The sequence below is a fragment of the Vibrio sp. YT-19(2023) genome (genome assembly GCF_033337395.1).
The window spans coordinates 117,327-174,997 of record NZ_JAWOQN010000007.1; the positions used below are offsets into that span (position 1 = coordinate 117,327).

The 57,671-nt window shown below is 45.0% G+C and carries 52 protein-coding genes and 1 pseudogene (2 of these 53 cut by a window edge); 9 read left to right on the forward strand and 44 right to left on the reverse strand.

The window, feature by feature from the left end; genetic code table 11:
* Positions 1-86, forward strand: the 3' portion of a protein-coding gene (locus R7E78_RS07280; protein ID WP_005381681.1) for an alanine/glycine:cation symporter family protein. It extends 1,462 nt beyond the left edge of the window; 86 of the gene's 1,548 nt are visible here — the last part of the coding sequence; the start codon falls outside the window, past its left edge; its stop codon occupies positions 84-86.
* Positions 87-186: 100 nt separating this feature from the next.
* Here the strand turns inward: R7E78_RS07280 and R7E78_RS07285 are convergent, their stop codons facing one another.
* The 5 genes from R7E78_RS07285 to guaB form a co-directional block, all read right to left on the reverse strand.
* Complete coding sequence (locus R7E78_RS07285; protein WP_005381682.1) at positions 187-777, reverse strand: acetate uptake transporter; 591 nt, start codon at positions 775-777, stop codon at positions 187-189.
* A 182-nt stretch (positions 778-959) separates the two neighbouring features.
* Positions 960-2,642 (reverse strand): chitinase, encoded by a 1,683-nt coding sequence (locus tag R7E78_RS07290; protein WP_318057780.1) that lies wholly within the window; start codon positions 2,640-2,642, stop codon positions 960-962.
* A 212-nt stretch (positions 2,643-2,854) separates the two neighbouring features.
* Positions 2,855-4,378, reverse strand: coding sequence for a Na+/H+ antiporter NhaC family protein (locus tag R7E78_RS07295; RefSeq protein ID WP_318057781.1), 1,524 nt, complete (start codon positions 4,376-4,378; stop codon positions 2,855-2,857).
* A gap of 165 nt (positions 4,379-4,543) precedes the next feature.
* The gene (guaA, locus tag R7E78_RS07300) at positions 4,544-6,097 is read right to left on the reverse strand and encodes a glutamine-hydrolyzing GMP synthase (RefSeq protein ID WP_005391523.1); all 1,554 of its coding nucleotides are present in this window, start codon (positions 6,095-6,097) and stop codon (positions 4,544-4,546) included.
* 99 nt (positions 6,098-6,196) lie between these two features.
* Positions 6,197-7,663 carry an IMP dehydrogenase gene (gene guaB / locus R7E78_RS07305; RefSeq protein ID WP_005391524.1) on the reverse strand — a complete coding sequence of 489 codons (1,467 nt, stop codon included), beginning with the start codon at positions 7,661-7,663 and terminating at the stop codon, positions 6,197-6,199.
* Between the two features lie 231 nt (positions 7,664-7,894).
* Here guaB and xseA point away from each other — a divergent pair, with 231 nt between their 5' ends.
* Positions 7,895-9,226: an exodeoxyribonuclease VII large subunit gene (gene xseA, locus R7E78_RS07310; protein WP_318057782.1), complete on the forward strand. Its 1,332-nt coding sequence runs from the start codon at positions 7,895-7,897 to the stop codon at positions 9,224-9,226.
* Positions 9,227-9,239: 13 nt separating this feature from the next.
* On the opposite strand, the gene R7E78_RS07315 is transcribed toward xseA, so the two are convergent.
* The 20 genes from R7E78_RS07315 to trmJ all read right to left on the reverse strand — a co-directional run bounded on the left by R7E78_RS07315 (position 9,240) and on the right by trmJ (position 28,022).
* On the reverse strand, positions 9,240-9,464 hold the full coding sequence (locus tag R7E78_RS07315; protein ID WP_318057783.1) for a zinc ribbon domain-containing protein: 225 nt from the start codon (positions 9,462-9,464) through the stop codon (positions 9,240-9,242).
* Between the two features lie 309 nt (positions 9,465-9,773).
* A complete protein-coding gene (locus tag R7E78_RS07320; protein ID WP_046874358.1) occupies positions 9,774-10,649 on the reverse strand; it encodes a metal-dependent hydrolase in 876 nt (291 codons plus the stop codon).
* A gap of 59 nt (positions 10,650-10,708) precedes the next feature.
* Entirely contained in the window at positions 10,709-12,205 is a 1,497-nt protein-coding gene (gene der / locus R7E78_RS07325; RefSeq protein ID WP_046874335.1) for a ribosome biogenesis GTPase Der, read from the reverse strand.
* 167 nt (positions 12,206-12,372) lie between these two features.
* Positions 12,373-13,533, reverse strand: a complete 1,161-nt coding sequence (bamB, locus tag R7E78_RS07330; protein WP_005381696.1) for an outer membrane protein assembly factor BamB — start codon at positions 13,531-13,533, stop codon at positions 12,373-12,375.
* Between the two features lie 12 nt (positions 13,534-13,545).
* The gene (locus tag R7E78_RS07335; protein WP_005381697.1) at positions 13,546-14,160 is read right to left on the reverse strand and encodes a YfgM family protein; all 615 of its coding nucleotides are present in this window, start codon (positions 14,158-14,160) and stop codon (positions 13,546-13,548) included.
* 126 nt (positions 14,161-14,286) lie between these two features.
* Positions 14,287-15,555, reverse strand: coding sequence for a histidine--tRNA ligase (hisS, locus tag R7E78_RS07340; protein ID WP_005381698.1), 1,269 nt, complete (start codon positions 15,553-15,555; stop codon positions 14,287-14,289).
* Positions 15,556-15,581: 26 nt separating this feature from the next.
* The gene (ispG, locus tag R7E78_RS07345; RefSeq protein ID WP_005381699.1) at positions 15,582-16,700 is read right to left on the reverse strand and encodes a flavodoxin-dependent (E)-4-hydroxy-3-methylbut-2-enyl-diphosphate synthase; all 1,119 of its coding nucleotides are present in this window, start codon (positions 16,698-16,700) and stop codon (positions 15,582-15,584) included.
* A 6-nt stretch (positions 16,701-16,706) separates the two neighbouring features.
* A complete protein-coding gene (rodZ, locus tag R7E78_RS07350) occupies positions 16,707-17,657 on the reverse strand; it encodes a cytoskeleton protein RodZ (protein ID WP_005383707.1) in 951 nt (316 codons plus the stop codon).
* A gap of 435 nt (positions 17,658-18,092) precedes the next feature.
* Complete coding sequence (locus R7E78_RS07355) at positions 18,093-19,220, reverse strand: bifunctional tRNA (adenosine(37)-C2)-methyltransferase TrmG/ribosomal RNA large subunit methyltransferase RlmN (protein WP_017633913.1); 1,128 nt, start codon at positions 19,218-19,220, stop codon at positions 18,093-18,095.
* A 373-nt stretch (positions 19,221-19,593) separates the two neighbouring features.
* Positions 19,594-20,019, reverse strand: coding sequence for a nucleoside-diphosphate kinase (ndk, locus tag R7E78_RS07360; RefSeq protein WP_005381702.1), 426 nt, complete (start codon positions 20,017-20,019; stop codon positions 19,594-19,596).
* Between the two features lie 95 nt (positions 20,020-20,114).
* Positions 20,115-21,413, reverse strand: a complete 1,299-nt coding sequence (gene pepB / locus R7E78_RS07365) for an aminopeptidase PepB (protein WP_151514537.1) — start codon at positions 21,411-21,413, stop codon at positions 20,115-20,117.
* Positions 21,414-21,574: 161 nt separating this feature from the next.
* A complete protein-coding gene (gene iscX, locus R7E78_RS07370) occupies positions 21,575-21,769 on the reverse strand; it encodes a Fe-S cluster assembly protein IscX (protein WP_005381711.1) in 195 nt (64 codons plus the stop codon).
* 44 nt (positions 21,770-21,813) lie between these two features.
* On the reverse strand, positions 21,814-22,152 hold the full coding sequence (fdx, locus tag R7E78_RS07375; RefSeq protein ID WP_005381713.1) for an ISC system 2Fe-2S type ferredoxin: 339 nt from the start codon (positions 22,150-22,152) through the stop codon (positions 21,814-21,816).
* A 13-nt stretch (positions 22,153-22,165) separates the two neighbouring features.
* Positions 22,166-24,019 carry a Fe-S protein assembly chaperone HscA gene (gene hscA, locus R7E78_RS07380; protein WP_053302969.1) on the reverse strand — a complete coding sequence of 618 codons (1,854 nt, stop codon included), beginning with the start codon at positions 24,017-24,019 and terminating at the stop codon, positions 22,166-22,168.
* Positions 24,020-24,040: 21 nt separating this feature from the next.
* On the reverse strand, positions 24,041-24,556 hold the full coding sequence (gene hscB, locus R7E78_RS07385) for a co-chaperone HscB (protein ID WP_186584452.1): 516 nt from the start codon (positions 24,554-24,556) through the stop codon (positions 24,041-24,043).
* 55 nt (positions 24,557-24,611) lie between these two features.
* Positions 24,612-24,935, reverse strand: a complete 324-nt coding sequence (gene iscA / locus R7E78_RS07390) for an iron-sulfur cluster assembly protein IscA (RefSeq protein ID WP_005381717.1) — start codon at positions 24,933-24,935, stop codon at positions 24,612-24,614.
* A 70-nt stretch (positions 24,936-25,005) separates the two neighbouring features.
* On the reverse strand, positions 25,006-25,389 hold the full coding sequence (gene iscU / locus R7E78_RS07395) for a Fe-S cluster assembly scaffold IscU (protein ID WP_005381718.1): 384 nt from the start codon (positions 25,387-25,389) through the stop codon (positions 25,006-25,008).
* A 38-nt stretch (positions 25,390-25,427) separates the two neighbouring features.
* Positions 25,428-26,642, reverse strand: a complete 1,215-nt coding sequence (locus R7E78_RS07400; RefSeq protein ID WP_005381719.1) for an IscS subfamily cysteine desulfurase — start codon at positions 26,640-26,642, stop codon at positions 25,428-25,430.
* Positions 26,643-26,670: 28 nt separating this feature from the next.
* A complete protein-coding gene (iscR, locus tag R7E78_RS07405; RefSeq protein WP_005381720.1) occupies positions 26,671-27,177 on the reverse strand; it encodes a Fe-S cluster assembly transcriptional regulator IscR in 507 nt (168 codons plus the stop codon).
* 125 nt (positions 27,178-27,302) lie between these two features.
* Positions 27,303-28,022, reverse strand: a complete 720-nt coding sequence (gene trmJ / locus R7E78_RS07410) for a tRNA (cytosine(32)/uridine(32)-2'-O)-methyltransferase TrmJ (RefSeq protein WP_005383693.1) — start codon at positions 28,020-28,022, stop codon at positions 27,303-27,305.
* Between the two features lie 231 nt (positions 28,023-28,253).
* Here trmJ and suhB point away from each other — a divergent pair, with 231 nt between their 5' ends.
* Positions 28,254-29,057 (forward strand): inositol-1-monophosphatase, encoded by an 804-nt coding sequence (gene suhB / locus R7E78_RS07415; RefSeq protein ID WP_318057784.1) that lies wholly within the window; start codon positions 28,254-28,256, stop codon positions 29,055-29,057.
* Between the two features lie 70 nt (positions 29,058-29,127).
* Here suhB and R7E78_RS07420 read toward each other — a convergent pair whose 3' ends face one another.
* From R7E78_RS07420 to R7E78_RS07455, 8 genes are all read right to left on the reverse strand, one after another.
* Complete coding sequence (locus R7E78_RS07420) at positions 29,128-29,439, reverse strand: hypothetical protein (RefSeq protein WP_017633920.1); 312 nt, start codon at positions 29,437-29,439, stop codon at positions 29,128-29,130.
* 141 nt (positions 29,440-29,580) lie between these two features.
* Positions 29,581-29,997 carry a hypothetical protein gene (locus R7E78_RS07425; RefSeq protein WP_017633921.1) on the reverse strand — a complete coding sequence of 139 codons (417 nt, stop codon included), beginning with the start codon at positions 29,995-29,997 and terminating at the stop codon, positions 29,581-29,583.
* A 164-nt stretch (positions 29,998-30,161) separates the two neighbouring features.
* Positions 30,162-31,109, reverse strand: coding sequence for a protein translocase subunit SecF (gene secF / locus R7E78_RS07430; protein WP_005383689.1), 948 nt, complete (start codon positions 31,107-31,109; stop codon positions 30,162-30,164).
* A 14-nt stretch (positions 31,110-31,123) separates the two neighbouring features.
* Positions 31,124-32,980, reverse strand: a complete 1,857-nt coding sequence (secD, locus tag R7E78_RS07435; RefSeq protein WP_005381724.1) for a protein translocase subunit SecD — start codon at positions 32,978-32,980, stop codon at positions 31,124-31,126.
* A gap of 21 nt (positions 32,981-33,001) precedes the next feature.
* On the reverse strand, positions 33,002-33,331 hold the full coding sequence (gene yajC / locus R7E78_RS07440; RefSeq protein ID WP_005381725.1) for a preprotein translocase subunit YajC: 330 nt from the start codon (positions 33,329-33,331) through the stop codon (positions 33,002-33,004).
* Positions 33,332-33,508: 177 nt separating this feature from the next.
* Positions 33,509-34,645, reverse strand: coding sequence for a tRNA guanosine(34) transglycosylase Tgt (tgt, locus tag R7E78_RS07445; RefSeq protein WP_186584453.1), 1,137 nt, complete (start codon positions 34,643-34,645; stop codon positions 33,509-33,511).
* A gap of 147 nt (positions 34,646-34,792) precedes the next feature.
* Entirely contained in the window at positions 34,793-35,845 is a 1,053-nt protein-coding gene (gene queA, locus R7E78_RS07450; RefSeq protein WP_005381728.1) for a tRNA preQ1(34) S-adenosylmethionine ribosyltransferase-isomerase QueA, read from the reverse strand.
* 268 nt (positions 35,846-36,113) lie between these two features.
* Positions 36,114-37,280 carry a trypsin-like serine protease gene (locus R7E78_RS07455; RefSeq protein WP_042521159.1) on the reverse strand — a complete coding sequence of 389 codons (1,167 nt, stop codon included), beginning with the start codon at positions 37,278-37,280 and terminating at the stop codon, positions 36,114-36,116.
* A gap of 334 nt (positions 37,281-37,614) precedes the next feature.
* Between R7E78_RS07455 and R7E78_RS07460 the strand changes: the two genes are divergently transcribed.
* The gene (locus tag R7E78_RS07460; protein WP_318057785.1) at positions 37,615-38,064 is read left to right on the forward strand and encodes a CBS domain-containing protein; all 450 of its coding nucleotides are present in this window, start codon (positions 37,615-37,617) and stop codon (positions 38,062-38,064) included.
* A 123-nt stretch (positions 38,065-38,187) separates the two neighbouring features.
* Here R7E78_RS07460 and aceA read toward each other — a convergent pair whose 3' ends face one another.
* The 3 genes from aceA to R7E78_RS07475 all read right to left on the reverse strand — a co-directional run bounded on the left by aceA (position 38,188) and on the right by R7E78_RS07475 (position 42,762).
* Positions 38,188-39,501, reverse strand: coding sequence for an isocitrate lyase (gene aceA, locus R7E78_RS07465; RefSeq protein ID WP_005381733.1), 1,314 nt, complete (start codon positions 39,499-39,501; stop codon positions 38,188-38,190).
* A gap of 120 nt (positions 39,502-39,621) precedes the next feature.
* On the reverse strand, positions 39,622-41,250 hold the full coding sequence (gene aceB, locus R7E78_RS07470) for a malate synthase A (RefSeq protein ID WP_017820561.1): 1,629 nt from the start codon (positions 41,248-41,250) through the stop codon (positions 39,622-39,624).
* Between the two features lie 606 nt (positions 41,251-41,856).
* Positions 41,857-42,762 (reverse strand): hydrogen peroxide-inducible genes activator, encoded by a 906-nt coding sequence (locus R7E78_RS07475; protein WP_005383681.1) that lies wholly within the window; start codon positions 42,760-42,762, stop codon positions 41,857-41,859.
* A 199-nt stretch (positions 42,763-42,961) separates the two neighbouring features.
* Here R7E78_RS07475 and R7E78_RS07480 point away from each other — a divergent pair, with 199 nt between their 5' ends.
* From R7E78_RS07480 to ppk2, 3 genes are all read left to right on the forward strand, one after another.
* Entirely contained in the window at positions 42,962-43,573 is a 612-nt protein-coding gene (locus tag R7E78_RS07480; RefSeq protein ID WP_005381738.1) for a peroxiredoxin C, read from the forward strand.
* 283 nt (positions 43,574-43,856) lie between these two features.
* The gene (locus R7E78_RS07485) at positions 43,857-44,600 is read left to right on the forward strand and encodes a copper homeostasis protein CutC (RefSeq protein ID WP_411913752.1); all 744 of its coding nucleotides are present in this window, start codon (positions 43,857-43,859) and stop codon (positions 44,598-44,600) included.
* Positions 44,601-44,670: 70 nt separating this feature from the next.
* Positions 44,671-45,447 carry a polyphosphate kinase 2 gene (ppk2, locus tag R7E78_RS07490; RefSeq protein ID WP_170890783.1) on the forward strand — a complete coding sequence of 259 codons (777 nt, stop codon included), beginning with the start codon at positions 44,671-44,673 and terminating at the stop codon, positions 45,445-45,447.
* A 62-nt stretch (positions 45,448-45,509) separates the two neighbouring features.
* Here ppk2 and phoU read toward each other — a convergent pair whose 3' ends face one another.
* The 5 genes and pseudogenes from phoU to R7E78_RS07510 all read right to left on the reverse strand — a co-directional run bounded on the left by phoU (position 45,510) and on the right by R7E78_RS07510 (position 50,968).
* The gene (gene phoU, locus R7E78_RS07495) at positions 45,510-46,208 is read right to left on the reverse strand and encodes a phosphate signaling complex protein PhoU (protein WP_005381744.1); all 699 of its coding nucleotides are present in this window, start codon (positions 46,206-46,208) and stop codon (positions 45,510-45,512) included.
* Positions 46,209-46,238: 30 nt separating this feature from the next.
* Positions 46,239-47,057 (reverse strand): phosphate ABC transporter ATP-binding protein PstB, encoded by an 819-nt coding sequence (gene pstB, locus R7E78_RS07500; protein ID WP_005381745.1) that lies wholly within the window; start codon positions 47,055-47,057, stop codon positions 46,239-46,241.
* Positions 47,058-47,059: 2 nt separating this feature from the next.
* Positions 47,060-48,373: a phosphate ABC transporter permease PstA gene (gene pstA, locus R7E78_RS07505; protein ID WP_411913753.1), complete on the reverse strand. Its 1,314-nt coding sequence runs from the start codon at positions 48,371-48,373 to the stop codon at positions 47,060-47,062.
* A 128-nt stretch (positions 48,374-48,501) separates the two neighbouring features.
* A pseudogene (locus R7E78_RS31180) lies at positions 48,502-48,733 on the reverse strand (phosphate ABC transporter, permease protein PstA); the annotation flags it as partial.
* A gap of 30 nt (positions 48,734-48,763) precedes the next feature.
* Positions 48,764-50,968 carry an ABC transporter permease subunit gene (locus R7E78_RS07510; RefSeq protein ID WP_213898579.1) on the reverse strand — a complete coding sequence of 735 codons (2,205 nt, stop codon included), beginning with the start codon at positions 50,966-50,968 and terminating at the stop codon, positions 48,764-48,766.
* A 207-nt stretch (positions 50,969-51,175) separates the two neighbouring features.
* Here R7E78_RS07510 and ppk1 point away from each other — a divergent pair, with 207 nt between their 5' ends.
* Positions 51,176-53,266 carry a polyphosphate kinase 1 gene (gene ppk1, locus R7E78_RS07515; protein ID WP_005381748.1) on the forward strand — a complete coding sequence of 697 codons (2,091 nt, stop codon included), beginning with the start codon at positions 51,176-51,178 and terminating at the stop codon, positions 53,264-53,266.
* Positions 53,250-54,755 (forward strand): exopolyphosphatase, encoded by a 1,506-nt coding sequence (ppx, locus tag R7E78_RS07520; protein ID WP_318057788.1) that lies wholly within the window; start codon positions 53,250-53,252, stop codon positions 54,753-54,755. The genes ppk1 and ppx overlap by 17 nt, the downstream gene beginning before the upstream one ends.
* Positions 54,756-54,789: 34 nt before the next feature.
* On the opposite strand, the gene R7E78_RS07525 is transcribed toward ppx, so the two are convergent.
* The 3 genes in view from R7E78_RS07525 to phoB are tightly spaced (at most 40 nt apart) and all read right to left on the reverse strand, a layout consistent with a single transcriptional unit that may run on beyond the window.
* Positions 54,790-55,749 (reverse strand): PstS family phosphate ABC transporter substrate-binding protein, encoded by a 960-nt coding sequence (locus R7E78_RS07525; protein ID WP_053306547.1) that lies wholly within the window; start codon positions 55,747-55,749, stop codon positions 54,790-54,792.
* The gene (phoR, locus tag R7E78_RS07530; RefSeq protein WP_005383667.1) at positions 55,749-57,047 is read right to left on the reverse strand and encodes a phosphate regulon sensor histidine kinase PhoR; all 1,299 of its coding nucleotides are present in this window, start codon (positions 57,045-57,047) and stop codon (positions 55,749-55,751) included. The genes R7E78_RS07525 and phoR overlap by 1 nt, the downstream gene beginning before the upstream one ends.
* 40 nt (positions 57,048-57,087) lie before the next feature.
* Positions 57,088-57,671, reverse strand: partial view of a phosphate regulon transcriptional regulator PhoB gene (gene phoB / locus R7E78_RS07535; RefSeq protein ID WP_005381752.1) — the 3' portion only. 106 nt of this gene lie beyond the right edge of the window; only the last 584 of its 690 coding nucleotides appear in the window; its start codon lies off the right edge, out of view; its stop codon occupies positions 57,088-57,090.

Genomic DNA, 57,671 nt, shown 5'->3' on the forward strand with positions numbered 1-57,671 from the left:
GGGAAGATAAGTACCGACGTAAAACGGGTAAAGCACCAACGGCAGACAGCAATAGCGCAGAAACTGTTGAGCAACCATCAACATAGCGTTATCACATAAATAAGAAAAAGCAGTGGTCCGATTGAGGACATAAAAAAGGGGGATTAACCAATGGTTAATCCCCCTTTCTTCATTATGAGTAACAGCTTAGGCGATAACCGCTTCAACTTTACGAGCGATTTTTGCTTTACCTACAGGTAACACTTCACGACCAAATTCGTTGTTCAGTACTTGTGCCATTGCGAAGTAAATTGCACTTGCGCCACAGAAGATACCCTCGAAGCCAGCGATAGCACCGATCACTTCGCTACCAGTGAAATCACGAGCAGCAAGCAAGAAGAATAGGATAGTTAGAGAGCCAAATACCACTTGCTTCGCTGTTGGGTAACATAGAGAACCAATGAACATGAAACCAGTGAAGATGCCCCAAAGCGCTAGGTACCAACCCATAAAGCTTGCAGGGCTTGCAGGAAGACCCATGTGAGGCATTACGATTAGACCAACCAATGTTAGCCAAAATAGACCGTAAGAAGTAAACGCAGTTGTGCCGAACGTATCACCGCGTTTAAAGCACATGATGCCAACGATTACTTGGCTAAGGCCACCGTAAAAGATGCCCATCGCTAGGATCATAGAGTCAATTGGGAAAAATCCTGCATTATGAATATTGAGCAGAATAGTGGTCATACCGAAACCCATTAGACCTAGCGGTGCTGGGTTAGCCAGTTTTGTCGACATGTACAAATACCTTTTTTCAAAAATGTTGATAAAAAATGCGCGCGAATTTTAATGGGCTGCAGAACAAAAGAGAAAAGCTGTTATTGAAAACTTAGATTCCATAAATAAACCACTACATATATAAAAAAAGACCCTGCAAAAAAGCAGAGTCTTTATAGATGGTTAGGTTGTTTTTTACTCGATCACTGACAAGAAATCTCGTCCCAGAACCAGTTGCTTTGCGTTGGGCTTTCCCATACTCCAGGGCCATTTTTTGCGACAAAACATTTGTTTTGGTACGTCACTTTATCGCCGTTAGCGACTTGCGTTACACCCGGCTCCCACTGAATAAAATTGCCTGTCACTGGTGGTTCTGGCTCGGTTACTGGCGGCTCTGGCTCAATCACCGGTGGTTCAGGTTCCGTTGTAGGCGGCTCCGTAGGAGTGCCTGAAACCAGCTTCCAAGGGTCTCCTTTCGTTGGCTCATTACCTTGTGACCACCATTTCGCTTCGTAAACAGCACCTTGGTAAGAAACTTGATCACCCGTGTTATATACTTTGCCAGAATCCCAAGCTGCCACACCACCTACAGGCGGATCGACCGGATCCACTGGGTCTAACTTGTCAACTACACGAACTTCTGGCCAACCCGCATGAGATTGGTAGAAGTTAGTTACACATTTCTCATAATCACCCGCAACTAGCGCAGAGTAAGCCGTTTGGAAACCAACAAGCTCACATTCAAATGAGTGACCTCCAGGACGATCTGAGTAGTATTTCCAGTTACCATCCCAGTTGGTGTAAAGCACGTCTGTCGCACCATTTAGATTTAAGCTGCCGTAAGGCGTCTGCTGCCAACAGGTATTGGTCTCATCGGCTTCAATTGGAATTTGATAATGGGCGGCAAGACCTTCCCAATAACGAATACGGTTAACAGGTTGACCTTTATCCTTGTTTTGCTCACCACACTCAATACCACCATTGATCACGTTGATGGTGGTACCAAAGCCGTAACCAATGCCAGCATCAAGCTCACGCTGTGAAGGCACCCAAGTACGGTCAATCACATGTAGCATTGCAGGTTTCGGTGCTTGTGGGGTTAGGAAGAACCAGATAGCCGATGCTAAGTTCAGCCACGAATCCGCAACCAAGCCTGGATTTTTTAGCAATACAGATGCATCACCATCAAACATCACTTCAGAGAACGCGCCATAGTTAAAATGGTAAGAAAGCTGTTTTGCACCACGTCCAAAGTAACCTTGTCCAGGTTCACATGGCCAGCGTTTGTTTTGCCAGTCATTTTGACCACAACCTGTTGTGTAACCTTCTTGCCCTTCAGACCATCCCATTTCTCGCACATGAACCAAAGCTTGCTGCCACCCTTCCAACCCTAGCGGATTATCCGATACGTTATCGATCGAAATATGGCCACCGGTTTCTTGTGCAAAGTGAGCAAACGCTGTCATGATCGATTTTTTACAAATTGCATCCGAATCACGACCGTCTGTGTACTCACCACAGAATGCAGGGAACTTACCAATTGCACGTAGGAAACGCGTGTAAGTGTATTCAGGTGCCGCCATTTGAGTCAGGAAGTCCCACTCACTTTCGGGGAATACACGCTCTACACGCTTCACGTTTTCTGGGTTGGTTGTCGCCCCTGGAACAATCGCTTCAACTACTGAGTTCGGGCGTGTCTCTAATGCTTGTGACCAAATGGCATACATAGGATCAGAAGTTTTGCTTTGCTCTACGGCTTGAACGTCACCACGAGCAATAACATAACCATTCGGATTTTGCGGATCGGGCTGAATATTCATACTCGCATTCACTTGTGCTGCTAAGACACAACTCAATGCAAGAGGAAGATGTTTGAGTGCAAACATGTCTAGTCTCCGGATTTCAACAATACAATATACGAGGAATAACTAGACATATAGTGGATCATATATACGAAACACCGAGCCAAGTACGTTGATTCTGCGAGACAAAATGAATAAATAGGTCCTCACACACATTTTGTCACAAGAAAAATGTTACCTTGACTCAAAAGAAAAGCGGAGACCCTGTGAGCCTCCGCTTTGTGATGTTTCTCTCTTTATTGATCTGCCGAAACCACCTCTAGCTTCGCGGTTGACTTTTGTTTAGACAGCACAAAATAAACCACACACTGAGAAATAATTGCGGCAAGCACAATCACTGGTGAGGCGTTGATTCCAGCTAAAAGAAAACACCCCAATGCGATCATTCCATTGAGTAATGCGTAAGGTAATTGTGTACGGAAGTGCTCATACTGTTCACACCCCGCTCCTGTCGACGACAAAATCGTAGTTTCAGAGATGGGAGAACAGTGATCGCCAAACAAGCCACCAGATAATACCGCACCAATACAAACCAACAGTGGTGCATCAATCGCGACGGCAGTTGGGATCACTAATGGCATCATGATGGCAAACGTCCCCCAAGATGATCCCGTAGCGAACGAGATAATACCGGCCAGTAAAAACGCAACCGCTGGCAATAACCAGTAAGGGAAACCGGCTTGAGCTTGTTCAGCAATGTATGCAGCTGCACCTAATTCTTTCCCAACCGAGCTAAGCGCCCAAGCCAATACCAGAATCACCGCCACTGACATCATGTTTGACATCCCTTTCAGATAAACCTGAATACCATCCGAAAGCTTTCTTACGCCATAAAACGCCATCAGCGCAATTAAAGTGAAGGCCGCGAAGAAATATGCAGAAGAAAGTGCAGCCCTAAACGTTGATCCTGCCACTTTTTGAAATGGAAAACCGTGTGGCACGAGGATGGTACATAGAACCACCAGCATAACGAGCAAAGGTGCCCATACAAAACTAGATTTTGCATTTTTATGCGTAAACACATTCATGGACTCCTGCACTTTCCCAAAGTCGGAGCCCTGCTCTGCTAGTTGCTCAGCCTTCGCCATCGGTCCGAAATCTAATTTGAAGAAAGAGACAATCGGCACAATCGCGATCGCAAGAAAGGCGTAAAACTGATACGGGATCGCACCAATGAAAGCATCCCAATCACTCATACTGACATTCAGGGCAGTAAACTCTTTTTGAATCAATCCCATGATGTAAACGCCCCATCCGATAAAAGGGATCAAGATTGCGACGGGAGAGGAAGTAGAGTCGATAATAAAAGCTAATTTTTGGCGTGATACTTTTAACTTATCAAATAAAGGGCGAAAAACAGGGCCAACAATCAGTGGTGTACCAAGGTCTGAGAAGAAAATAACCACACCACCGAACCATGCGGACAGTTGAGCTTGGCATTTACTCGCAACCCATTGAGTAACCTTTTTAGCAAACGCCACACCACCGCCAGATTTCTCCATCAAGGCAACAAAGCCACCAATAAAGACCAAGAGCAAAATGACGCCCGCATTGTAGCTGTCAGTTAATTGCGGCAGTAGATAGCTTTTCATCAATGCACTAAACGAGTCTAGTGGCCCTTTTTCGACAAATGTCCCTTCGAGCATAGCGACACCACTCACCACACCGGCGAATAAACCAACAACGACATTTCTTGTGGTCAGCGCGAGGAAAAGAGTAATAAGGATGGGAATGAGAGAGGTAACTTCAGCCTGTTCCATAGCAATACCATTTATAATATTTAAACAATTAAAATGAATATATATTTAATTTTATCGCATGTATATATCTCCTATAAAAAAGTTGAGTCCCCTCTTCACAAATTTGAAGCACAAAAAAACCAGCCCGGAGGCTGGTTCTTATAAACTCAACAGTCTAGAGGAAAATTATTCCCACTCGATTGTCGCTGGTGGCTTACCAGAAATGTCGTAAACAACACGAGAAATGCCATCAACTTCGTTGATAATACGGTTAGATACCTTACCTAGGAAGTCGTATGGTAGGTGCGCCCAGTGTGCCGTCATAAAGTCGATGGTTTCTACTGCACGTAGTGATACAACCCAGTCGTATTTACGGCCATCGCCCATTACACCTACAGAGCGAACTGGTAGGAATACCGTGAACGCTTGAGATACTTTGTCATATAGGTCTGCAGCGTGAAGCTCTTCAATGAAGATAGCATCAGCACGACGTAGCAAGTCACAGTATTCTTTCTTGATTTCACCAAGAACACGAACACCTAGACCTGGACCTGGGAATGGGTGGCGGTAAAGCATGTTATAAGGCAGGCCTAATTCTAGACCAATCTTACGAACTTCATCTTTGAACAGCTCACGTAGTGGCTCAACAAGACCCATTTCCATTTCATCTGGTAGACCACCCACATTGTGGTGTGATTTTATCACGTGCGCTTTACCAGTCTTAGATGCCGCAGACTCGATTACGTCTGGGTAGATGGTACCTTGCGCTAGCCATTTTGCATTTTTCAGCTTTTTCGACTCTTCATCGAATACATCTACGAATACGTGGCCGATTGTCTTACGCTTCTCTTCAGGGTCAGACTTGCCTTTCAGTGCTTCAAGGAAACGATCTTCTGCATCAACTTTGATGATGTTTAGGCCGAACTTATCGCCAAACATATCCATCACTTGTTGGCCTTCGTTTAAACGAAGTAGACCGTTATCGACAAATACACACGTTAGCTTGTCGCCAATTGCGCGGTGCACCAGCATCGCAACAACAGATGAATCCACACCACCAGATAAGCCTAGGATAACTTCGTCGTCACCCACTTGCTCTTTAATGCGAGCAACCGCGTCTTCGATGATAGATTCCGATGTCCATAGACGCTCACAGCCACATACGCCAAGAACAAAGTTCTCAAGCATTTGTAGGCCACCTTTTGTGTGTGTCACTTCTGGGTGGAACTGAACGCCGTAGTATTTCTTCTCTTCATTCGCCATCGCAGCGTAAGGACAAGTGTCTGTCTCACCAACTTTTACGAAATCGGCTGGGATCTCTACTACTTTGTCGCCGTGGCTCATCCAAACGTCTTGAGTTGCTTCAAGATCTTTAAATAAGGCACATTCACCAGAAACTTTAACCTGAGCGTAGCCAAACTCACGTTCGTTAGAACCTGCTACTTTGCCACCTAGTTGTTCCGCCATAGTTTGCATGCCGTAACATACGCCAAGTAAAGGAACACCAGAGTCAAATACATATTGAGGCGCGCGTGGAGAGTTCTCTTCCGTTACGCTTTCTGGACCGCCAGATAGGATAATGCCATCTGGGTTGAATTCGCGAATATCCGCTTCTTCTACATCCCAGCTCCATAGTTCACAGTAAACGCCGATTTCACGTACGCGGCGTGCTACTAATTGAGTGTACTGAGAACCGAAGTCCAAGATCAGAATACGTTGGTCATGGATATTTTTAGTCATTTTGAGCAGTCTTTTTAAGGCTAAGTGATTAAAACCGAGGCGAGTGTACTCGCCTCTTCTTAATGCTTCAAGGAAAAAGCAAACGTTTCCGTTAGGTAATTAATTCCCTAGACGGTAGTTCGGTGCTTCCTTAGTAATTTGAACATCGTGTACATGAGACTCTTGCATACCAGCACCAGAGATACGTACAAATTCAGCTTTCGTACGCATATCTTCGATAGTTGCAGAGCCAGTTAGACCCATGCTTGAACGTAGACCACCCATTTGTTGGTGTACGATCTCTTTTAGACGGCCTTTGTATGCGATACGACCTTCGATACCTTCTGGTACTAGCTTGTCCGCTGCGTTGTCAGACTGGAAGTAACGGTCAGAAGAACCTTGAGACATTGCACCAAGAGAACCCATGCCACGGTAAGACTTGTAAGAACGGCCGTTGTATAGAATCACTTCACCCGGCGCTTCTTCAGTACCTGCAAACATAGAACCAACCATCACACATGATGCGCCTGCTACGATTGCTTTACAGATATCACCTGAGAAACGGATACCACCGTCAGCGATAACTGGAATACCATAATCATTAGCAACTTCTGCCGCATCTGCGATTGCAGTGATTTGTGGAACTCCCACACCCGTTACAATACGAGTTGTACAGATAGAACCAGGGCCGATACCAACTTTCACTGCGCTTACGCCAGCTTCGATTAGTGCTTTAGCACCAGCACCTGTTGCTACGTTACCACCGATGATGTCTAGATCTGGGTAAGCTGCACGTGTTTCACGAATGCGGCTTAGAACACCTTCAGAATGACCGTGTGAAGAGTCGATAAGTAGAACGTCAACGCCAGCTTCAACTAGTGCAGCAACTCGCTCTTCGTTACCAGCACCAGCACCAACTGCTGCGCCAACACGCAGGCGACCACGCTCATCTTTACATGCGTTTGGTTTACGTTCTGCTTTGTGGAAGTCTTTCGCAGTAATCATACCGGTTAGTTGGAACTCATCATTCACAACCAATACTTTCTCTACGCGAGCTTCGTGCATTTTCTCTTGCACTTCTTCTCGTGTTGCACCTTCTTTAACTGCTGCCAACTTCTCTTTTGGCGTCATTACTGAAGATACTTTCTTAGAAAGGTCCGTCACAAAACGAACGTCACGACCAGTGATAATACCAACAAGCTCATTGCTCTCAGTGACAACAGGGAAACCTGCAAAACCATGTTTTTCAGTGAGTGCAACAACATCAGCGATGGTCGCGTCAGGGTTTACTGTAACCGCGTCAGTCACCATACCAGCTTCGAACTTCTTAACTTTACGAACTTCGGCTGCCTGCTGCTCAATAGACATGTTCTTGTGGATAAAGCCAATGCCACCCTCTTGCGCTAGCGCGATCGCTAGACGAGCTTCAGTAACAGTGTCCATAGACGCTGAAATCATTGGGATGTTTAGGGTGATGTTCTTAGTTAGCTGAGTGCGAAGATCAGCTGTGTTTGGGAGAACGGTGGAGTGTGCTGGCACAAGTAGTACGTCATCGAATGTCAGCGCTTCTTTGGCAATTCTTAGCATTTGCAATATCTCACAATTAGAGGAGTAAAAAGAACAATCCAATCTCATCGTTTCGCATAATGAGGGTAACCTGCGTTAGCAACTAGCTACATTTGGATTAGATATTGCGGAGGGATTATACGGTTAACGCAATCGCTTGACCACAAATTTTTTAATTTTTTTCTTGCAATTACCCCCTTGCTATGTATTATATTGCCGCTAATTTCCATACTCACGTCTAAGAGATTAGCTGTGCTCTCCAAGACCAATCAAAACATCTTTACTGTTTCTCGTCTCAACGCAGAAGTTCGTTTACTCCTTGAAAACGAAATGGGGATCGTTTGGCTCGTCGGAGAGATATCCAACTTTTCAGCTCCAGTCTCTGGTCACTGGTACCTCACTCTTAAAGACTCTCGCGCTCAAGTTAAATGTGCCATGTTTCGTGGTAACAATCGCCGCGTTACTTTCAAGCCCGCTAACGGTAATCAAGTCCTAGTAAAAGCTCGTCTTTCTCTTTATGAGCCTCGCGGTGACTACCAATTGATCATCGAAAGCATGCAACCGGAAGGTGATGGCCGTCTTCAACAAGAGTTTGAAGAGCTGAAAATGAAGCTTGCAGCAGAAGGGTTGTTCGCGCAAACCAATAAGCAATCTTTGCCTGAGCACCCTAAACGTGTTGGCGTCATCACATCGAAAACTGGTGCCGCGCTTTACGATATCTTAGACGTATTGAAACGTCGTGATCCTTCCCTACCCGTTGTGGTTTATCCGACAGTGGTACAAGGCGAGGACGCAGCCATTCAAATTGCACAAGCCATTGGTCGCGCTAACAGCCGTGATGAATGTGATGTGCTAATTGTGGGCCGAGGTGGTGGTTCATTAGAAGACTTATGGTGCTTTAACAACGAGATATTAGCTCGCACGATTGCAGCAAGCCAAATTCCTATTATTAGCGCCGTTGGACATGAAGTTGACGTGACAATAGCTGATTTTGTCGCCGACGTACGCGCGCCTACTCCATCAGCAGCCGCTGAGCTAGTAAGCCGTGATAACAGCCACAAAGATCAAGCTTTAGTTACCCGCCAGCATAAGTTAGCGAGCGCGATGCGTTACTACCTAGCACAACAAAAGCAGCAATCTGCTCAATTAGTGCACCGTCTAGAGAGACAGCACCCAAGCTATCGCTTGCAACGTCAGACGCAACAGTTAGATGAGTTGGACATGCGCTTACAGCGAGCGATGAGTCGTTTTATTGCCTTGCGTCAACAGCGAATCGAGCGTCAACATTATCGGCTGCAATTAAATTCTCCTGTAACACGCCTTAGCGAGCAGAAGTCGAAGCTAGAACGTGTTGAGCAAAAGCTCATGGATGCAATGGATCGCAAATTACTGACTATGCGCCATCAACTCGCGATTGCCACAGAAAAGTTGGACACCGTCAGCCCACTAGCGACATTGAAACGAGGTTACTCAATTACTCAAACTGAGCAAGGTAAAGTAATTACGCAATCTTCAGATGTAAAGTCGGGAGATGTATTGATTACCCGGTTAGCCGAAGGCGACGTTCGTTCTACAGTTAACTGAATACAAACTCTGATTAACTGATTTTCAGGAACTCAAATCGGACACGTGATTTTGATTTGAGTTCATTACACACATTACAAAAGTAGCTCGCAGCACCGCATGCTTGCAGCTTCTCCAGCTCCGCCTCACAATCAGGGCAAAAACCTACTTTTTTAAAATCCGATTCACACTGTGCGCAATGATATTGTCCTGTCCATTCCAGTTCGACATTGCAAGTCGGGCAAATGTTCTGCTGCATATCCCGTTCCTCTCTCTAAACTAAGCAATTTCGAGTAACGCATGCTACTCAAAATAACGAACAAGTATGTTGATCTTCATCACCACCCCAACAAGTTTCACGAGGCGCTAACCATACTTGATACGTAGGATCTTATACTGATCGTCTGATATTTACTCCTTGATCAGCGATCACCCCTTAAAAGAATATTTATATAACCACACACCGAAAGCATAAGTTACATATTCTGCATTCCAATTTAATGCAGAATAAAAATCCTTAAGTTAATTTAATTAAACACAAAATCAGAATTTAATAAAAAGATCTTATTCAGAAAGCAGCATTTACATTGGTGTGCATTTCGATAGTTTGAGCGTCGAGCTCAACGAGTTTAACTTGGATAAAAGCAAACTCATTTAAATGGCTCGCATGCGTTCCACCACAAGGGATTACCGCTAATTGACCTTCCCCTAAATCGCACTTCCAATAGCGAGAATCCGTTAATCTGTCGCCGTGGCATTCCATGGTGATCATCGTATCTCTTTGAAGCCATTCAACCAGTTGGCCATTCACTTTTTCTGCAATCGCCTGGAGGTCATTCAGCATATCTGCACTGTTTAATCCTCTTTTACGGAGTGTTTTGCCTAAACGGTACGTATCGAGGCACTTGTCTGGAGTGACATAACTCGTAACTTGCGCATAGCTATTAAAGTCATAATAACCATGTGGGTCTTTGCGGTCTGCGTCTTTTCGCCAATAGTCTTCCGCTAGTACTTTATTCAACGCCAAATACGCTAAGTGTCCTGCAGTGTGGCCTCGGCTCAAAGCATTTTGATAGTCTTTATCTACCGCTAATGTCACCAAGTCATTAATTGCAAGTGATTCCGTACGTGATAAAACATGCACGACGACAAACACCCAACCTTCAGCATCACGCTTTACAGGAATGTCACTACCCACATACAGAGCACCACTTTCCTGCTCCACTGCTCCAACTTGGCAATCTACCACGTCATGCTCAGCCCCATTCACCTTCAACGTTCCTTTGTCTGCAGGGTGATCCGGCCATATGTGACTAACGGGATGGAACGGCGTGACATCTGTAATAACGTAAGTCACTTCTTCCGTAGATTGAACGAGCTGTATTTGTGCTTCTAATTGCCATATTTGATGACAAAAACGAGTCTTTGTTGCTGTGATAGTCATTTTTACGATTACTTTTGATAAAAAAATACCCAAGTAGAAACTTGGGTATTCGAATTTCATTATTTATTGCGGTTTTTCACCATCGACATCATACGCTTACGTTTACGCTCTTGTGATAGCGTAAGCTTATTCGTACGATTCTCGTATGGGTTATCACTGTTGTGGAAGTTAATGCGAATCGGTGTTCCCATAATTTCCAGAGACTTACGGAAGTAGTTCATCAGATAACGTTTATACGAATCTGGCAATTCACGAACCATGTTACCGTGGATAACAACGATCGGTGGGTTGTAACCACCTGCGTGTGCGTATTTGAGTTTGATACGACGACCACGAACCATTGGCGGCTGGTGATCATCCACTGCCATCTTCATGATACGCGTCAGTACTGACGTACCCACACGCGTTGTCGCCGAGTTATATGCTTCTTGGATAGATTCAAACAAGTGACCAACGCCAGTACCGTGCAGCGCAGAGATAAAGTGGATACGCGCGAAGTCGACGAATCCTAAACGGCGGTCCAGTTCTTTCTTCACGCTTTCTTTCACGTCACTGTCTAGGCCATCCCACTTGTTAACGGCGATAACAATTGAACGTCCAGCATTCAGTGCAAAGCCAAGCAAGCTTAGGTCTTGATCTGAAATATTTTCACGAGCATCAATCACCAGTAGAACGACGTTTGCATCTTCTACCGCTTTCAGCGTCTTAACAACAGAGAACTTTTCAACCGTTTCATTGATACGACCACGGCGACGAACACCTGCGGTATCAATTAGTACGTATTCGCGTCCATCACGCTCCATCGGGATGTAGATAGAATCACGCGTCGTACCAGGCATATCGTATACAACCACACGTTCTTCACCCAGAATACGGTTAGTCAGTGTCGATTTACCTACGTTAGGACGACCGATGATCGCCAACTTAATCGGCTGCTCTTGAAGGCGCTTGAATTCAGCTTCTGCGTCTTCTTCAGTGTAATCTTCAACAAGAGGCTCTTCGTCTTCGAATCCAGTCAGGTCTTCAATCTCACCGTCTTCAGATTCACTTGTTAATAGATCATCAAAGAATGGAGATAAAGCACGCTCAAGCAAAGCGGTCACACCACGGCCATGAGCGGCCGCAATCTGGTACATATCATCCACGCCGAGCTGCCAAAAATCAGCACACGCCGCATCGGCATCAATACCATCTATTTTGTTTACCACCAGCATCGCTGGCTTTTCAATTTTACGCAGATGCGCAGCAATTGCTGCATCTGAAGGTGTCAGACCAGCACGACCGTCAACAAGGAACAATACAACATCAGCCTCATCAATCGCGGCTAATGACTGTTCTGCCATCTTTGTTTCCACGCCTTCTTCTGTGCCATCAATACCGCCGGTATCAATCACAATGAATTCGTGCTCTTCACCAAGTCTCGCCTGGCCATACTTACGGTCTCGCGTTAGGCCTGGAAAGTCCGCAACCAACGCGTCACGAGTGCGAGTCAATCGGTTAAATAGTGTAGATTTACCTACGTTCGGACGCCCTACAAGAGCTACAACAGGTACCATAACAACCTCTACAATAATCTTTCTTCTGTAGTTATAGGTAACGACTTGCTCGATGCCAAATCAAACCAGCTTTTTACCTATAACCACGTCAGGGTTAATAAATTCAAACAACAAAACGGCTCCTAGCTGTCACCAGCCAGGAGCCGAATGTGAATTATATCACGATATTATTCGTTAATGGTTAGTTTCTTTACATCGCCGTTGCGAGTTGTAATCACATAACCATCCGACAATAACGTCGGGCCAACTGCCAAGCCACTATCATCGACAAACTGCTGCGCAACAAATTCGCCCGTTGAACGATCCATCCAGTGAAGGTAACCAAGCGTGTCACCGACAACGAGATAATTGCCAACAATAACTGGCGCTGTAAGTTGTCGGTGCTCAAGCAAGCTGTTTTCCCACAACTCAGTTCCGCTTCGTGAATCAACGGCAACAACATGATCTTTTTCCGTTATCACAAAGATGCGGCTACCATCTGTAGAAATGTCTGTTGCAGATGAGTAATTACGCTTCCAAATCGGGTTCGCTGAACGCAAATCAATGGCGATAAGTTGACCATTGTATCCAATGGTGAAAAGAGTACCGCCTAGCACAATTGGCGATGAATCAACGTCAACCAAACGATCAATTTCTGTCGCGCCTTTTGGCGTACCAACAGGCTGTTGCCAAATCAACTGACCACGCTCAACGATAGCAGCTGCGAGTCGGCCATTTGCCGTTCCCCAAAATACACCGCCGCCAATTGCAGTCGGAGTACTGTCGCCACGTAAAGTTAAGTTCGGCACTTCTGTGCTCAATGCCCAGCGTTGCTCACCTGTACTCTCATTAAGGGCAATCAGCATGCCTCGGCTAGTATTGATGATAATAAGGCCTGAATCTGCAACTGGCTTCGCCAGTACCTCACCACCAACTTTTACACGCCAAACAATTTCACCTGTTTCTTGGTCAAGAGAGATGACTTCACCATTCTCAGAGCCAATGTAAAGGTTTCCGTATGCCGCTGTGATACCACCAGAGAGACGAGCAATGACATCTTCTTCTAGGTCCGTTTGCCAACGTTGTTTACCATTCTCAGGATCCAGCGCTTTTACTAAGCCATCACGACTTGCCACGAACAATGTATCATTCGCAAACACAGGGGATAGTTTTGAAAAGTAATGACCAACACCATCGCCAACCGATGTGCTCCACTCACTACTGGTTGTAAACTGACTGTCTACCTGAGGTAGTGGCGCCATTACAATGGTGTCTTTCTCACCTGCACAACCGGCAAGTACTCCCATTGTTAACGCCCCTAGCAAGGCTTTCTTAAAGACTCTTTTCATCCAATGCGGTCCTTATTTCGCCAGATCGTCCAATTTCATTTGTAGTGTCGGGCTTGCATCTGCCGCTTGCTGAGCTTCAGTATACGCAGCGTACGCAGCATCTTTGTCACCTTGGCGAATCGCAATATCGCCACGAAGTTCAGCAATACGACCTGTCCATGCTGTATCAGTGACGTTACTTAGCTCTGCCGTTGCAGCGTCGAAGTTACCCATTTCCGTCTCAATACGCGCAATGCGGTAACTAATCAATGGTAACAACGCAGCATCTTGAGTGTTGCTTTGCGCCCACTTCAGTTGCTCCAATGCAGCAGAAAGGTCTTGAGCTTCAACTTGTGCTTTAGCAAGTTGTAGTGCAGCCAATACTGAATATTCTTTTACTTCATTTGACTCAATGAAAGCTTTCACGTCAGCTTGAGCATCAGTGCCTTTGTCTTGCAAAGCATTCATTGCTGTCGTGTAGCTTTGAGAAGCTGCTTCACTCGCCTGAATCACAGAATCCTGGTAGTAACGCCAGCCAAATAGACCACCTAAACCAACAACCGCACCGATGATGACGGCTTTGCCGTTTTCCTTCCACCAGTCTTTAATGGCTTCAACTTGTTGTTCTTCAGTATCGTAAAGTTCCACTTCCTGTCCTCTTAAAACATGTAAATGGCAGCTTAGCTGCCATTGTTCCTATTTCGTTTAAAGGCTCCACATTTGGGAGCCTTAGCTTACGAACTAGGATGTAATTTTGTTAGATTACTAAAAGACTTAAATCAGTGCTGCGATCTTTTCTGCAACTTCTGCTTGGTTGTAAGTCTCTTGCTCACCACCAGCTAAGTCTTTCAGTACTACGGTGTTATCCGCAACTTCGTTTTCGCCCAGAACCAATGCTACAACAGCACCAACTTTGTCTGCGCGTTTAAACTGTTTCTTGAAGTTACCGCCACCGAAGTGATTCATCACACGAACGCCTGGAACAGACTCGCGAAGCTGTTCTGCTAGCTTCATTCCTGCCATCATGGTGCCTTCACCCGCAGTGACTACGTACACGTCAACACTGCGACGAACGTCTGTCAGTTCCAACGTTTCTAGCATCAGTACTAGACGCTCTAGGCCCATTGCAAAGCCGACCGCTGGTGTTGGTTTACCACCTAATTGCTCTACAAGGCCATCGTAACGACCACCGCCACATACAGTGCCTTGAGCACCTAGGCTCTCAGTGATCCACTCAAATACCGTGCGATTGTAGTAATCCAGACCACGAACTAGACGTTCGTTAACTGTGTATTTGATACCTGCAGCGTCTAAAAGTTCACATAGACCTGCGAAGTGTGCTTTAGATTCTTCACCCAAGTAATCTGAAAGGCGAGGCGCATCACCTAAAATAGCTTGAACGTCTGGGTTCTTCGTATCCAGAACACGCAGTGGGTTCGTGTGCATGCGACGCTTACAATCTTCATCTAGCACATCAATATGTTGCTCAAGGAATGCAACCAGTGCAGTACGGTAGTCTGCGCGGTCTTCTTGAGAACCGATAGAGTTCAGCTCAAGACGAACATGTTCATTGATACCTAGCTCACGCCATAAACGCGCCGTCATCATGATAAGCTCTGCATCAACATCTGGACCATTTAGACCAAACACCTCAACACCACACTGGTGGAATTGACGGTAACGACCTTTCTGCGGACGTTCATGGCGGAACATAGGCCCCATGTACCACAGACGCTGTTCATCACGGTTGATCAGGCTGTTTTGGATACATGAACGTACACAACCCGCCGTACCTTCTGGGCGAAGTGTTAGGCTGTCGCCGTTACGGTCATCAAAAGTGTACATTTCTTTTGAAACGACGTCTGTTTCTTCACCAACAGCGCGGCTGAATAGGTTTGTTTCTTCAACGATTGGCATGCGCACTTCGTTATAACCGTATGCGCTAATTACATTTTTCACTGTGTTTTCTAGTTTTTGCCACAGTGGCGACTGAGTTGGGAGGCAATCGTTCATGCCTCGAATTGCTTGAATTGTTTTTGCCACAATACTTACCGTAATTCTCGTTGAGATTAATCTTGTACTTTAACTTCGATGCGGTTTTCGCCATTCATCATAGCTGCTTTCGCACGGATCTTAGCTTCTAGCTTATTCACAAGGTCATCGTTATCAAAGCGCTCTTTCTGGCGTTTACCATCTTCGTAGAATGCGCTCTTCTTGTTACTACCTGCTAGACCTAAGTGAGAAACTTCTGCTTCACCAGGGCCGTTTACCACACAACCGATGATAGACACATCCATTGGCGTGATGATGTCTTCTAAACGTTGCTCCAGTGCATTCACCGTACCAATCACATCGAATTCTTGGCGTGAGCAGCTTGGGCACGCAATAAAGTTGATGCCTCGAGAGCGAATGCGCAGAGATTTAAGGATGTCGAAACCGACTTTGATTTCTTCAACTGGATCGGCAGCCAAAGAGATACGCAGCGTATCGCCTATCCCTTCAGATAACAGCATACCTAAGCCAACAGATGACTTAACAGCGCCAGCTCGAGCACCACCCGCCTCTGTGATACCTAAATGAAGAGGCTGATCGATTTTCTTCGCCAGCAGACGATATGAATCCACCGCAAGAAAAACGTCTGAAGCTTTCACGCTAACTTTAAATTGGTCAAAGTTAAGACGATCGAGATGATCTACGTGACGCATCGCCGATTCAACCAAGGCTTCTGGCGTAGGCTCACCGTATTTCATCTGTAGATCTTTTTCCAAAGATCCACCATTGACACCAATACGGATCGGGATGTTTTTATCGCGAGCGCAATCAACAACAGCGCGAATGCGCTCTTCATTGCCGATGTTACCAGGGTTGATACGTAAACAGTCAACTCCGTACTCCGCAACTTTCAGCGCGATACGATAGTCGAAATGAATATCAGCCACTAATGGTACAGAAACTTGCTGTTTAATCAGTTTGAAAGCTTCTGCTGCGTCCATCGTAGGTACAGAAACTCGAACGATATCTGCGCCGACTTTTTCTAGTGCTCGGATTTGAGCGACTGTCGCTTCTACGTCAGTCGTGCGAGTGTTAGTCATTGACTGTACTGCAATTGGCGCACCATCACCAATTGGCACATCACCCACATAAATACGCGTCGATTTACGACGAATAATTGGAGATTCGTGTTGCATAATTTTTTATAACGGTAGAGTGAATCTAGCTACTTTGCCTGAAGTATACCCAGAAAGGTCGACAGGTTCACTTGCAAATGTCATTGTAACCCCTTCCGGTGCGCCTAATATCACTTTAAATGGCGCTTTTCCGGTAAGTTCTACATCTTGTCCTGGCTTATGAGTACCACTTACCAGCGTTTTACCATTGGTGTCTTTTACTTGAATCCAACAGTCCGCTTTAAACTTCATAGTAAGAAGTGTCATGCCTTCAGGTACTACTGGCGCAGGCTGTTCCTCTTCCGCCGCTTCAATCACGGCAACAGGTTCTTCAGAATCTACGCTTGTTGTATTTTCAGTTTCAGTCAGCAAAGGATCCGCCCCTTGCTCAACGGGTGCTTCAGTCAATTCAGCAACACCTTCATTAGTTGAAGCAACTTCTTCAGGAGTGCTTGCGATTAACTCTTCAGCCGTCATCAAATCGATATCAGCTAATTCTTGAGCAGTGGGCTGCGGCGCTTCAACACTCGAATCCGTTACTTCCTTAGTTAGGCTATTTTCTTGTTGGTTTTGCCACCACCATGCCGCTGAAATGCCAATAATGACCAGCCCGATAACCCAAGTAAGGAGCATAATACGGCTATTGTGCTTCTCGTCTTTTGTTTTACGAGAGAAGCTTTGCATTTCAATTTCTTGCTCTTGAGGCTGAGCATCGGCAGTCTGCTCTAACGCCGTCAAAACCACCTTCTCATCAAGACCTACGAATTTAGCGTAAGAGCGTAAGTAACCACGCGTAAATGTCGCGACTTGTTGAGATTCAAATCGGTTATTTTCAATATCTTCAATCACAGAAATGCGAAGCCTCAGGCGATCGGCAACTTGCTTTTGGCTCATTCCCAAGGATTCACGTTTGTTTTTCAGTAATGTGCCAGCTTCAATAGAGAGTGGCACTTCATTCGTATTTTCGTGTTCTGTCATAATGGCGGTATTTAATCTGTTTTAGTGGCTAACGTGGTCATGTATTTTCGTTATTGTTCTTAAGCCTCTTTAAAGATAGCTAGCCTAAACGCGTTAACCAAAAATAATAATTTTAAGAAACTCTCAGCGATCTGAGTGCGAATACCCGTTTTGCAAAAATCAGCAAAACGTATGTGAGAAAGTGCTGAGAATTATCGGTGTCATCGTTAGTGTTACATATCATGATAAGCGAATGCGCAACGAAGACAAAAACTCTTTACACTCAAACTAACAGATAGCTCAAGCTTTTGTCCAAACTTTGACAAAGGAATTCGAAATTATACCCAAATAACCTTAAGTTGAAGAGTGATAGTCACAAATCTTTGCGAAAATGTCCTAAACAATAAACAAAATAGCCAGAGCGAATGGCTCTGGCTATTTTTGAATTCCGGTCGTTTATACAGCTTTCACTTCAATGGTATCGGCACCGCGTGACGCTTTCAGCATTGCCGTACGTTTAGTTCGGTCAATTACATCACCGACCAACTGACCACATGCGGCATCAATGTCATCACCACGTGTTTTACGAACCGTAACTGTGTGCTCGTATTGCATCAATGTTTTTTGGAAGCGATCAATACGTGAGTTACTTGGTTTCTTGTAAGGTGAACCTGGGTACGGGTTAAACGGAATCAAGTTAATCTTACATGGTGTGTCTTTCATCAATTCAGCCAGCTCGCGTGCATGGTCCATGTCATCGTTCACATGATCAAGCAACACGTACTCGACTGTTACTTTGCCACGGTTTGCATTCGATGAAGCAATGTAACGACGAACGGATGCTAGGAAATCTTGAATATCCCAACGATCGTTAATTGGCATGATTTCACTACGCAGCTTATCGTTTGGCGCATGAAGAGAGATCGCCAACGCAACGTCGATTTTGCCCGTCATCTGATCAAGACCAGAAACCACACCTGATGTTGATACGGTTACGCGACGCTTCGACAAACCAAAGCCAAGGTCATCTAGCATTAACTCCAATGCAGGAATCAAGTTCTTCATATTAAGAAGCGGCTCACCCATGCCCATCATCACGACGTTCGTAATTGGGCGACGGCCTGTTTCTTTCTCAAGACCAATTTCACGTGCAGCACGCCACACCTGACCGATGATCTCTGAAACTTTCAAGTTACGGTTAAAACCCTGCTGTGCTGTTGAGCAGAACTTACATTCCAATGCACAACCTACTTGAGAAGATACACAAAGCGTTGCGCGATCATCTTCTGGAATGTAAACCGTTTCTACATCCTGATCACCAACCTTCATTGCCCACTTGATCGTGCCGTCTGAAGAATGCTGAGCTTCTGCTACAGTTGGTGCTTTAATTTCACACTTGTGTAAAAGCTTTTCGCGCAGCTTCTTGTTGATGTTTGTCATTTTTTCGAAGTCATCTACACCGAAATGGTAGATCCACTTCATAACCTGATCGGCACGAAACGCTTTCTCGCCAAGTTCTTCCGCGAAAAACTGACGCATGCCTTTGCGATCAAAGTCGAGTAGATTGATTTTTTCAGTGGTCATGTTGCCTCTCAATGACTGAAACAAGAATAAGGGCGCGAATTGTACAGCCTTTATGCAGCTACAACAAGGGGTGTAAGACCCTGAGTTTGCTAAGGCATTAAAATAAAAGCGATTAAATTTTAAACAGACTTTGCGGTGAGAATAATGATTAGACAACCGACAGCAAAAGCGTAGAAGTGATACAGAGAAAACAGTGAGAACAAACACACTTAACTAAGCTTTCCCACCTGTAAGATGCTCAGATTAGCCAACGTCTTCGCGAATAATTACGAATGAACTCGCCGGTGAAATGGAGAACGCGGAATAAAAAACCTCGGACAATTCCGAGGTTATTACGAACTAGATCATCACGCAAAAGTGATGCATGAACGAGTTAGCGAGAGAAAACTTCTGATTCAGGGAAGAAAAACTCAATTTCACGAGCGGCAGACTCAGGGCTATCTGAACCATGAACTGAATTGTGACGCATGCTGAGTGCGTAATCAGCACGCAAAGTGCCACATGCCGCGTCCTCTGGGTTGGTTTTACCCATTAGCTCGCGGTAACGTGCAATCGCATTTTCGCCTTCCAATACCTGAACCATAATAGGGCCAGATGTCATGAACTCTTTTAGAGGAGGGAAAAACTCTTTACCTTCATGCTCTGCATAAAAGCCGCTTGCCTGATCTTCTGTCAGGTGAACCATTTTGGCAGCGATGATACGGAGGCCAGCCTTTTCAATACGATTGTAGATTTCACCAATTAGGTTTCGCTCTACAGCATCAGGCTTAATGATTGAAAATGTTCTTTCTAGAGCCATAAAATTTCCTTTCTGTACTTGTAATAATAGTTGTGCTTTTAAAGTGACTTACTGGGTAAGAGCAGCACTCAAACAAGAGAGTGCTGCAATCAATCTTATTTTCCAGCTTGCTCATTGAGGAAACGAGCAAGTGTACGAACACCCATACCCGTTGCTCCCGCAGCCCATTTATCAGAAGCGGCTTTACGATACGTACCCGCACAGTCGAAATGTAACCAGCCTTTTTTGTAGTCCTCAACGAAGTAAGACAAGAATGCAGCTGCAGTACTTGCACCTGGAGAATAATCACCAGAGCTGATATTCGATAAATCGGCAAAATTAGATGGCAGCATTTCTCGATGGAAATCAGCAAGTGGTAGCGGCCACAAGCCTTCTTTTTCCTGGCTTGCCGCCGTAAGCGCTTGATGCGATAGCTCATCATCAAAGCTCATTAGCGCATGGTAATCGTTACCTAACGCATTCTTCGCTGCGCCTGTTAGCGTCGCGCAGTCAATGATTAACTCAGGCTTTTGCTCACTGGCGTAGATAAGACCGTCTGCAAGCACCAAGCGACCTTCCGCGTCGGTATTCATAATCTCAACGGTTTTGCCGTTTTTGTAAGTGATGATGTCGCCAAGCTTAAGGGCACGGCCAGAAACCATGTTCTCAGCACAACACAAGATCAGTTTTACGCGCTTGTTTAAACCGCGCAAGATAGCTAATCCTAGGCCACCAGTGATAGTACCCGAGCCACCCATATCTGCTTTCATTGCACTCATGAAGGTAGAAGGCTTCAAGCTGTAACCACCGGAATCAAAGGTGATGCCTTTACCCACAAGACATGCGAATACAGGTGCGTTTTCGTCACCAGTTGGGTTGTAGTCTAACTGAAGCATCGCAGAAGTACGCTCAGAACCACGGCCTACTGCGTAAATACCTTCCCAACCTTCTGCCAACAAGTCTTTGTCTTTGACGATACGAGCTGTCACCGTGCCTTTCGGCGCAACAGATTTGATGAATTCAGCAGCCATTGTCGCTAGCTGACGAGGAGCAACTTCTTCTGCCGTTTTGTTGATAATATCGCGGGTAAAATCAGTCGAAGTAATACGAGCTTGAAGCTCTGCTTGATCTTCATCAGACAATGCAGCCCACTCAACTGAGCCATGTTTTTTAGGGTTACGGAACCCTTGGTGGAAAGCCCATACGCTCTCTAGATCCCAGTTATCACCAGAAAGAAAAATAGAACGAATTCCTTGGCCATCTAGCTGACGAGCTGCACGTTGAATTGCGCCGAGATCATGACCTTCACCTAAGTGAATAGTTGCGCCGTTTTCAGCGAATGAAAGCAGTGCTTTTTCACCCCAATGTGGTGCTGCCGACTCTTGACTTAAAAATACAGACATCTGTGTAGACATGGTTTCTCCTTGTCTTATAGCAGCGTTGCCTACGCTGCTTCTTTTTAATAACTCACGGATGTTAGCATTATGTAGGGCAAAAATGTCAATTGGATAAAAAAACGGACCTAAAGGTCCGCTTTTTTTAGTAAGAATTGTTAACTAGGCTGTGTTTTACAGACTTAGTCCGCTTCGTCCATCCAGCACATGATAACGGCTTCTAGAATCTTTTCATTAGAACGGTTTGGCTCATCGTCAAACTCATCTAACTCCATGATCCATTGATGAAGATCGGTAAAACGCACTGTTTTTGGATCGACATCTGGAAACTTGTCACAAAGTTCAATCGCGATATCGCGAGAATCTGTCCATTTCATTGCTCATCTTCCTTTTGCTTCTTCCCTATATTGGGAAGATAGTTTTAGTGATCTTCTGAAGCGTGGTTTAGTGTGTATTTAGGAATTTCTACCACCAAGTCTTCATCAGCAATTCTCGCCTGACACCCTAGGCGTGACTCAGGCTCTAGACCCCACGCTTTATCTAGCATGTCGTCTTCTAGTTCTTCACTTTCTTCAAGTGAATCAAAACCTTCACGGATGATTACGTGGCAGGTAGTACACGCACATGACTTCTCACACGCATGTTCAATACCGATACCGTTTTTTAGCGCTACGTCTAGAACGGTGTCACCAGAGTTTGCTTCCAACACTGCACCTTCTGGGCACAAATCGTCGTGTGGTAATACAATAATCTTAGGCATAACTACTTATCTCTTATATATCGTCTACTGATTGACCTGACAACGCAGCTCGAATCGATTTATCCATACGGCGTGATGCGAAATCTTGGCTCGCTTTATCGGTATCTTTAATGCCTTGCTCTATCGCATCTGCATCATCACCATTACGCAGCTCAATCAAGGCTTCGATGGCTTTAATCAAGTTTTGTTTCTCTTGTTCTGATAGTAAGTCATCACCATCAGCTTGCATCGCTGCAATCAAACCTTCTATCACTCGGTCGGCTTCAACACGCTGCTCAGCTAAGGCACGAGCTTGCATGTCTTCTTTTGCGTGCGTCATTGAATCACGCAACATATCCGCCACTTCATTGTCACTTAAGCCGTAAGAAGGTTTTACTTGAATCTCTGATTGAACACCAGTGCTCTTCTCCATTGCCGTAACAGAAAGAAGGCCATCAGCGTCAACTTGGTAAGTCACGCGAATATGTGCCGCACCCGCTGCCATCGGAGGAATACCTTTTAACGAGAAGCGAGCAAGTGAACGACAGTCATCAACCATTTCACGTTCACCTTGTACCACATGAACACTCATCGCCGTTTGGCCATCTTTGAATGTGGTAAATTCTTGCGCACGCGCAACGGGAATCGTAGTGTTGCGGGGGATGATCTTCTCGACCAAACCACCCATGGTTTCAATACCGAGCGACAGTGGAATCACATCAAGAAGCAACATTTCAGAGTCAGGTTTGTTACCCGCTAGGATATCAGCTTGAATACCCGCACCGATTGCAACAACTTCATCTGGGTTAATGCTTGTCAGTGGTGTACGGCCAAAGAATTCGCCAACCATTTCTCGTACAAGCAATGTGCGTGTTGAGCCACCGACCATGACTACTTCAAGTACATCTTCCGCATCTACATCCGCATCTTTCAGCGCACGTCGGCAAGACATCAGGGTTTTCTTCACTAGCGGACGAATCAGATCTTCGAACTGCTCGCGAGTCACGGTGCCTTTCCAACCAAAAACGTCAACGTCAACACTGTCTTGCTCAGAGAAAGCAATCTTAGCTTCAGTAGCAATGTTCAACAGTGTACGGTTCTTTTCTGCAGAAAGCGGCGCTTCTAGACCCGCTTGCTCCATTAAATAATCGGCAAATAGATGGTCGAAGTCGTCACCGCCTAATGCAGAATCGCCACCTGTTGCTAATACTTCAAATACGCCTTTCGATAAACGTAGGATAGAGATATCAAAAGTACCGCCACCTAGATCGTAAACCGCAATCACACCTTCTTGACCAGAGTCTAGGCCATAAGCAATTGCCGCAGCGGTTGGTTCATTAAGTAGACGGAGAACATGAAGACCAGCTAATTTCGCCGCATCTTTTGTACCTGCACGTTGCGCGTCATCAAAGTAAGCAGGAACGGTAATAACGACACCTGCTAACTCACCACCTAACGTATCTTCAGCTCGCTTACCCAATACTTTTAGGATGTCCGCAGATACTTCAATCGGGTTTTTGTCACCTTGAGGTGTTTGCAGAATTGGCAGGCCGTTTTCACTCTCTTTAAAACGATAAGGAAGTGAAGAGTAACGGGACTGAATGTCCTTTAATGAACGACCGATCAAACGTTTTACAGAGATAATCGTGTTCTCTGGTTCAAACTCTGCTTTGGCTTTGGCTTCGTGGCCGACCGTTAACGTTTCCTCAGCGTAATTAACGACTGAAGGTAAAATAGTACGGCCCTGCTCGTCCGCAAGTGGAGTTGCATCGCCGCTACGTACAGAAGCAACCAAAGAGTTGGTAGTACCTAAGTCGATACCCGCTGCTAACTTATGCTCATGAGGTGCCGAGCTTTGGCCCGGTTCTGCGATTTGAAGTAGTGCCATGATAGGTCCTTGTCACGCTTACTAGCCGAGGAGTTTGTCTTCGACTAGCTCAATTTCGTTCTTTAGTTTGGCAATGAATTTTAGCTTACGAACTCGGTCTGCGGCTTCAGCCCATAGACCATCATCAAGCTCTTGCTCGACGCTTGCCAGATGCTGTTTGTACATTTTGCTGACCTTAGAGTCGAAGTCAAAAAGCGCCGATTCAGGATCGGAGCTGTCAGCAATCTCTTCCAGTTCTTCGCGCAGTTCCATTTGCTCCATTAAGAACATCGGATCTTGCATTGTTTGCTGTTCACCTCGGATCTCAACACCTTGCTCTGCGAGGATATACTCGGCGCGAGAAATAGGATTTTTCAGAACTTGATAGGCATCGTTGATTTGCGCCGCCTTTTGCACCGCCATCAAACGGTCACGTTCTGAGCCCGCTGCAAAGTTATCCGGGTGGAAGCGTTTTTGTAGTTCTCGGAACTGAGAAGAAAGAAGGCTACCATCCAGCTTAAACTGACTTGGTAGCCCAAATAATTCAAAGTGATTCATTAAGTTCGGGTCCTAGTAAAGCCTTCCGGACTCGTTTGCCCAGAAGGACAATCAATTAGACGTTGAAGCTTTCACCACAACCACATTCACTTTTCGCGTTAGGGTTGTTGAATTCAAAACCTTCATTCAACCCTTCTTTCACGTAATCCAATTCAGTACCATCTAGGTACACTAAGCTCTTTTGATCGATGATAATTTTCACTCCAGAGAGTTCAAATACTTCGTCTTCTTCATTGAGTTCATCAACAAACTCAAGTACGTATGCCATGCCGGAACAACCAGTCGTCTTCACTCCAAGACGTAAACCGATACCTTTGCCTCGGTTATCTAGGAATGCTCTTACGCGACTTGCCGCTGATTCTGTCATTGTGATGGCCATACTGCACCTTAGTCTGTCTAAATTTCGATTGGAATGGGAGCGTCAAAGCTCCCATTATATTACGGAATAATTATTCTTGGTGTTTTTTCTTGTAGTCAGCAACCGCTGCTTTGATTGCATCTTCAGCAAGAATAGAACAGTGAACTTTCACTGGTGGAAGCTCTAGCTCTTCAGCAATCTCAGAGTTTTTAATTGCTGCCGCTTCATCAACTGACTTACCTTTTACCCACTCAGTTACTAGTGAGCTTGATGCGATTGCACTACCACAACCGTATGTTTTGAACTTCGCATCTTCGATGATACCTTCAGGTGTCACTTTGATTTGAAGCTTCATTACGTCACCACACGCAGGAGCGCCAACCATGCCGCTACCTACTGATGGATCTTCTTTATCGAATGAACCAACGTTACGTGGGTTCTCGTAGTGATCAATTACTTTTTCGCTGTATGCCATGATAAATTACCTCGAATCCTCTATTTCAATCCCTGAGATTAATGGTGAGCCCATTCAACAGTGCTCAAATCAATCCCTTCTTTGTACATATCCCATAGAGGAGACATGTCGCGTAGCTTAGTCACTGCAACGCGGATTTGTTCAATTGCGTAATCAATTTCTTCTTCAGTCGTGAAACGACCAAACGAGAAACGAACCGAGCTGTGAGCCAATTCGTCATCCATGCCTAGGGCACGAAGAACGTAAGAAGGCTCAAGGCTTGCAGACGTACAAGCACTACCAGAAGATACCGCTAGATCTTTAAGCGACATTAATAGTGATTCACCTTCTACGAATGCGAAACTGATGTTTAGGTTGTGTGGTACACGCTGCTCAAAGTCACCGTTTACCGTCACTGCTTCTAAGTCTTTCACGCCATCAAAAAGACGGTTACGAAGCGCTAAAGCATGATCGTAATCTTTTTGCATGTCTTCTTTTGCAATGCGGAATGCTTCACCCATACCTACGATTTGGTGAGTAGGTAGTGTACCAGAGCGGAAACCACGCTCATGACCGCCACCGTGCATTTGCGCTTCAAGACGAATACGAGGCTTACGACGTACGTAAAGTGCACCGATACCTTTAGGGCCGTATACTTTGTGAGCAGAAAGTGAAATTAGATCAACTTTCATCTCTTGAACGTCGATTGGTAATTTACCTGCAGATTGCGCAGCGTCCACGTGGAAAACAATTTTACGCTCACGGCACAGTTCGCCGATCGCTGTAATGTCTTGAACCACACCAATCTCGTTGTTTACATGCATAATAGACACAAGCACGGTGTCATCACGCATGGCTGCTCTAAGCTTCTCTAGATCGATCAAGCCATTTGATTCTGGCTCAAGGTAAGTCACTTCAAAGCCTTCACGCTCAAGTTGACGACATGGGTCAAGAACGGCTTTGTGCTCTGTTTTACAAGTGATTACGTGCTTGCCTTTCTTCGAGTAAAAGTGCGCTGCACCTTTAATCGCAAGGTTGTCTGATTCTGTCGCACCAGATGTAAATACGATTTCGCGAGGATCTGCATTTAGAAGGTCAGCAATTTGCTCACGAGCAGTATCGACCGCTTCTTCTGCCTGCCAGCCGTAACGGTGCGAACGTGACGCTGGGTTGCCAAATGTGCCATCCATTGTCATGTACTGAACCATTTTTTCAGCAACACGTGGATCAACTGGACATGTAGCGGAATAATCAAGATAAATCGGCAGTTTCATTCTCTACTCCAATGTAAAAAGCTGACCGCTAAGAGCGGACGTTTACACCGATGGGCGCGGCGGTTGTATTTTTGTTTGATAGCCCATGGGTTACCGCCAGATCAATGTCCTGACGATCAGAAATTTCGAGTACTTCATTGTCTGTCATCAACTCACCAAGAGTGATGTTATTCAAAAAGTCACTAATGCGAGAGCTTAGGTCACGCCACAGCGTGTGAGTAAGGCAACGTGTTCCACCTTGGCAATCTCCTTTACCTTGGCATTTGGTTGCATCTACTGACTCATCAACGGCAGCAATCACGGTACCAATAGCGATACTGTGAGCGTCGGCACCAAGTCGGTAACCACCACCAGGACCACGAACGCTGGCAACGAGACCTGCTTTACGCAATTTTGAAAATAGCTGCTCTAAGTAAGAGAGCGAGATCCCTTGACGCTCTGAAATATCAGCCAGAGGTACAGGGTTTTGTTGCGAATGCAGTGCCACATCCAGCATGGCTGTCACCGCATATCTTCCTTTAGATGTAAGTTTCATACCACACCGTATCCACATGGTTTGTAATGGTTAAGATTTTTCCATACCTGAGTAATTTGGTCAAGTATTTATTTGACCATTTTACTCAGGTATTCATCCTCACACCTAAAGTGGTTATTATTCACTCAGAACTTCTTTTCTATCGAAGTCAAAACGCCTCGTAGAATATTAAGTTCTTGGGTTTCTGGTCGAGCACGAGAGAACAAACGGCGCAACTTATTCATCACCTGTCCAGGTTGCTCTTTGTTAATAAACTGGGTCTCAACCATCACCTTTTCAAGATGCTCGAAGAACATTTCGAGTTCTCGATGACGCGGGTATTCTTCCGATTCATTTGGGGAAAACTGGCTTTGCTCTAAGTTCAAGTGTGCAACTCGCACTTCGTAACTGAGAGTTTGTACAGCCATCGCTAGGTTAAGCGAGCTGTACTCAGGATTAGCGGGAATACAAACATGGTAGTGGCACTTTTGTAGCTCTTCGTTTGTCAAACCAGTTCTTTCTCGGCCAAACACGAGCGCAACCGGATGCTTTCGGCCTTCAACTGCAAATTTCTCACCGCATTCACGTGGCTCGAGCATTGGCCATTCTAATGTACGAGAGCGGGCGCTAGAACCCACAACAAGGCCACAATCTTCAACCGCTTCTTCTAATGTGCCGACAATCTTTGCATTTTGAGCAATATCACCAGCACCCGCAGCTAAAGCAAGAGTTTGTTCATCCACTTCACATTGTGGATCGACTAATACTAGTTGGTTTAAACCCATCACTTTCATTGCTCGAGCTGCTGAGCCAATATTGCCTGAATGAGAGGTACCTACGAGTACAATTTTTACTTGATCCAACATCTGTGTTTGCTACCTAAATTAAAACCGCAGAATGTTATCATAGTTTTTTAAGACACCCTAGAGGCAAGCAGACCTCTCTTCTCATTCTTGGTTATTGTTCTCGTCCGCAGTATGCTCTGTACACTCAACCAGCCGCATTTAGAACAAAAAATAACCACTTCCCTTTTTAATTATCTCTGGTATACTCGCCGCCGCTTTCATTTGTTCTTTAACATCCGTTGGGAAATTCGTATGCATCCAATGCTAAACATTGCTATTCGCGCTGCGCGAAAGGCAGGCAATCATATTGCTAAATCATTAGAAAACACTGATAAAGTAGAATCTACTCTTAAAGGCACTAATGACTTTGTCACTAACGTAGACAAAGAAGCAGAATACATCATCATCGATACTATCAAGCAGTCTTACCCTGAGCACTGTATCGTTGCTGAAGAACAAGGTCTTATCGAAGGTAAAGATAAAGACGTACAATGGATCATCGACCCACTGGATGGCACCACTAACTTTGTAAAAGGTTACCCAACTTTCGCGGTTTCTATCGCTGTTCGTATTAAGGGCAAAACTGAAGTTGCTTGTGTTTACGATCCAATGCAAAACGAGCTATTCACTGCACAACGCGGTGCCGGCGCTCAACTAAACAGTGCACGTATTCGTGTTGCTCAACTAAATGACCTTCAAGGTACTGTTCTAGCAACAGGCTTCCCATTCAAGCAGAAACAACACGCTGAGTCTTACATCAAGATCGTTGGTGCGCTATTCACTGAGTGTGCTGATTTCCGTCGTAGCGGCTCTGCTGCTCTAGACCTTTGTTACGTGGCAGCTGGCCGTGTTGATGGTTACTTCGAACTAGGCCTAAAACCTTGGGATATGGCAGCAGGTGAGCTTATTGCTCGTGAAGCTGGCGCAATCCTAACAGACTTTGCTGGCGGCACTGACTACATGAAGTCTGGTAACATCGTTGCTTCAAGCGCTCGTGGCGTAAAATCTATCCTTAAGCACATCCGCGAAAACGGTAACAGCGCGATCCTTAAGTAAGATTTGAAAGTCATATATAGCCCGTCACGCTGATGACTTTAGAAAGCCCCGCTCATTGAGCGGGGCTTTTTTATTTCGAACAATCAGCCTGTTTGTAGAAACGGTCGTAGTCAGATAAGTGGTCTATTTTTACGTGCTTAACCTTCCATATTTGTTCCTTCATTAAAAACTGCAGCGAAACCGTGACTGGCTGGTATACATCACCAAAGCCGTTTACAGAAAGACATCCAACTCCTCCATCCTCACTGTACTCTTCAAAGTAAGACAGCTCTGTAACCAAACTTGATGGGATAGATGATAAAAATGGAAATTGATGACCAAATTTTATTGGGTGAGACTTAATACTGTTCAGCTCTTCAATCGATAGATTTGGTCCTGCCATAGCTTCTACCACCTCTATATACTGCATCTTGTATAAATTATTACGTATATCAAGGTAAGTATCGTGGAGTGGACTTGCGATGCAGGGCGTTGAAACACTTAGTAAAACCGGAATAGGTAGAATTCTATTTAGCATAACCAACTAAACCCCAGCTTCACGGAGCGCTTGATCAATTTTACTCGGCTTAAATCTGTACTTACAAAGCCCCCACTCGCACTGCTCTAAAAGCTCACGGACATTTACCTGCCCAGTAACTCCAAAGGAAACAACACCAAAAAGAGAAACACTCCCACTGTATGTCAAAACACCATCACGAGTAGTTTTAAAAGTAACAGAAACGGCTTTTAATTTTATGCCCAGCTCTTCAACCATTTCTTTTGAAACTTCAAACTTAGTAAATCCAAGCTCACCAGATAAAGTTACTTTACCTGACTCATCAACTGCTAACTTGAACCTTTTCCCTCCAGTAACTAGCTTGGTGGTAACACCTTTATTGTGCTTGTAAGAAATCTCTACAAACTTCAGTAACTGTACTTTTATTTCAGCTTGCCTTGACATTATTTCCTCCCGAAATTGTTGAACATACTTCCGATATTCAACTCAATCAAAAAACTACAATTCAAGCTGGAAGTACCTCAAAAAAAAATGAAACTTTCAAATCTATCAGGCATAAAAAAACCGCTGATTGCTCAGCGGTTTTTGTTTTCGGTTCTCAATCTGCCTTATGGCATTTCGTCGAACTCTGCACCTTCTTTTTCTACTTGAGGTGGCATCAAGTGCTCTTTCTGGATACCCAGTTTTAGAGCCAGTGCTGATGCTACGTAGATAGAAGAGTAAGTACCTACAGTGATACCGAGTAAAAGTGCGGTTGCAAAGCCGTGAATCATAGCACCACCCTGCATGAACAGTGCAATTACCACGAACAACGTCGTACCAGATGTAATCAATGTACGGCTCAATGTTTGAGTGATTGAAGCGTCCATGATGTCCGAAGGTTCACCCTTACGCATCTTACGGAAGTTTTCACGAATCCGGTCAAATACAACGATGGTATCGTTGAGTGAGTAGCCCACAACCGTCAGTAGCGCAGCTACGATAGTCAGGTCAACTTCAATTTGTAGAAACGAAAAGACACCTAGCGTGATAATTATATCGTGAGCCAATGCCATTACCGCACCAGCCGCTAGACGCCATTCAAATCGCATCGATACATAAAGCAGGATACAGATCAGCGATACCAAGATCGCTAGACCACCAGCTTCTGTTAGCTCATCACCAACGTTGGGACCTACGAACTCAATACGACGCATTTCTACGCTTTCGCCAGTACCATCTTTGATAGCACCAATGATTTGGTTACCTAGCGTTTCACCAGAAACGTCATCACGTGGACGAAGACGGACCATGACTTCACGAGCACTACCGAAGTTTTGTACTGTCGCATCGCCAAAGCCTTTTGAATCTAGTGCTGCACGAATCTCTTCAAGGTTTGCTGGCTGTTCAAAACCGACCTCGATAAGCGTACCGCCAGTGAAATCTAGACCCCAATTAAGCCACTTGGTTGACAAAGTGAAGATAGAAGCAGCAATCATTATAATTGAAAAAACGAATGCTACTTTCGACCAACGCATAAAGCCGATCGTCTTCTCTGCTTTTAGAATTTGAAACATATTAATTCCCAGCCTTAGATCGACAATTTATCAACGCGTTTGCCACCGTAGATCAGGTTCACGATACAACGTGTACCAATAATGGCGGTGAACATTGAAGTTAAGATACCGATAGATAGAGTAACTGCGAAACCTTTCACCGCACCTGTACCGACCGCAAATAGAATGATTGCAGTAATTAGTGTTGTGATGTTCGCATCAGCAATCGTGCTGAATGCATTCGCGTAACCTTGGTGAATCGCTTGTTGTGGACTGCGTCCATCACGAATTTCTTCACGGATACGCTCGAAGATCAGTACGTTCGCATCAACCGCCATACCGACTGTTAACACGATACCGGCTATCCCTGGAAGCGTCATGGTAGCGCCTGGAATCATCGACATAACACCAATGATAAGCACCAAGTTTGCCATTAGAGCGATGTTTGCAATCAAACCAAAGCCGCGGTAGTAAAGCAGCGTAAATAGCATTACGGCAACCATACCCCAGATACATGCTTGGATACCCATATCGATGTTTTGCTGGCCCATTGATGGACCAATGGTACGTTCTTCAACGATAGAGATAGGTGCAATCAGTGCACCAGCACGTAGTAAAAGTGCTAGGTTGTGTGCTTCTGCAGCAGAGTCGATACCTGTGATACGGAAGTTACGACCAAGAGCCGATTGAATCGTTGCTTGGTTGATGACTTCTTCATGCTTATCCAGAATAACTTTGCCTTCAGGCGTACGACGGCCACTGTCTTTGTATTCTGCAAACACGGTAGCCATTAGCTTACCAATGTTCTTCTTAGAGAACGCAGACATCTTATTACCACCTTCGCTGTCTAGCGAGATGTTAACTTGTGGACGACCATATTCATCAACACTTGAGCTTGCATCTGTGATGCTTTGACCGCCAAGAATAACGCGCTTCTTAAGCACAACTGGGCGACCATCACGGTCCATCTTGATTTCACTACCTGCTGGCGCACGACCATTTGCCGCTGCCGATAGGTCAGCTTTATCATCAACTTCACGGAATTCAAGCGTTGCCGTAGCTCCGAGAATTTCTTTTGCACGAGCAGTGTCTTGAACACCAGGCAGTTCAACTACAATGCGACTAGCACCTTGACGTTGAACCAATGGTTCCGCAACACCTAGTTCGTTGACACGATTACGTAAAATCGTAATGTTTTGCTCAACAGCATAGTTACGGATCTCTTGTAAACGTTGCTCAGTAAAGGTTGCAGTAAGAGCGTAACGGCCATTTGAATCAGAATCGACAAAAATCATGTCCGGGTGATTCTTTTCTAGCGTTGCTTTCGCTTCTGCTAATTGCTCTTCGTTACGCAACAACACTTCTACCGCTTCTTTTCCAGAAGGGCGGATTGCACGGTAACGAATCTTGGCGTCACGAAGTTCGCTACGGAAAGCTTCTTCTTGTTGACCAACAAGCTTTTCCATCGCTGCATCCATATCCACTTCCATTAAGAAGTGAACACCACCGCGAAGGTCAAGACCTAGCTTCAATGGTGACGCGCCAATCGCTTCTAGCCAATCGGGTGTAGAAGGTGCAAGGTTAAGTGCAACAATTGTGTCTTTGCCTAGCGCTTCGCTGATGACATCACGAGCACTGATTTGTGTGTCAGTGTCGTTAAAACGAACAAGAATTGATCCATCTTCGAGAGCAATGGATTTATGAGAAAGTTGCTCTTTGTTAAGAGCAGTAGTGACAGCATCCAGCGTTGACATATCTACAGAGGCGCCACGCGCCCCTGTAACTTGAATAGCCGGATCTTCACCGTAGATATTTGGAAGTGCGTATAACGCAGCGGTGATGATGGCAAAAAGCACCATCAAGTACTTCCATAATGGATAACGGTTTAGCACAGCGAGGATCCTTTAGCTGTTTTATAGAGACTTAAGCGTACCTTTTGGTAGCACTGCAGTGATGAAGTCTTTCTTGATTACTACTTCATTGTTCGCGTTAAGCTCAATTGAAATGTAGTCATTGTCTTCAGCAATCTTAGTGATTTTACCCACTAGGCCACCGCTAGTTAAAACTTCGTCGCCTTTGCCCATAGAAGCCATTAGGTTTTTGTGTTCTTTTACGCGTTTCGCTTGTGGGCGGTAAATCATGAAGTAAAAGATCACTGCGAACATGCCAAGCATGATTAGCATTTCAAAACCACCGCCTGCTGGCGCACCTTCTGCTGCTGCGTGAGCCTGAGAAATAAACATTAAAACATCCTCATTATATTTTATTGATAATCAAACAAATTGGGCTTTCGCATTTTAGATTCAAGTCTGAGAGTAACTAATAGAGATCGCTCTCTCAAAAATAACGTGCGTTAGCCTACTTTATTAGCAAAAGCCTCTGGCGACATACCAAAGGCTTTAATTCTTTTAGTTTTTCAATTACTGCTCTTTTGCTAGTGGTGGCACTTCACGGCCACGACGCTCATAGAACTCAGTAACAAATTCATCGAAGCGATCTTCATCAATTGCTTTACGAATGCTTTCCATCAGACGCTGGTAGTAACGCAGGTTATGGATTGTATTCAAGCGAGCGCCTAAGATTTCATTACAACGCTCTAAATGGTGAAGGTACGACTTGCTGTAGTTTTGACAAGTGTAACAGTCACAATGCGGATCCAATGGTGTTGTATCCGTTTTATGTTTCGCATTACGGATCTTGATCACACCACCAGTCACAAATAAGTGACCATTACGTGCGTTACGCGTTGGCATTACACAGTCAAACATGTCGATACCACGACGAACACCTTCAACCAAATCTTCTGGCTTACCTACGCCCATCAAGTAGCGAGGTTTGTCTTCAGGAAGTTGAGGACAAGTATGCTCAAGAATACGGTGCATGTCTTCTTTAGGCTCACCTACTGCCAAACCACCAACCGCGTAACCGTCAAAACCGATTTCCGTTAGACCTTTTACCGACACATCACGTAAATCTTCGTAAACACCACCTTGAACAATACCAAATAGGTTGTTCGGGTTTTCTAGCTTCTCGAAATGGTCACGTGAACGCTGTGCCCAGCGTAATGACATTTCCATCGATTTCTTCGCTTCATCGTGTGTCGCTGGGTAAGGCGTACACTCGTCAAAAATCATAACGATGTCAGAGCCCAGGTCTTTTTGAATTTCCATCGACTTTTCTGCGTCCATGAAAATCTTGTCACCGTTTACTGGGTTACGAAAATGGACACCTTCTTCAGTGATCGTACGCATCTTACCAAGGCTGAATACTTGGAAGCCGCCTGAATCAGTAAGAATAGGACCGTGCCAGTTCATAAAATCGTGCAGGTCACCGTGCATTTTCATCACTTCTTGACCAGGACGTAGCCACAGGTGGAACGTATTACCTAGCAGAATTTCTGCACCAGTACCTTTTACTTCTTCTGGTGTCATACCTTTAACGGTACCGTAAGTACCTACTGGCATGAACACAGGAGTTTGAACAGTGCCGCGTTCGAAAGTCAGTTGACCACGACGTGCATTGCCGTTTTTCTTCTTAAGATCGAATTTTAATTTCACGATGCCTCCGGGTGTCAGAGAAACAGTCTGACTGAGTGTTTAGGGCTCTACCCTACTTTAAGGAGCGGTCGCTTTTCCTTGCGAGAGACAAAGCAATGGATGCTTTATTTCCTAGCTTACTGCTAGCACTCGTAAATCTATTTTTAACTACGCCGTTTTCTTCTTGATGAACATTGAATCGCCATACGAGAAGAAACGGTATTTGTTTTCCACCGCATGTTTGTAAGCATTCATGGTGTTCTCGTATCCAGCAAATGCACTCACCAACATGATCAGTGTTGATTCAGGCAAGTGGAAGTTTGTGATCAAGCAATCCACCAACTGATATTCGTAACCAGGGAAAATAAAGATTTCTGTATCGCCAAAGAATGGGGCCAGCTCAGTCCCTTTTTGCAATGCATCTTGCGCTGCACTTTCAAGTGAACGCACAGATGTGGTACCAACAGCAATAATTCGTCCGCCACGCGCTTTCGTCGCTTTAATTGCTTCGACGACTTCTTGCGGTACTTCTACGTACTCGGCATGCATGTGGTGATCGTTGATATTTTCCACTTTTACTGGCTGGAATGTACCCGCCCCAACGTGCAAAGTAACGTAAGCAAACTCTGCACCTTTCGCTTTGATTTTCTCCAAGAGAACATCATCAAAGTGAAGGCCCGCTGTTGGTGCCGCAACCGCACCTGGCTTTTGATTATATACCGTTTGGTAACGCTCTTTATCTGCATCTTCGTCTGGACGGTCGATGTAAGGAGGAAGCGGCATATGGCCGATTTCTTCCAGAATTTCTAGTACCGTCTTATCAGAACTAAATTTCAGTTCAAATAAAGCATCATGGCGTGCAACCATTTCTGCTGAATATTCATCATTCTCGCCAACAATAATGGTTGTACCTGGTTTTGGTGATTTAGAGCAACGAACGTGCGCGAGGATGCTTTTCTCATCCAACATGCGCTCCACTAGCACTTCTAATTTACCGCCCGATTCCTTGCGGCCAAAAAGACGAGCAGGAATAACACGAGTATTATTAAACACCACTAAGTCACCGGGTTGAACTTGGCCCAATACATCAGTAAATGTGCCATCAATGAGCTCTCCGGTATTGCCGTCCATTTGCAGCAGTCGGCTAGCGGTACGCTCTGGTTGAGGGTAGCGAGCGATGAGTTCATCTGGAAGGTCGAAATGGAAATCTGATACTTGCATGTTACTTGTCTTATCTATTGGTCAAATCACGTCTAGGCGACGATAAAATTGCGACGAGTTTTTCGCAGCAGACTAGTATATGTTTACATGCTGCAATAGCAAGCAAATCACCAGAATATAGCAGTAAAAGCCATGGTGAAGAGTGTAATAAAACGTGAAAAGCCTCGATTACTTGGCACTATTTTTAATTTGAGCCCCAAAGAGAGAACATGAAAAAAGCAAAGCAACGTATACCGCTGCTTATTAGTTTGGCATTCCAATCGCGCTATCAAACCTCACGCTTTCGCCACAAGAATAACGGCACGAATAAACCCAATAACCAAAACCCTAGACTGCCACCTTCATCATCTGAGCCTTTGAAATCACAGTTATTGGTCGCAATGCCATCGTGACACTCTTTATTGTCACCACTTTCATTGTTAGCACTTTTGATAAAATTCGGCGCAATGATGTAACGACTTGGTGGCGCATCGGCAGTGATGTAAGACTGTACCCAGTCGTAATAGTGGCTCACCTTGGTATAGAAACTTGGGATCGTCAAAGAGCCACACGTTGGTAGAATAAGAGGGCCGCCACTAACAATACCAATTTGTTTGCCGGTCGCCACATCGACCAACGGGCCACCACTGTCACCTTTACATGCAGAGTTGCCATATTGGGTATGGCTATCCGGCTCCAATACATGGTTTTGTGTTGGTAGCGTACAAATTTTGGTTTGGTTGTCTCTTGAATCAATGATCCCCGGAAAACTGCTGCCAATTTCTAAACGCTCATAACATTTGTCGATGGGCAAAAATGTGCTAATGGTGGTTTTGAGCGTATTAGAAGGTTCAGAAGCATCCGGCTGAGTAGCCCCCCATCCAAACACTTGCACATTTTCGACACGTTGATTGGTCAGGTAATTATCGTTCCAGTCCGCCGCCAAACGTGCTTCGATACTCTCCATGTCAACTTTACTCGCTAGGTCAGCAAAGCTCGCGTTTGCCACTGGGCGCGTGAGATACAGCAACGCGATGTCTGAATCTAAACCGGTTTGGATAGGTTTCACGTTGCCATTACTGTCGGTCTCAGCTTTTGAAATCCGGGTGTAATCCGGATGAACCACAACGTGAGACACCGGATAGAAGTTATCAAGCCCTGCAGAATTAAGTTCATACACATTCGCATTCACCGACAGCTCACCCGGCGGGGTCACATAGTAGGTTGCTTCATTGGTTCCTTGTCCCATCACCACACAGTGCGCCGCAGTCAGTACCCATTGCTCTGTCAGCATCGTTCCACCACACAGCGGAAACTCTGCCATATTACTTGCTCGCAAAGTAACGCGGTCAACAGGATCGGTTTGTTCATCTCCTAACACAATCGCCTGTGTTGATGGCACACTGAATGCCGCCACTGCCAGCGCAATAAGTTTGTTACACGTTGTTCGTTTCATCTAGGTTGCTGTCTTCAATTTGGTAAGCCTGGACGTATCTTCTTCGAGAGAAGAATCTTGGAAAATCCAGCGAATAAAAATGTGCGATTCAATTCATTGGATTACCTTGGGAACACATTCAATATCAACTAAAAATGCCAACTGACTCGCACACAAACCGACTTATTCAAATTAATAAAAACACCAATAAAACACCAATAAAACACCAATAAAACACAGATTACGCAGCCCATCAGCATTGTGCTATTTAATTGATGAAAAACGAGTTAGCTCCCAGATATACAGAAAAATATTCTCTATATTTAAGAGAAGGACAATGCCGCTGGAGGTCTCTATGATCAAGGTTGAAGACATGATGACTCGTAATCCTCATACCTTACTGCGCACGCACACCTTGCGTGATGCAAAAAGCATGATGGATGCGCTTGATATTCGACACATTCCGGTTGTTGATGCCAATAACCACTTACAAGGCTTGGTGACTCAACGCGACATTCTTGCTGCTCAAGAATCGAGCTTGCACCCAGATGAGGCTGAACAATCTTTTACTTTAGACACACCGCTCTACGAAATGATGCACACCAACATCATGACGGCAGAGCCTATCGCGGGGCTCAAAGAGAGCGCTATCTATATGCAAAAGCATAAAGTTGGCTGTCTACCTGTTGTCACCAAAGGTCGATTGGTCGGCATTATTACTGATAGTGACTTCGTGACGATTGCGATTAACTTATTGGAACTACAAGAAGAAGTGGAACCTGAAGAAATCGAGCAGAAAGAGTAGTACGCAAGCGTATTCTCTTTGTTGTAAGTTTCTTTTTTACACCGGTTAAACGAAAAAAGAGCGGCAGGGTTGCCGCTCAAAATGCCATTACTGACGCTGATTAAGGAAGTGTTTCTCTGCCAATTAGAATTGGTCTTCTTCGGTCGAACCTGTCAATGCTGTCACTGAAGAGTTACCACCTTGGATAGTATTGGTCATTCTATCGAAGTAACCTGTACCTACTTCTTGTTGGTGCGCAACAAACGTATAACCTTTTTCAGCCGCTTGGAATTCAGGACGCTGAACTTTCTCAACATAATGACGCATACCTTCACCTTGAGCGTAAGCGTGTGCCAGTTCAAACATGTTGAACCACATGTTGTGAATGCCTGCTAGCGTGATGAATTGGTACTTGTAGCCCATGTCTGCAAGCTCTTGTTGGAACTTAGCAATGGTTTCTGCATCTAGGTTTTTCTCCCAGTTGAATGAAGGCGAGCAGTTGTACGCCAACAATTGATCTGGGTATTCAGCGTGAATTGCTTCTGCAAACTTACGTGCTTCTTCCAAACATGGCGTAGCCGTTTCACACCAAATCAAGTCTGCATATGGTGCGTAAGCCAGACCGCGAGAAATCGCTTGGTCGATACCCGCGCGAACGCGGTAGAAACCTTCTTGAGTACGCTCACCTTCAATAAAGTCTTTATCATATGGGTCGCAATCTGAAGTAATGAGATCCGCCGCATTCGCATCAGTACGAGCAATAACTAATGTTGTTGTTCCCGCTACGTCAGCAGCCAAACGAGCTGCAACGAGCTTTTGTACCGCTTCTTGCGTAGGAACTAATACCTTACCACCCATATGACCACACTTTTTCACCGATGCTAACTGGTCTTCAAAGTGAACGCCCGCGGCACCGGCTTCGATCATCGATTTCATTAGTTCGTAAGCGTTAAGCACACCACCAAAGCCCGCTTCAGCATCCGCTACGATAGGAAGGAAGTAATCAATACCACCTTCATCTTCAGGCGTCTTACCAGCAGCCCACTGAATTTGGTCTGCACGACGGAATGAGTTGTTGATGCGTTTTACTACTGACGGTACAGAATCTACTGGGTAAAGAGATTGGTCTGGATACATCGTCGAAGCGGTGTTGTTATCCGCCGCTACCTGCCAGCCTGACAGATAGATCGCTTCAATACCTGCCTTAGCTTGTTGAACGGCTTGACCACCCGTTAGCGCACCAAGACAGTTTACGTAACCTTTTTTCGCACTACCGTTGACCAGTGACCAAAGTTTGTCTGCACCACGTTGTGCAATTGTGTTTGCAGGCACCATAGAGCCACGCAGTTCCACCACTTCCTCGGCAGTGTAAGTACGCTTCACATTTTTCCAGCGTGGATTAGTTGCCCAGTCTTTTTCCAGAGCTTCAATTTGTTGGCGGCGAGTTAAGTTAGTCATTGGTCTATCCCTCTTTATAATTTGCACTTTATGCGTGTGCGTTGAGTTTCCGTTCTCAGGCAGTACTTCCCTATCTGCCTTGAAAATCCTTCACGTTATTGGTGTTACAGTTATTCTTTATTAATCCAGGTAGTCATAACCAGGAACTGTCAAAAAGTTGGTCAGTTCATCGCTCGTCGTGAGCCTTGCCATTAAGTCTGCTGCTTCTTCAAATCGACCCGCATGGTAGCGCTGCTCGCCAATTTCTTGCTTCACGACTTCAATCTCCTCTTTGAGATAGAGCTCGAACAGCTCTTTAGTGACCTTTAATCCGTTGTCTAGCGACTTGCCGTGTTGAATCCATTGCCAGATAGAGGCGCGTGAGATTTCTGCCGTTGCTGCGTCTTCCATCAGTCCGTAAATCGGCACACAACCATTGCCAGAAATCCAAGCTTCGATGTATTGCAGCGCAACGCGAATATTGTGGCGCATTCCGCCTTCAGTGCGCTCGCCTTCACAAGGCTCAAGCAGTTCAGCTGCTGTAATAGGCGCATCCTCTGCACGGCTCACATCCAACTGGTTGGTGCGTTCACCCAGCACAGCACTAAAGACTTCCATAGCAGTGTCAGCCAAACCTGGATGAGCCACCCAAGTACCGTCGTGGCCGTTGTTAGCTTCTAACGATTTGTCAGTCTGGATCTTGTCTAATACTTTTTGATTCTCTTTCGGGTCTTTAGCTGGGATAAATGCGGCCATTCCTCCCATCGCGAAAGCACCTCGTTTATGGCAAGTACGTACCAATAATCGCGAGTAAGCGTTTAAGAATGGCTTGTCCATCGTTACCACTTGGCGATCTGGCAGTACTCGGTCTGAGTGTTTTTTCAATGTTTTGATATAGCTAAAGATGTAATCCCAGCGACCACAGTTCAAACCAACGATGTGTTCTTTAAGCGAGAACAGAATCTCGTCCATTTCGAATACCGCTGGTAAGGTTTCAATCAGCACAGTCGCTTTGATGGTGCCTGTATCCAAACCGAAATAGTCTTCCGTGAAATGGAACACTTCGCTCCACCACTTCGCTTCGTGATGCGATTGCAGTTTTGGAAGGTAGAAATAAGGGCCGCTGCCTTTTTGAAGTAACGCTTTGTAGTTGTTATAGAAATACAGAGCGAAATCGAATAGCGCACCTGGAATGATCTGACCGTGCCACGTAACGTGTTTTTCTTTTAAATGAAGGCCGCGAACACGGCAGATCAACACCGCTGGGTCATCTTCCAGCTGATAATGTTTGCCATTGCCAGGATTGGTGTAACTGATGGTGCCATTAACAGCATCGCGCAAGTTAATTTGACCATCCAGCACTTTACTCCATGCTGGAGACATTGAATCTTCGAAGTCTGCCATGAACACTTTTACATTCGCATTCAGTGCGTTAATCACCATCTTGCGGTCAGTTGGTCCGGTAATCTCCACACGGCGATCTTGCAGATCTTGTGGGATTCCTAGGATCTTCCAACTTCCTTCACGGATGTCTTGTGTCTCTGGTAGAAAATCTGGTAGCTCACCAGCATCAATACGTGCTTGCTTCTCTTCTCTTGCTTCCAGCAACTGTTCAACACGTCCGGCAAATTTTTCACACAGTAGAGATAAAAAGGTTTGGGCTTCAACAGGGAAAATTGCTTGATGTTCTGGAGCAACGACTCCATTCACCTCAAGCATGCCTTGGGTTTGCTTTAGTTGTTGTGTTTTTTGTTCTGTCTGAGCAAGCATAATTATTCATCCTTAACGTGCTTTATCAATCTTGGGCAGTCAGCGTAAAGCTACATTTGTAAGTTATGAACAACAAATTACATCCTTTAACTTTGTGTTCAACTCGTCTAGCCATGCCGATAGATTGCGTAATGCTACGTGTATTTTCAATCTAGACATAAGTCGTATCGGCCTTTAAATAAGCTATATCAACAAAGAGTTTAGTGAAACCCCCAATATAAACAAAACAGAAAATTCAAAGTTTTATTCCGCAAGGTAAAAACCATCTATCAAGCGCCTTATTTTGTAAGTTATTACGTAATAAAATTACATTAAATTTAAAGTCGTTTTATCATTTCAAACAAGCGTATGAATATAGACTGGTAAACAAACACCTTGTATTCACAAGGGCTGAAGAGATGGATTTAAACAGGGGTCAAACAAGGTATGCAGGGCTTTGTGTAAAATTAACATTGTGAAATTTCACTATTTTATGAAAGCTTCATCAAAGAAGAGCTGTAAAATTTTACAAGTCAAAGTTTACCAACAGAATAAAATACTAGAAAGCGCACTGTTTCCAGTGCGCTTTTAGATAAATAATGGAGAAGTAAGGGCTAATACTAATAGCTAAAGCAGCTCTGAAACGACTTCTGCAAGTTGATTAAATGTTTTCGTTCTTGACGAGCTCGGACGCCAAACTAAGCCGATTTCGCGATAAGCTTGTTTACCAGGAGGATCGATCACGACTAAATTCTGGTTATGCAGCAAGCCATGGTCGATAGCCATTTGAGGAATGAACGTTGTTCCCAAACCATTCGCAACCATTTGCACCAGTGTATGGAGGCTGGTTGCCGTAAACGGATTGATTTTTTCTTTGTCTGTTAATTTACACGCTGATACCGCATGTTCCGTTAAGCAATGTTCTTTCTCTAGTAGAAAGACGGATTCGTCAGGTAAATCCGCGTAACGAATCGGCACAGGGACCGATTGGGCTTGATTAGCGCTTATAACCATTCGAAACGGATCCTTACCCACTACTCGGCTTTCCATCCCATCAATTTCGACTGGTAACGCTAAAATAAGCACATCCAGCTCACCATGTCTGAGCGCTTGAAGTAAGTTTGTCGTCGTGTCTTCTCTTAATAAAAGATTCAGTTGTGGAAAACGGTAGTTCACCTCTTGTACCAAATCACACAGTAAAAACGGAGCAATTGTTGGTATACATCCTACTTTTAGCTGGCCTTGCATATCGTCGCCTTGGCACATACGTCCAAGCTCGACCAAATCTTGCCCTTTTGCTAACAGCTCTCGCCCCTGCTTTACTACCATTTCTCCTGTTTGGGTAAAAACCAGTGGACTTTTCTTATCTTTCTTTTCATATAAGGGACAACCTATCAATTCCTCTAAGTTTTGAATACCCTTACTTAAAGTCGACTGACTGACAAAACAACGCTCTGCAGCGTCACTAAAATGTCTTGTTTCATGCAGTGTGACTAAATAGTGTAACTGCTTCAAACTGGGCCATTTATTCATAATTGTATTTGTATCTACCGCCGTTCCAGTGATCGAGTTAAGAGTTTTGTTATTATCGTTTTTTTCGATTAACTCAATCTATTTATTTCGCTTTTTTCAATACTACAATCTGTACTATAGTTTGTCTCGTACAAACACGAACCAAACCGACACAACTGAATTCGGTTTGGAGCTAACCATACTTTTTAGGAGCAAAAAAATGGTACTAGTAGGTCGTCAAGCCCCTGATTTTACTGCAGCAGCTGTTCTAGGTAACGGTGAAATCGTTGAAAACTTCAACTTTGCAGAGTTCACTAAAGGTAAGAAAGCAGTAGTATTCTTCTACCCACTAGATTTCACTTTCGTTTGCCCATCTGAGCTAATCGCATTCGACAACCGTCTAGCTGACTTCCAAGCTAAAGGTGTTGAAGTAATCGGTGTTTCTATCGATTCTCAGTTCTCTCACAACGCATGGCGTAACACTGCTATCGAAGATGGCGGTATCGGTCAAGTTAAGTACCCACTAGTTGCTGACGTTAAGCACGAAATCTGTAAAGCTTACGACGTTGAGCACCCAGAAGCAGGCGTTGCTTTCCGTGGTTCTTTCCTAATCGACGAAGAAGGCGTTGTACGTCACCAAGTAGTTAACGACCTACCACTAGGCCGTAACATCGACGAAATGCTACGCATGGTTGACGCTCTTAACTTCCACCAGAAGCACGGCGAAGTATGTCCTGCACAATGGGAAGAAGGTAAAGCAGGTATGGACGCATCTCCAAAAGGTGTTGCAGCGTTCCTATCTGAGCACGCAGCTGACCTAGGCAAAAAATAATAGACCTTCACCCTAGCTCAACGGGTGTGATGGTTGGATGTATATAAAGCAATAAGCTAATGCGGAAAACCGCAAACGCCAATCAGTCTAAGTAAAGTCCTATCAAAGCCCAGAGCCTCTGCTCTGGGCTTTCTTTTTCCTTCAGATAAACCGCCAAAATGAGGTAACGCTTTAGCGTAAACTTTACCTCTATTTATCATCCCCTCCATACAGATTCTGCTTACTGGCCCTGTTAATATCTTAGCCACAACACTTATTTGTAACGTTAGCAGGATGAATGAACGTGGTTACTCACCTAGAAGTCTGTATTGATAATATTGAATCTCTGCACTACGCCATTGCTGGCGGCGCCACTCGGATTGAACTTTGCTCCTCTTTGGCTTTAGGCGGACTAACACCCAGTTATGGCTTTATGCAGCAAGCGGCTAAGCTTTCTAGTGTTCCAGTTTATGCCATGATCCGCCCACGCCAAGGTGACTTCTTCTACAATGAAGAAGAGATCGAAATGATGCGTTGGGATATTGAAGCAGCTCACCAATCAGGCTTGAGCGGTGTCGTGTTCGGCGTGCTCACTCAAGACGGTGATATTCATATGCCTTACGCGGCTGCGCTGTGTGAATTTGCTCAAGCGCTTGGCTTAGGCGTGACCTTCCATCGTTCCTTTGACCAGTGTCGTGACGTTGAAAAAGCTTTGGAAGAAGTGATCAGCTTAGGTTGTGAACGTATTTTAACCTCCGGTCTTGCGCCTTCAGCACCACAAGGGATCGATGTGCTTAGAGCTTTGGTTAAGCAAGCCCAAGGACGCATAGCAATCATGGCGGGTGCTGGCGTTAATGCGAGTAACGTACGTGAGCTAGTAGAAGACACTCAAGTTCCTGAAATCCATCTGTCAGGCAAAACCACACGCCCTAGCCAAATGACCTTTGTTGCTGAACAAAGCAAAATGGGCGCATCCGATGTCGATGATTTTTTAATCCCCATCACAAGTACACAAGCCATTACCGATGTCGTAGCAGCTCTCAAATAGACCACCGTAACCTCACGCGCATAGCTTTTGAGTGCTAACATATTGTTTATCAAGGAGTGAGGAAATGTGTATGTCTAAATTGAAGAAAAAGGAATACGAAAAGGAGCTCAAAAACCTTCAAGTTGAGCTCGTAAAACTTCAAGAGTGGGTCAAACACAAAGGGTTAAAAGTGGTGGTTCTGTTTGAAGGACGTGATGCTGCGGGCAAAGGCGGAGTGATAAAGCGAATTACAGAAAAGCTAAACCCGCGTGTTTGTCGCGTAGTGGCTCTGCCTGCACCGACAGAAAAAGAAAAAACGCAATGGTACTTCCAACGTTACGTCGCTCATTTACCATCTGCTGGTGAAATCGTTTTATTTGACCGAAGTTGGTATAACCGAGCAGGTGTCGAAAAAGTCATGGGGTTCTGTACTCCAGACGAATACGAGGAGTTTTTACGCTCTTGCCCTGAATTCGAGAGAATGTTGCAACGATCTGGGATTATTCTGATTAAGTATTGGTTTTCGGTTTCAGACGAAGAGCAGGAAAAACGTTTTCTAGGTCGAATTAATACGCCGATCAAACGTTGGAAATTCAGCCCAATGGATTTAGAGTCACGTCATCGCTGGGCGGAGTATTCGGAAGCAAAAGATAAGATGTTTGCCTATACAGACACGAAAAACTGCCCTTGGTGGGTCGTCCCTTCTGATGACAAAAAGAAAGCGCGCTTGAACTGTATCAGTCATTTACTAAGCCAGGTTGACTACAAAGCACTTGAGTACTCACCCATCGAATTACCTGAACTCAATAAAGAAGGTTACGTCAGAGCGCCCATTGATGATCAGACCTTCGTTCCTGATAAATATTGACGTGCTTTCCTTCTCTCTAATAAATAGGCCAGCCTAAAAGCTGGTCTATTTGTTGAAGTCAGTTACTTCAGTACGTCATCAATACTTTGATCACCTAGGTGGCGTACATCTTTCCCTTTCACAAAGTAAATAATGTATTCACAGATGTTCTGGCAGCGGTCCCCCACGCGTTCAATCGCGCGTGCAGACCACATCACTTGCAGAATATTAGGGATATTTTTTGGATCTTCCATCATGTATGTCATCAACTGACGAATCACCGCTTCATACTCGGCGTCTAGTTTGTCATCTTGTTTGTGCACCTCTGCTGCCGCTTCTACATCCATACGGGCAAACGCGTCTAAAACCTGATGCAGCATATTAATTGCCTGACGGCAGAGAGGCTCTAACGACACTTGGAATTGTCGTTCTTTTGATGATGGGCTTTCAATGGCAACGTAAGCAATACGTGTCGCCACGTCACCGATACGTTCTAAATCAGTGATCGTTTTGATGATAGCCATAATTAAGCGCAAGTCTTTTGCCGTTGGCTGACGCTTAGCAATAATGCGTGTGCAAGCGTCATCGATCGAGACTTCCATCGCATTCACTTTATGATCGTCACGCACAACCTTACGCGCCAGTTCGATGTCTTCTTTATGCAAGGCTTGAATAGCATACGAAAGCTGCTGTTCTACCAAGCCACCCATGGTTAATACATGAGTACGAATCGATTCTAGCTCTACGTTAAATTGTCCTGAAATATGACGTCCAAAGTGCATGATGTTCCTTATTCCGTATAGAGTCGCGACTTAACCGTAGCGACCCGTAATGTAATCTTCGGTCTGTTTCTTCATTGGCGAAGTGAAGATCGAGTCCGCGTCAGAGTATTCAATTAACTTACCCATATGAATGAATGCAGTATGATCGCTCACTCTCGCCGCTTGTTGCATGTTATGGGTAACGATAACGACAGTATATTGAGTCTTCAGCTCATTGATAAGCTCTTCAATAGTTAAAGTTGAGATTGGATCCAACGCTGATGTTGGCTCGTCCAATAACAGGACTTCCGGCTCAATCGCCACCGCACGCGCAATGACCAAGCGCTGTTGCTGACCACCAGATAAACCAAATGCGTTCTCATGCAAGCGGTCTTTTACCTCATCCCACAACGCCGCCGAGCGCAAGGATCGCTCCACTGCGTCATCTAAACTGCGGCTGTTTTTTACACCTTGTAAGCGTAAGCCATAAACTACATTTTCATAAATAGACTTAGGAAATGGATTGGGTCTTTGAAACACCATCCCCACTCGGCGTCGAAGTGTCGCAACATCGACATTAGGATGATAAACATTCTTGCCATGGAGACGCACTTTGCCTGTGACTCGACACCCTTCCACTAAGTCGTTCATGCGATTGATGCAACGTAATAACGTCGACTTTCCACACCCTGAAGGACCGATAAAAGCGGTGACTCGCCCTTTGGGAATTCGCATCGAAATATCATGCAGCGCCTGAGTTTGACCATAGAACAGATTAAGGTTCTCGATTGAGATGGCTGTTTGTTCATCCGTTAAATTATGAACATCCAATGGTGGCTCATAACCTAATGTACTATCAAAATTAAACATACTTAATCTTGTCCTAACGTTCTGTATTTTTCTCGTAAATTATTGCGAATACTGATTGCTGTTAAGTTTAGCCCGACAATCACTGTCACGAGTAAGAAAGAGGTAGCATAAACTAATGGTCGCGCCGCTTCGATGTTGGAGGTTTGAAAGCCAACATCGTAAATGTGAAAACCTAAATGCATGAACTTTCTATCCAAATGCACATAAGGGAATTGTCCGTCAACCGGTAAACTGGATGCCAATTTCACGACCCCCACCAGCATCAGTGGCGCTACTTCGCCAGCTGCACGTGCAATCGCAAGGATCAAACCTGTGATAATAGCTGGCGTCGCCATAGGTAAAACCACACGCCATAGTGTTTCGAACTGAGTTGCACCAAGCGCCAGAGAACCATGTCGTACTGAGCTCGGAATACGAGTTAAACCTTCTTCTGTCGTCACAATCACAACTGGAAGCGTCAGCACGGCAAGAGTTAGTGCAGACCATAACAAACCCGGCGTACCAAAGGTTGGTGCCGGTAGCTTCTCCGCATAGAATACGTTGTCGATAGAGGCACCAATCGTATAAACGAAGAAACCTAAACCAAACACGCCATAAACAATCGATGGAACACCCGCTAGGTTTATAACCGCAATACGAATAACTCTGGTTAGAGCGTTATTCTTAGCGTATTCATGTAGATAGATAGCGGCGATCACCCCGAGTGGCATCACAATGATCGACATGATGAGTACTAAGAAAACCGTACCAAATATCGCAGGGAACACGCCTCCTTCGGAGTTAGACTCTCTTGGATCTTCAGATAAAAACTTCCAAACCTGTTTTCCCCAATGCATGACTTTATCAGGCAGTGACATTTGGTTTGGATACCAGTAGTCCAAAATGTCTTCGAGCGGAATCGATACTTGTAACCCGGTCATATCCTCGGCAATCAAGGCGTAGTCAGAGAGCTGAAGTCGTAAACCATCAAGTTGCAAATCTAACGTCGCAAGCGCTTTTTCTATCTGCTCTTTTTTCGTCTGATTTTCCTTTAAGAAGCTTTCTGTCAGCGTGTCATTCAATTCATGCTTGCGCTTTTCTAATCGCAACTGCTCTAGCTTCCAACCAAGCTCTTTGAGCTGATCGACCACCAAAGAATCAATCTCATGGCGCAGAGTTTCTGCATCATCAAGCTTTTTATTTAGTACCGATTGAATATCACTGGTGTATATATTATCGCCATCTTGAAACGCCACCAGCTTACCAAAGAAATAACCACCGCTACTGCGCTCTATCACCGCCCACTCTTCTGGCGTCGTGTGCTCATCCAACTGCATTTGCAATACGGAGATAAAATCGGCGGGATACAACTCTCGGTTGGCGATTTTGATACTGAGTCGCGTGGCAAAATCTTCATCGTCTTCTAACTGTTGTGCTGCGCTTTCAGGCAAATAACTCTTCGGTACAAAGCTGCGCTCATACACTTGACCAATCAGAATAGTATTTTCATGTAGCACTTCGCCTTGTACAGGTGTCAGCGCTGCAACATTCCACTGATACAAGGGCGCTGGCCAAAAGTAAGTTAGGCCTTTCCAGCCGATAAGGAGTAACAACCCTAATACCGACAACAAACTGATGCTGACTGCACCGCCTGTTAGCCATATCCACGGTGCGCCAGAACGAATCCAATTTAACACGTTATTACTCGCTCTTTATTCAAACCATTATTACAACGCACGGTACTTATCTCTCAGTCTCTGACGAACCCACTCCGCAAGCGCGTTTACTGCAAACGTAAACACAAACAAAATCAATGCAGCTAGGAACAGCAGGCGATAATGCGAACTTCCAACTTCCGACTCTGGCAACTCAACGGCGATGGTCGCCGACAGGCTGCGCAATCCTTCCAAAATATTCCAATCCATTAATGGCGTATTGCCCGTTGCCATTAACACAATCATGGTTTCGCCAACAGCGCGTCCCAGGCCCATCATAATGGCAGAAAAAATACCTGGGCTTGCAGTAAGCAAGACAACATAGATTAAAGTTTGCCAAGGCGTGGCCCCTAATGCCAAAGAGCCATCCGATAAATGCTTCGGTACAGAGAAAATGGCATCTTCGGCAATGGTAAAAATCGTCGGGATAACAGCAAACCCCATCGCTAACCCCACCACCAATGCATTGCGTTGATCGTAACCAATACCATGCTCGGTTAAGAATAAGCGCATATCGCCACCAAAGAACGTCTGCTCAATCGTAGGCGAAATCCACACTCCAAGCCCAATCAGTACCAATATGACAGGCATGAGCACTAAAGCATGCCAACCATTAGGCAGACGATTCCGCAAAGGTTGCGGTATTAATGCCCATAGCCCGCCCATAATCATGGTGCTCAAGGGCAAAACAAACAGCATAACGACGATGGTAATCAGGTGATCTTCGACAATAGGCGCGAACCACAGCCCCGCGAGGAAACCAATGATCACCGTCGGCAGTGCTTCCATTAGCTCAATCGACGGTTTTACGACACGACGCATACGTGGCGACATAAAGTAAGCCGTATAAATAGCACCTAGCACTGCGAGCGGCACTGAAAACAGCATCGCAAACATCGCCGCTTTTATCGTCCCAAATGCAATAGGTACTAGGCTGAACTTAGCCTCAAAGTTATCGCTCGCCGAAGTCGATTGCCACACAAATTCAGGCTCAGGATACCCTTCGTACCACACTTCTTGCCATAATGAGGACAATGAAATTTCCGGATAGGCATTGTCCACTTCAGCAACATTTAACGCATTATTTTGCCAAGTGATTAAGTAGCGCTCATTGTTAGACATGGCTGCGATTGCAGGCGCTTGATGGTACGCACGCTTAAACAACACCAGTTTTTCACTGGTTGTATAATGGCTTTGCAGCGTGCCGTTGGTGTAAAAGCTATAAAATCCTTTTCGATGAGAATCCGGCAACAAATACTTAAGCTCTGATGCCAATTTAAAATCACGAATATGCGTTAACGTGCGTTTTTCTTCTTGCAGCGTATCAAACCATTGCGACACCCGACCATCGTTGTGCGTCACCAAAAGCGAGTAAGCACCAGCCAATAAGTCTATCGTACGAACGGAATGCTTCTTATCACCTTGAGTTAGGTCGACCACCTCTCGCACAGCAAATTTACGTGCGGTTTTCTTTAACACGATCAACTCAGAGCCATCGCGCAAATAAAGCGTTTCACCGTCAGGTGTCAACAACATTTGCTGAGGCGTATTAAAGCCTGAAGAGAACGTAAAATCGATCGTTGTAGGAGGCGTACCCAAAGACGAAGCCACTTGCCAGCGAGCTTTCACTTCACCGCTTTGCGTCTGCCAAACAATCGTTGGTAAGGGCGTCGAAGCTGCAAATACAAACTGAGTCACAGGATCTTGAGGCGTACTTAGTGTCAGATCCATGCTGGTGTCTAGCTCAATCACTTCCGGAGGACGTGTATTTTCTCTCAACGTGGCATTAAATTCTGGCTTGAAAAGGTTCGCTTTACCCTGCCCATCAACAAATCCATACCAACCTAGCCCAGGAGCAGATTGAGAGAAAGCGACGGGTTTCTGGACGATTTGCTGTTTATACACCGCAGGTTTCGTAGGCTCGTCCATCGACAAATATTGAATCTCACCACTTTGGGTTAGGACGAACGCAAGCTGAGCGTAATCATCCACTGAAATCGCAAGTGGTGTTTCAATATGAGTGGCTCGAATGGCTTGGTTGGTTTTGATCTCCGCATCAGAAAAAAGCGGAATGATCACCATGGCGAGGTAGACAAAGATCAAAATAAGCGCCGCGAGTACGCCGACACCACCGGATGTCACTGCAAGTCGAACTAAACGATCTTTTATCAGTCGTTTCTTATCTTTTTCCTGCAATGAAAACTCGGCTTGTGCCATTTAAATCTCTACCTTTTTTGACTTAGTACTAGAATATGTCGTTAAGATGACAATTATATTACAGATCACATTAAACACCTGAAAAGAATACAACTCTTATGCAATGCGTGGTATGAAATAAATCTGTAATGAAAATCTCATAATGTTCTCACTCATCCATTTTTCCAAGATGAGTACGTATTACTTCACTTTTGGCTAGGTAAGGTTATGAGCGCAGAAAAACTCTATATAGAAAAAGAACTGAGTTGGTTGTCTTTCAACGAACGAGTATTACAAGAAGCTGCCGATAAAACCGTCCCTTTGATCGAACGTATTCGCTTTCTTGGGATCTTTTCCAACAATTTAGATGAATTTTACAAAGTACGCTTTGCGGACGTGAAGCGCAGAATCCTAATCAGCCAAGAGCGCGGTGGCAGTGATAGCCCTAAACGACTGTTGACCAAAATGCAGTCGAAAGCACTAAAGCTTAACGAACAATTTGATGAGCTTTACAGCGAATTGATTCGAGAAATGGCGCGACGTCGCATTTTCTTGGTCAACGAACAACAACTGGATGAATCGCAACAAAAGTGGATCGCAAAATACTTCCGTAGAGAGGTAATGCCGCATATCACTCCCCTCCTAATGAAAGACGAGATCGATGTTCTGCAATTTCTCAAAGACGAGTACGCTTACATCGCCGTAGAACTGCGTAAAGAAGAACATTATCAGTACGCTCTGATCGAAATTCCGACCGATCACCTTCCCCGCTTTGTGATGGTACCAGAACAGAAAGGAAAGCGTCGAAAAACCATCATCTTACTTGATAATATTATCCGCCACTGTTTGGACGAGCTGTTCAAAGGCTTTTTTGATTATGATGAGCTTAGCGGCTATGCGATGAAAATGACGCGTGACGCTGAATACGATTTACGCAACGAAATCGAGTACAGCTTGCTTGAACAAATGTCAGAGGGTGTCAATCAACGACTGACAGCAAAGCCCGTTCGCTTCGTCTACGAACGCGATATGCCGCCTCAAATGTTAGAATTTCTGTGTAACAAACTTAATATATCTAACTACGATAATCTTATCCCCGGCGGACGCTATCACAACTTTAAAGACTTCATCGGGTTTCCAAATGTTGGACGAGAATATCTTGAAAATAAACCTCTCCCGCCAATGAAATGTGCCGATTTCGAAGGTTATGCCAACAGCTTTGACGCGATTAAAGCGAAAGATATTCTGCTCTATTATCCCTACCACACTTTTGACCACATTAGTGAGTTAGTGCGCCAAGCCTCCTTCGATCCCAAAGTACTTAGTATCAAGATTAACATTTATCGCGTCGCGAAAGATTCTCGCTTGATGAACTCTTTAATTGATGCGGTGCACAACGGCAAAAATGTCACTGTGGTCGTCGAACTGCAAGCTCGCTTTGATGAAGAAGCCAATATCGAATGGTCAAAAGTATTAACCGAAGCGGGTGTGCACGTCATCTTTGGTGCGCCTGGTCTTAAGATTCACTCAAAGCTACTGATGATTAGCCGACGCGAAGGTGAAGAAATTATTCGCTACGCACACATCGGCACAGGCAACTTCCATGAGAAGACGGCACGAATTTATACCGACTTCTCCCTTCTTACGGCAGATCAAGAAATCACTAATGAAGTCCGTAATGTCTTCGGTTACATTGAGAACCCATACCGACCAGTGAAGTTCAATCACCTTATGGTATCTCCTCGTAATTCTCGAACCCAAATCTACCGCTTAATTGATAATGAAATTGCGAATGCCAAGCTAGGGAAAAAAGCCGCTCTTACGATCAAGGTCAATAACCTAGTCGATAAAGGCATCGTCAATAAGCTGTATGGAGCAAGTACTTCCGGTGTAAAAATAAACATGATCATTCGAGGCATGTGCTCATTAGTACCGGGCATTGAGGGGATCAGCGACAATATTCGCATCATCAGTATTGTTGACCGCTTTCTTGAGCACCCTCGCGTGGTGATCACCCACAATGATGGCGATCCGCAAGTTTATATCTCCTCCGCAGACTGGATGACAAGAAATATTGATCACCGTATCGAGGTAGCAGTACCAGTCCGTGATCCACGTTTGAAACAGAGAATTATTGATATAACGAATATCCATTTTACCGATACAGTAAAGGCTCGTTTAATAGATAAAGAAATGAGTAACGCTTACGTACCACGAGGTAATCGCAAAAAAGTTCGCTCTCAAATCGCTATCTATGACTATCTTAAAAATATAGAAAAGCAAACTAGAAAACAAAATTCAGATGCCTCAAATACTTGAACAAGATACTCGCTACATTGCCGCGATAGACCTCGGCTCAAACAGTTTCCATATGGTGGTGGCCAAAGTTGTTGGCAGTGACCTACAACTGGTTAGTCGTCATAAACAACGTGTTCGCTTAGCATCAGGACTCGACAGTGAATTGAACTTAAGTCACGCCGCAATGGAGCGTGCACTAAAATGCTTAGCCATGTTCGCTGAAAGGTTGCAAGGGCTTGATGAGTCAAATGTACGTATCGCCGCTACACACACACTAAGACGCGCTAAAAATGCCCACCTTTTCATCGAGCGTGCAAAAGAAGTGATGCCTTTCCCAATAGAAATTATCCCCGGAGAAGAAGAAGCCCGCCTGATTTACTTAGGTGTCGCGCACACTCAAGTAGAATCCAACTCCAAACTAGTCATCGATATCGGAGGCGGCAGTACCGAGATGATTATTGGACAAGAATTTGAGCCTGAGCTTCTCAACAGTAAACAGATGGGATGTGTCAGTTTTACAGAGCAATACTTTAAAAACGGCAAACTGTCAGGCAAAAACTTCAGTAAGGCGATGTTAGCGGCCGAACAAAAACTCGAGTCCATCGCTTCAACATATCGTAAAAAGGGCTGGGATATTGCTCTCGGCTCATCAGGAACCATCAAAGCGATTCAAGAAGTGCTAGTAGGATTAGGTTTTGAAGATGGCCTGATCACAGCGAGTCGACTGGATACACTTATCGAAACTCTGTGTAAATTTGATTCAATTGAAGATATTGAGCTGGCGGGTCTAACAGAAGAACGTAAACCCGTATTCGCAGCAGGCGTAGCGATTTTGTCCGCGATTTTCAAAGCGCTTCGCATTGAGCAAATGTTTTTCTCCGATGGTGCTCTACGCGAAGGCCTGTTGTACGAAATGGAAGAACGTTTTGCACGCTCCGATATTCGCATGCGCACCACAGAAAATTTAGCCAACAAGCACCGAGTCGACTTAGAGCATGCCGCTCGTGTTAAGGGGCATGCACGTGAGATGTTATGTCAGGTACGCTCTGAACTAGGCATTAAGAAAAAGAGTGAGTTATTTGACTTACTAGAATGGGCAGCGTTGCTTCATGAAGTCGGATTAAGTATCAACTTGCGTAGTTTCCATCGCCACTCTTTTTATATTCTGTTGCACTCCACCCTACAAGGCTTCAACCGTGAGCAGCAATTAGTGCTTGCAACATTAGCTCGCTTCCAGCGTAAAGCGCTCAAATTGCAAGAACTACCAGATTTCAACCTCTATAAACAGAGTGACATTATAAGCCTCATCAAAATATTACGACTTTCTATCGTATTAAATGGGCAGCGTAATGAAGATCCATTGCCTGATATCACCTTATCTATCAAAAATGACGAATGGATTCTCACCTGCACAGATGAAGCATGGCTAGAAAACAATAAATTACTTCACGCGGATTTACAGGAAGAACAAGAACGTTGGGACAGCGCGAAGTGGACACTCACTTTCTGATCTCGTACTGTCCATACCTAAATAAAAAGTCGGCTTACAGGCCGACTTTTTTTAACTCTTCTTCTGCAAAGTCTGCCGTAATGGGCACATAACCATCTTTCTCAACCAACGCTTGTCCCTGAGCAGAAAAGATAAAGCGAATAAACTCAGCTTCAATTGGTGTTAATGGGTAATCAGGGTGCTTATTCACGTAAACATATAAGTAACGTGATAGTGGGTACTTACCACTAACAATATGTTCTCGCGTTGGAGTCACGTAGTCATTTCCCATTTTAGCCACAGGGACTAAGCGCACGCCTGCCACTCGATAACCGACACCGGAATAACCAATTCCACTGATGGTTGACGCTACAGCTTGCACAACTGACGCGGAGCCTGGCTGCTCGTTAACTCGAGTCTTGAAATCGCCGCCACACAAGGCATTACTTTTGAAGTAACCATAAGTTCCAGAAACGGAGTTACGACCAAACAACTGTACGTTTCGCTTTGCCCACTGTGATTCAAGACCGAGTTGCTGCCAGTTTGTTACAAATTGACTTTCACCACAGCGTAGCGTGGCAGAAAACAAAGCATCTAATTGACTAAAGTTAAGACCTTGAATTGGATTATCTTGATGAACAAAAATACCGATTGCATCGATGGCTACCCTAAGCGCCGTTGGCTTGTAGCCATGTTCACGTTCAAACGCTTCAACCTCTCTTAAACGCATAGGGCGGCTCATGGGACCAAACTGAGCTGTTTGTTCGGTCAATGCTGGAGGGGCAGTAGAAGAGCCAGACGCTTGGACTTGCGCATTAATATTCGGGTAAATGGATTTAAACTCTTCAACCCAAAGCGTTGTCATACCCGCAAGTGTATCGGAGCCAACAGAGAGCAAGTTCCCGACAATCCCCGTCGTTTTATGATAAGTCGGCAATGGTTTATCTTGAGCGCCAGCCATAAAAGAACAAACAAGCGCGAATAAACTGAATGTTTTTGCCAATCGTAAAGTCATTATTTCACCACCAAACGCTCAGGCAATACGAAAGAAAACTTACTGCCCACACCTACTTCACTGTGAATTTCTAAATGAGAGTCATGGTGACTCAGCGCGTGTTTTACAATGGCTAGCCCTAAACCACTTCCACCAGTATCACGTGATCTTGCTTTATCCACTCGATAAAAACGCTCAGTAAGTCGATGGAGGTGCTGAGGTTCAATGCCATCACCACTATCTTCCACCTCTAAGCATGCGCCTTGAGAGGTCTGGAACCAACGAACATTAATGTTCGCACCAGGCGGTGTGTATTTGACGGCATTATAAACGAGGTTAGAGATAGCACTACGTAACTGGTCATCATCGCCCAGCACGCGTAGGCTAGCATCAACATCAAATTTCAATTTATGTTGGTTGTCCCCACTAAGGCTAACCGCCTCTTTTTCTAACACTTCAAGCATCGCGGGCACATTCACGACTTCCTCAAGCTCATGCATAGGTGCCGCTTCAATTTTAGATAGTGTCAGTAGTTGGTTCACCAAACTGTTCATGCGGTTAAGCTGCTCCGTCATGACACCATGAGCTTTGCTCCACATTGGACCCACGACCATATCAGGATCTTCTGTCATCTCAAGATAACCTTGTAGCACCGTCATTGGTGTACGCAGTTCATGAGATACGTTGGCAAAGAAGTTGCGACGCATTCCCTCAAGTTGTTTTAACTGGCTAACATCACGCACCACCATCAAATGTTCACCTTCGGTATACGGTACGATACGTAGTTCTAGCATGCGTTCGACATTGAGTGGTGAACGCATTTCTAATGGCTCTGAAAAGTCTTTCTTGTTGAGGTACTTGATAAAATCAGGTGTACGAATGAGATTGGAGATAGGTTGACCTGAATCTTCTGGCCAATGAAAGCCCAGTAAGTGCTGAGCCAGCTTGTTGCACCAAACAATATTACCTTCAGCACGGAATACCACTACCGCATCGGGTAGCGATTCTGCACCATTTCGGAATCGACGAATAAGATTAGTAAGCTCTTTTCGTTTGCGGCGTTGGCGCTGTTGTAAGCGATACAACCCATTGAACAAAGATTCCCAGTTACCGCTACCAGATGGTGGCGTGAGGCGTTTTTCATCCCATAACCAAGAAGATAAACGTACTTGGTTATGCAAATGCCACACAAGCTGCAATGCCGTAGCAGCCAAAAGCAACCACGGCATATAACCGAATATCCAACCTACTATCACCCATGGGGTGTAAAAAAAAGCCAGCTCCCAGGCCAGCTTTTTCCACGTTAATCTTTCAACCACTCATAACTCCAGAAATGGTACCGATAAGCTGCGTGTTAATTTATGCCTTCGTCGAGAAGCGGTATCCAGCACCACGAACAGTTTGGATCAGCTTATCATGCCCTGCAGCTTCCAATGCTTTACGCAGGCGGCGAATGTGAACATCGACCGTACGGTCTTCGACATACACGTTAGTGCCCCAAACATTGTTTAATAGCTGCTCACGGCTGTATACGCGTTCTTGATGCGTCATGAAAAAATGAAGCATCTTAAATTCTGTTGGACCCATGTCTAATGGCGCATCATTAGCCGTAACACGGTGCGATACAGGGTCAAGCTTTAATCCCTGTACATCAATTACATCTTCTAGTGCAGTCGGAGTAACGCGACGAATCACCGCTTTTAAGCGTGCAACCAACTCTTTAGGAGAGAATGGCTTAGTAATGTAGTCATCCGCACCGACTTCTAAACCGCGCACTTTATCTTCTTCTTCACCACGAGCGGTAAGCATCACAACTGGAATGTTGCGCGTTAATTCCTCTCGCTTCATATGTTTGATGAAGTTAATGCCACTACCGCCTGGTAACATCCAATCCAGTAAAACTAAATCAGGGAAGGGTTCAGCCAGTTTGGTTACTGCAGTAT

Coding starts and splice junctions, on each gene's coding strand:
- R7E78_RS07285 (WP_005381682.1), bottom strand. CDS start 777: ATGTCGACAAAACTGGCTAACCCAGCACCGCTAGGTCTAATGGGTTTC.
- R7E78_RS07290 (WP_318057780.1), bottom strand. CDS start 2,642: ATGTTTGCACTCAAACATCTTCCTCTTGCATTGAGTTGTGTCTTAGCA.
- R7E78_RS07295 (WP_318057781.1), bottom strand. CDS start 4,378: ATGGAACAGGCTGAAGTTACCTCTCTCATTCCCATCCTTATTACTCTT.
- guaA (WP_005391523.1), bottom strand. CDS start 6,097: ATGACTAAAAATATCCATGACCAACGTATTCTGATCTTGGACTTCGGT.
- guaB (WP_005391524.1), bottom strand. CDS start 7,663: ATGCTAAGAATTGCCAAAGAAGCGCTGACATTCGATGACGTACTACTT.
- R7E78_RS07315 (WP_318057783.1), bottom strand. CDS start 9,464: ATGCAGCAGAACATTTGCCCGACTTGCAATGTCGAACTGGAATGGACA.
- R7E78_RS07320 (WP_046874358.1), bottom strand. CDS start 10,649: ATGACTATCACAGCAACAAAGACTCGTTTTTGTCATCAAATATGGCAA.
- der (WP_046874335.1), bottom strand. CDS start 12,205: ATGGTACCTGTTGTAGCTCTTGTAGGGCGTCCGAACGTAGGTAAATCT.
- bamB (WP_005381696.1), bottom strand. CDS start 13,533: ATGAAAAGAGTCTTTAAGAAAGCCTTGCTAGGGGCGTTAACAATGGGA.
- ispG (WP_005381699.1), bottom strand. CDS start 16,700: ATGCAACACGAATCTCCAATTATTCGTCGTAAATCGACGCGTATTTAT.
- rodZ (WP_005383707.1), bottom strand. CDS start 17,657: ATGACAGAACACGAAAATACGAATGAAGTGCCACTCTCTATTGAAGCT.
- R7E78_RS07355 (WP_017633913.1), bottom strand. CDS start 19,220: ATGACCACTGAAAAAATCAATCTACTCGACTTTGATCGCAAAGGCATG.
- ndk (WP_005381702.1), bottom strand. CDS start 20,019: ATGGCTCTAGAAAGAACATTTTCAATCATTAAGCCTGATGCTGTAGAG.
- pepB (WP_151514537.1), bottom strand. CDS start 21,413: ATGTCTACACAGATGTCTGTATTTTTAAGTCAAGAGTCGGCAGCACCA.
- iscX (WP_005381711.1), bottom strand. CDS start 21,769: ATGAAATGGACAGATTCTCGCGATATCGCGATTGAACTTTGTGACAAG.
- fdx (WP_005381713.1), bottom strand. CDS start 22,152: ATGCCTAAGATTATTGTATTACCACACGACGATTTGTGCCCAGAAGGT.
- hscA (WP_053302969.1), bottom strand. CDS start 24,019: ATGGCACTACTTCAAATCGCAGAACCGGGCCAAAGCTCGGCACCTCAT.
- hscB (WP_186584452.1), bottom strand. CDS start 24,556: ATGAATCACTTTGAATTATTTGGGCTACCAAGTCAGTTTAAGCTGGAT.
- iscA (WP_005381717.1), bottom strand. CDS start 24,935: ATGGCCATCACAATGACAGAATCAGCGGCAAGTCGCGTAAGAGCATTC.
- iscU (WP_005381718.1), bottom strand. CDS start 25,389: ATGGCATACAGCGAAAAAGTAATTGATCACTACGAGAACCCACGTAAC.
- R7E78_RS07400 (WP_005381719.1), bottom strand. CDS start 26,642: ATGAAACTGCCGATTTATCTTGATTATTCCGCTACATGTCCAGTTGAT.
- iscR (WP_005381720.1), bottom strand. CDS start 27,177: ATGAAACTTACATCTAAAGGAAGATATGCGGTGACAGCCATGCTGGAT.
- trmJ (WP_005383693.1), bottom strand. CDS start 28,022: ATGTTGGATCAAGTAAAAATTGTACTCGTAGGTACCTCTCATTCAGGC.
- suhB (WP_318057784.1), top strand. CDS start 28,254: ATGCATCCAATGCTAAACATTGCTATTCGCGCTGCGCGAAAGGCAGGC.
- R7E78_RS07420 (WP_017633920.1), bottom strand. CDS start 29,439: ATGGCAGGACCAAATCTATCGATTGAAGAGCTGAACAGTATTAAGTCT.
- R7E78_RS07425 (WP_017633921.1), bottom strand. CDS start 29,997: ATGTCAAGGCAAGCTGAAATAAAAGTACAGTTACTGAAGTTTGTAGAG.
- secF (WP_005383689.1), bottom strand. CDS start 31,109: ATGTTTCAAATTCTAAAAGCAGAGAAGACGATCGGCTTTATGCGTTGG.
- yajC (WP_005381725.1), bottom strand. CDS start 33,331: ATGTTTATTTCTCAGGCTCACGCAGCAGCAGAAGGTGCGCCAGCAGGC.
- queA (WP_005381728.1), bottom strand. CDS start 35,845: ATGCAAGTATCAGATTTCCATTTCGACCTTCCAGATGAACTCATCGCT.
- R7E78_RS07455 (WP_042521159.1), bottom strand. CDS start 37,280: ATGAAACGAACAACGTGTAACAAACTTATTGCGCTGGCAGTGGCGGCA.
- R7E78_RS07460 (WP_318057785.1), top strand. CDS start 37,615: ATGATCAAGGTTGAAGACATGATGACTCGTAATCCTCATACCTTACTG.
- aceA (WP_005381733.1), bottom strand. CDS start 39,501: ATGACTAACTTAACTCGCCGCCAACAAATTGAAGCTCTGGAAAAAGAC.
- aceB (WP_017820561.1), bottom strand. CDS start 41,250: ATGCTTGCTCAGACAGAACAAAAAACACAACAACTAAAGCAAACCCAA.
- R7E78_RS07475 (WP_005383681.1), bottom strand. CDS start 42,762: ATGAATAAATGGCCCAGTTTGAAGCAGTTACACTATTTAGTCACACTG.
- R7E78_RS07480 (WP_005381738.1), top strand. CDS start 42,962: ATGGTACTAGTAGGTCGTCAAGCCCCTGATTTTACTGCAGCAGCTGTT.
- ppk2 (WP_170890783.1), top strand. CDS start 44,671: ATGTCTAAATTGAAGAAAAAGGAATACGAAAAGGAGCTCAAAAACCTT.
- phoU (WP_005381744.1), bottom strand. CDS start 46,208: ATGCACTTTGGACGTCATATTTCAGGACAATTTAACGTAGAGCTAGAA.
- pstB (WP_005381745.1), bottom strand. CDS start 47,057: ATGTTTAATTTTGATAGTACATTAGGTTATGAGCCACCATTGGATGTT.
- pstA (WP_411913753.1), bottom strand. CDS start 48,373: ATGCAGTTGGATGAGCACACGACGCCAGAAGAGTGGGCGGTGATAGAG.
- R7E78_RS07510 (WP_213898579.1), bottom strand. CDS start 50,968: ATGGCACAAGCCGAGTTTTCATTGCAGGAAAAAGATAAGAAACGACTG.
- ppk1 (WP_005381748.1), top strand. CDS start 51,176: ATGAGCGCAGAAAAACTCTATATAGAAAAAGAACTGAGTTGGTTGTCT.
- ppx (WP_318057788.1), top strand. CDS start 53,250: ATGCCTCAAATACTTGAACAAGATACTCGCTACATTGCCGCGATAGAC.
- R7E78_RS07525 (WP_053306547.1), bottom strand. CDS start 55,749: ATGACTTTACGATTGGCAAAAACATTCAGTTTATTCGCGCTTGTTTGT.